The 56,198-nt window shown below is 61.4% G+C and carries 54 protein-coding genes (1 of these 54 cut by a window edge); 16 read left to right on the plus strand and 38 right to left on the minus strand.

The features are described 5' to 3' along the window. Positions 1-26 precede the first annotated feature (26 nt). The 8 genes from HX875_RS00750 to HX875_RS00785 all read right to left on the minus strand — a co-directional run bounded on the left by HX875_RS00750 (position 27) and on the right by HX875_RS00785 (position 8,692). Positions 27-1,379, minus strand: coding sequence for an LLM class flavin-dependent oxidoreductase (locus HX875_RS00750; RefSeq protein WP_177040907.1), 1,353 nt, complete (start codon positions 1,377-1,379; stop codon positions 27-29). After that, entirely contained in the window at positions 1,379-2,572 is a 1,194-nt protein-coding gene (locus HX875_RS00755; RefSeq protein WP_177040909.1) for an SfnB family sulfur acquisition oxidoreductase, read from the minus strand. The genes HX875_RS00750 and HX875_RS00755 overlap by 1 nt, the downstream gene beginning before the upstream one ends. 25 nt (positions 2,573-2,597) lie before the next feature. After that, positions 2,598-3,839: an SfnB family sulfur acquisition oxidoreductase gene (locus HX875_RS00760; protein WP_177040911.1), complete on the minus strand. Its 1,242-nt coding sequence runs from the start codon at positions 3,837-3,839 to the stop codon at positions 2,598-2,600. Between the two features lie 184 nt (positions 3,840-4,023). Then, a complete protein-coding gene (locus tag HX875_RS00765) occupies positions 4,024-4,809 on the minus strand; it encodes a hypothetical protein (RefSeq protein WP_177040913.1) in 786 nt (261 codons plus the stop codon). 337 nt (positions 4,810-5,146) lie between these two features. Beyond that, positions 5,147-5,893 (minus strand): L-cystine ABC transporter ATP-binding protein TcyN, encoded by a 747-nt coding sequence (gene tcyN / locus HX875_RS00770; RefSeq protein WP_177040914.1) that lies wholly within the window; start codon positions 5,891-5,893, stop codon positions 5,147-5,149. Between the two features lie 3 nt (positions 5,894-5,896). Then, positions 5,897-6,562, minus strand: a complete 666-nt coding sequence (tcyL, locus tag HX875_RS00775) for a cystine ABC transporter permease (protein WP_010168909.1) — start codon at positions 6,560-6,562, stop codon at positions 5,897-5,899. Continuing rightward, on the minus strand, positions 6,562-7,356 hold the full coding sequence (tcyJ, locus tag HX875_RS00780) for a cystine ABC transporter substrate-binding protein (RefSeq protein ID WP_177040916.1): 795 nt from the start codon (positions 7,354-7,356) through the stop codon (positions 6,562-6,564). The genes tcyL and tcyJ overlap by 1 nt, the downstream gene beginning before the upstream one ends. Before the next feature lie 343 nt (positions 7,357-7,699). Next, complete coding sequence (locus HX875_RS00785; RefSeq protein WP_177040918.1) at positions 7,700-8,692, minus strand: D-cysteine desulfhydrase; 993 nt, start codon at positions 8,690-8,692, stop codon at positions 7,700-7,702. Between the two features lie 166 nt (positions 8,693-8,858). Between HX875_RS00785 and epsC the strand changes: the two genes are divergently transcribed. Then, positions 8,859-9,785, plus strand: a complete 927-nt coding sequence (epsC, locus tag HX875_RS00790; protein WP_010168915.1) for a serine O-acetyltransferase EpsC — start codon at positions 8,859-8,861, stop codon at positions 9,783-9,785. Positions 9,786-10,211: 426 nt separating this feature from the next. Further along, the gene (betT, locus tag HX875_RS00795; protein WP_177041509.1) at positions 10,212-12,173 is read left to right on the plus strand and encodes a choline transporter BetT; all 1,962 of its coding nucleotides are present in this window, start codon (positions 10,212-10,214) and stop codon (positions 12,171-12,173) included. Positions 12,174-12,176: 3 nt separating this feature from the next. Here the strand turns inward: betT and HX875_RS00800 are convergent, their stop codons facing one another. Continuing rightward, the gene (locus HX875_RS00800; RefSeq protein WP_177040920.1) at positions 12,177-12,425 is read right to left on the minus strand and encodes a hypothetical protein; all 249 of its coding nucleotides are present in this window, start codon (positions 12,423-12,425) and stop codon (positions 12,177-12,179) included. 162 nt (positions 12,426-12,587) lie between these two features. After that, the gene (locus tag HX875_RS00805; protein WP_177040922.1) at positions 12,588-13,319 is read right to left on the minus strand and encodes an SDR family oxidoreductase; all 732 of its coding nucleotides are present in this window, start codon (positions 13,317-13,319) and stop codon (positions 12,588-12,590) included. Between the two features lie 112 nt (positions 13,320-13,431). Here HX875_RS00805 and HX875_RS00810 point away from each other — a divergent pair, with 112 nt between their 5' ends. The 3 genes from HX875_RS00810 to mgrA all read left to right on the plus strand — a co-directional run bounded on the left by HX875_RS00810 (position 13,432) and on the right by mgrA (position 16,959). Then, positions 13,432-14,322, plus strand: a complete 891-nt coding sequence (locus HX875_RS00810) for a LysR family transcriptional regulator (RefSeq protein WP_177040924.1) — start codon at positions 13,432-13,434, stop codon at positions 14,320-14,322. A gap of 161 nt (positions 14,323-14,483) precedes the next feature. Beyond that, complete coding sequence (locus HX875_RS00815) at positions 14,484-15,812, plus strand: OprD family outer membrane porin (protein ID WP_177041510.1); 1,329 nt, start codon at positions 14,484-14,486, stop codon at positions 15,810-15,812. A 109-nt stretch (positions 15,813-15,921) separates the two neighbouring features. Further along, positions 15,922-16,959 carry an L-glyceraldehyde 3-phosphate reductase gene (gene mgrA, locus HX875_RS00820; protein WP_003211877.1) on the plus strand — a complete coding sequence of 346 codons (1,038 nt, stop codon included), beginning with the start codon at positions 15,922-15,924 and terminating at the stop codon, positions 16,957-16,959. A 137-nt stretch (positions 16,960-17,096) separates the two neighbouring features. On the opposite strand, the gene tauD is transcribed toward mgrA, so the two are convergent. From tauD to HX875_RS00855, 7 genes are all read right to left on the minus strand, one after another. Continuing rightward, the gene (tauD, locus tag HX875_RS00825) at positions 17,097-17,933 is read right to left on the minus strand and encodes a taurine dioxygenase (RefSeq protein WP_177040925.1); all 837 of its coding nucleotides are present in this window, start codon (positions 17,931-17,933) and stop codon (positions 17,097-17,099) included. Positions 17,934-17,955: 22 nt separating this feature from the next. After that, the gene (gene tauC / locus HX875_RS00830) at positions 17,956-18,792 is read right to left on the minus strand and encodes a taurine ABC transporter permease TauC (RefSeq protein WP_177040927.1); all 837 of its coding nucleotides are present in this window, start codon (positions 18,790-18,792) and stop codon (positions 17,956-17,958) included. Then, positions 18,789-19,568, minus strand: a complete 780-nt coding sequence (gene tauB, locus HX875_RS00835; protein ID WP_177040929.1) for a taurine ABC transporter ATP-binding subunit — start codon at positions 19,566-19,568, stop codon at positions 18,789-18,791. Before tauB ends, tauC begins: the two co-directional genes overlap by 4 nt. A gap of 18 nt (positions 19,569-19,586) precedes the next feature. Then, positions 19,587-20,564, minus strand: coding sequence for a taurine ABC transporter substrate-binding protein (gene tauA / locus HX875_RS00840; protein WP_003213167.1), 978 nt, complete (start codon positions 20,562-20,564; stop codon positions 19,587-19,589). A gap of 242 nt (positions 20,565-20,806) precedes the next feature. Then, positions 20,807-22,390 carry a glutamate--cysteine ligase gene (gene gshA, locus HX875_RS00845; protein WP_177040931.1) on the minus strand — a complete coding sequence of 528 codons (1,584 nt, stop codon included), beginning with the start codon at positions 22,388-22,390 and terminating at the stop codon, positions 20,807-20,809. A gap of 214 nt (positions 22,391-22,604) precedes the next feature. Then, a complete protein-coding gene (locus HX875_RS00850; RefSeq protein ID WP_008435797.1) occupies positions 22,605-22,988 on the minus strand; it encodes a PaaI family thioesterase in 384 nt (127 codons plus the stop codon). Then, positions 22,988-25,312: a Tex family protein gene (locus HX875_RS00855; RefSeq protein ID WP_177040933.1), complete on the minus strand. Its 2,325-nt coding sequence runs from the start codon at positions 25,310-25,312 to the stop codon at positions 22,988-22,990. The genes HX875_RS00850 and HX875_RS00855 overlap by 1 nt, the downstream gene beginning before the upstream one ends. A gap of 356 nt (positions 25,313-25,668) precedes the next feature. Between HX875_RS00855 and ompR the strand changes: the two genes are divergently transcribed. Next, on the plus strand, positions 25,669-26,409 hold the full coding sequence (gene ompR, locus HX875_RS00860; RefSeq protein WP_003213175.1) for an osmolarity response regulator transcription factor OmpR: 741 nt from the start codon (positions 25,669-25,671) through the stop codon (positions 26,407-26,409). A 116-nt stretch (positions 26,410-26,525) separates the two neighbouring features. Then, on the plus strand, positions 26,526-27,839 hold the full coding sequence (locus tag HX875_RS00865; protein ID WP_003213176.1) for an ATP-binding protein: 1,314 nt from the start codon (positions 26,526-26,528) through the stop codon (positions 27,837-27,839). A gap of 126 nt (positions 27,840-27,965) precedes the next feature. Here HX875_RS00865 and rimK read toward each other — a convergent pair whose 3' ends face one another. The 3 genes from rimK to rimA are packed head-to-tail and all read right to left on the minus strand — an operon-like array spanning position 27,966 to position 30,146. Next, positions 27,966-28,871: a 30S ribosomal protein S6--L-glutamate ligase gene (rimK, locus tag HX875_RS00870; RefSeq protein ID WP_003213178.1), complete on the minus strand. Its 906-nt coding sequence runs from the start codon at positions 28,869-28,871 to the stop codon at positions 27,966-27,968. Further along, complete coding sequence (rimB, locus tag HX875_RS00875) at positions 28,868-29,350, minus strand: retropepsin-like aspartic endopeptidase RimB (RefSeq protein ID WP_026078048.1); 483 nt, start codon at positions 29,348-29,350, stop codon at positions 28,868-28,870. Before rimB ends, rimK begins: the two co-directional genes overlap by 4 nt. A 16-nt stretch (positions 29,351-29,366) precedes the next feature. After that, complete coding sequence (gene rimA / locus HX875_RS00880) at positions 29,367-30,146, minus strand: S6 modification regulatory phosphodiesterase RimA (protein ID WP_177040935.1); 780 nt, start codon at positions 30,144-30,146, stop codon at positions 29,367-29,369. Positions 30,147-30,262: 116 nt separating this feature from the next. Between rimA and HX875_RS00885 the strand changes: the two genes are divergently transcribed. Beyond that, entirely contained in the window at positions 30,263-30,670 is a 408-nt protein-coding gene (locus tag HX875_RS00885; protein WP_003213184.1) for an RNA-binding S4 domain-containing protein, read from the plus strand. Between the two features lie 42 nt (positions 30,671-30,712). Here the strand turns inward: HX875_RS00885 and HX875_RS00890 are convergent, their stop codons facing one another. Next, positions 30,713-31,513 (minus strand): phosphatase PAP2 family protein, encoded by an 801-nt coding sequence (locus HX875_RS00890; RefSeq protein WP_177040937.1) that lies wholly within the window; start codon positions 31,511-31,513, stop codon positions 30,713-30,715. Positions 31,514-31,638: 125 nt separating this feature from the next. Between HX875_RS00890 and hslO the strand changes: the two genes are divergently transcribed. Then, positions 31,639-32,541 carry an Hsp33 family molecular chaperone HslO gene (gene hslO, locus HX875_RS00895; protein ID WP_177040939.1) on the plus strand — a complete coding sequence of 301 codons (903 nt, stop codon included), beginning with the start codon at positions 31,639-31,641 and terminating at the stop codon, positions 32,539-32,541. A gap of 179 nt (positions 32,542-32,720) precedes the next feature. Then, positions 32,721-34,262 (plus strand): phosphoenolpyruvate carboxykinase, encoded by a 1,542-nt coding sequence (locus HX875_RS00900; RefSeq protein WP_177040941.1) that lies wholly within the window; start codon positions 32,721-32,723, stop codon positions 34,260-34,262. A 57-nt stretch (positions 34,263-34,319) separates the two neighbouring features. Here the strand turns inward: HX875_RS00900 and HX875_RS00905 are convergent, their stop codons facing one another. From HX875_RS00905 to HX875_RS00925, 5 genes are all read right to left on the minus strand, one after another. Beyond that, positions 34,320-35,171, minus strand: coding sequence for a DMT family transporter (locus HX875_RS00905; protein WP_177041511.1), 852 nt, complete (start codon positions 35,169-35,171; stop codon positions 34,320-34,322). A 108-nt stretch (positions 35,172-35,279) separates the two neighbouring features. Beyond that, positions 35,280-35,636: a DUF1493 family protein gene (locus HX875_RS00910; protein WP_177040943.1), complete on the minus strand. Its 357-nt coding sequence runs from the start codon at positions 35,634-35,636 to the stop codon at positions 35,280-35,282. 750 nt (positions 35,637-36,386) lie between these two features. Next, on the minus strand, positions 36,387-36,716 hold the full coding sequence (locus tag HX875_RS00915) for a hypothetical protein (protein ID WP_177040945.1): 330 nt from the start codon (positions 36,714-36,716) through the stop codon (positions 36,387-36,389). Positions 36,717-37,020: 304 nt separating this feature from the next. Further along, positions 37,021-37,614: a putative adenosine monophosphate-protein transferase Fic gene (locus HX875_RS00920; protein WP_177040947.1), complete on the minus strand. Its 594-nt coding sequence runs from the start codon at positions 37,612-37,614 to the stop codon at positions 37,021-37,023. Continuing rightward, on the minus strand, positions 37,614-37,784 hold the full coding sequence (locus HX875_RS00925) for a YhfG family protein (protein WP_003213201.1): 171 nt from the start codon (positions 37,782-37,784) through the stop codon (positions 37,614-37,616). The genes HX875_RS00920 and HX875_RS00925 overlap by 1 nt, the downstream gene beginning before the upstream one ends. A gap of 209 nt (positions 37,785-37,993) precedes the next feature. On the opposite strand from HX875_RS00925, the gene HX875_RS00930 reads away from it, so the two are divergent. After that, a complete protein-coding gene (locus HX875_RS00930; RefSeq protein WP_177040949.1) occupies positions 37,994-39,931 on the plus strand; it encodes a RecQ family ATP-dependent DNA helicase in 1,938 nt (645 codons plus the stop codon). 23 nt (positions 39,932-39,954) lie between these two features. Beyond that, the gene (locus HX875_RS00935; protein ID WP_177040950.1) at positions 39,955-40,386 is read left to right on the plus strand and encodes an acyl-CoA thioesterase; all 432 of its coding nucleotides are present in this window, start codon (positions 39,955-39,957) and stop codon (positions 40,384-40,386) included. Between the two features lie 131 nt (positions 40,387-40,517). Here HX875_RS00935 and HX875_RS00940 read toward each other — a convergent pair whose 3' ends face one another. The 4 genes from HX875_RS00940 to HX875_RS00955 form a co-directional block, all read right to left on the minus strand. Next, positions 40,518-40,997 (minus strand): glycine zipper domain-containing protein, encoded by a 480-nt coding sequence (locus tag HX875_RS00940; protein ID WP_076018173.1) that lies wholly within the window; start codon positions 40,995-40,997, stop codon positions 40,518-40,520. A gap of 325 nt (positions 40,998-41,322) precedes the next feature. Next, positions 41,323-43,671 (minus strand): FdhF/YdeP family oxidoreductase, encoded by a 2,349-nt coding sequence (locus HX875_RS00945; RefSeq protein WP_177040952.1) that lies wholly within the window; start codon positions 43,669-43,671, stop codon positions 41,323-41,325. Further along, a complete protein-coding gene (gene fdhD, locus HX875_RS00950) occupies positions 43,668-44,507 on the minus strand; it encodes a formate dehydrogenase accessory sulfurtransferase FdhD (RefSeq protein WP_177040954.1) in 840 nt (279 codons plus the stop codon). Before fdhD ends, HX875_RS00945 begins: the two co-directional genes overlap by 4 nt. Before the next feature lie 95 nt (positions 44,508-44,602). Next, the gene (locus HX875_RS00955) at positions 44,603-45,490 is read right to left on the minus strand and encodes a LysR family transcriptional regulator (RefSeq protein WP_017478126.1); all 888 of its coding nucleotides are present in this window, start codon (positions 45,488-45,490) and stop codon (positions 44,603-44,605) included. A gap of 163 nt (positions 45,491-45,653) precedes the next feature. Here HX875_RS00955 and lysM point away from each other — a divergent pair, with 163 nt between their 5' ends. After that, on the plus strand, positions 45,654-46,094 hold the full coding sequence (gene lysM, locus HX875_RS00960) for a peptidoglycan-binding protein LysM (RefSeq protein WP_010168967.1): 441 nt from the start codon (positions 45,654-45,656) through the stop codon (positions 46,092-46,094). 92 nt (positions 46,095-46,186) lie between these two features. On the opposite strand, the gene yrfG is transcribed toward lysM, so the two are convergent. Then, positions 46,187-46,849 carry a GMP/IMP nucleotidase gene (yrfG, locus tag HX875_RS00965; protein ID WP_177040956.1) on the minus strand — a complete coding sequence of 221 codons (663 nt, stop codon included), beginning with the start codon at positions 46,847-46,849 and terminating at the stop codon, positions 46,187-46,189. Positions 46,850-46,936: 87 nt separating this feature from the next. Here yrfG and nudE point away from each other — a divergent pair, with 87 nt between their 5' ends. Together nudE and cysQ are read left to right on the plus strand one after the other, a co-directional pair. After that, positions 46,937-47,503, plus strand: coding sequence for an ADP compounds hydrolase NudE (gene nudE, locus HX875_RS00970; protein ID WP_177040958.1), 567 nt, complete (start codon positions 46,937-46,939; stop codon positions 47,501-47,503). Next, positions 47,500-48,336, plus strand: a complete 837-nt coding sequence (gene cysQ / locus HX875_RS00975) for a 3'(2'),5'-bisphosphate nucleotidase CysQ (RefSeq protein WP_177040960.1) — start codon at positions 47,500-47,502, stop codon at positions 48,334-48,336. The genes nudE and cysQ overlap by 4 nt, the downstream gene beginning before the upstream one ends. 160 nt (positions 48,337-48,496) lie before the next feature. Here cysQ and HX875_RS00980 read toward each other — a convergent pair whose 3' ends face one another. Genes HX875_RS00980 through rfbB form a run of 7 tightly spaced genes read right to left on the minus strand, consistent with a single transcriptional unit; the run spans position 48,497 to position 55,581 of the window. Beyond that, on the minus strand, positions 48,497-48,952 hold the full coding sequence (locus HX875_RS00980; RefSeq protein ID WP_177040962.1) for a YiiD C-terminal domain-containing protein: 456 nt from the start codon (positions 48,950-48,952) through the stop codon (positions 48,497-48,499). A gap of 27 nt (positions 48,953-48,979) precedes the next feature. Then, positions 48,980-50,365, minus strand: a complete 1,386-nt coding sequence (locus HX875_RS00985) for a sigma-54-dependent transcriptional regulator (protein WP_177040964.1) — start codon at positions 50,363-50,365, stop codon at positions 48,980-48,982. Continuing rightward, positions 50,362-52,170 carry a sensor histidine kinase gene (locus HX875_RS00990; RefSeq protein ID WP_177040966.1) on the minus strand — a complete coding sequence of 603 codons (1,809 nt, stop codon included), beginning with the start codon at positions 52,168-52,170 and terminating at the stop codon, positions 50,362-50,364. Before HX875_RS00990 ends, HX875_RS00985 begins: the two co-directional genes overlap by 4 nt. A 36-nt stretch (positions 52,171-52,206) precedes the next feature. Then, complete coding sequence (rfbD, locus tag HX875_RS00995; protein WP_177040968.1) at positions 52,207-53,088, minus strand: dTDP-4-dehydrorhamnose reductase; 882 nt, start codon at positions 53,086-53,088, stop codon at positions 52,207-52,209. Then, the gene (gene rfbC / locus HX875_RS01000) at positions 53,085-53,630 is read right to left on the minus strand and encodes a dTDP-4-dehydrorhamnose 3,5-epimerase (protein ID WP_177040969.1); all 546 of its coding nucleotides are present in this window, start codon (positions 53,628-53,630) and stop codon (positions 53,085-53,087) included. The genes rfbD and rfbC overlap by 4 nt, the downstream gene beginning before the upstream one ends. Then, on the minus strand, positions 53,627-54,502 hold the full coding sequence (rfbA, locus tag HX875_RS01005; protein WP_177040970.1) for a glucose-1-phosphate thymidylyltransferase RfbA: 876 nt from the start codon (positions 54,500-54,502) through the stop codon (positions 53,627-53,629). The genes rfbC and rfbA overlap by 4 nt, the downstream gene beginning before the upstream one ends. Further along, complete coding sequence (rfbB, locus tag HX875_RS01010; protein ID WP_177040973.1) at positions 54,499-55,581, minus strand: dTDP-glucose 4,6-dehydratase; 1,083 nt, start codon at positions 55,579-55,581, stop codon at positions 54,499-54,501. Before rfbB ends, rfbA begins: the two co-directional genes overlap by 4 nt. A 178-nt stretch (positions 55,582-55,759) precedes the next feature. On the opposite strand from rfbB, the gene HX875_RS01015 reads away from it, so the two are divergent. Continuing rightward, on the plus strand, positions 55,760-56,198 hold the start of the coding sequence (locus HX875_RS01015) for an aminotransferase (protein WP_177040975.1). Its footprint extends 2,471 nt past the window's final position; only the first 439 of its 2,910 coding nucleotides appear in the window; it begins with the start codon at positions 55,760-55,762; its stop codon lies beyond the right edge, outside the window.

A 56,198-nucleotide genomic window follows, 5' to 3' on the forward strand; every position in this document is an offset into this window, starting at 1 on the left:
GGCAAGCCAGCTCCTACAGTTCGGGATCAGTGGCGGTAGCTGGAACCGGTGTGTTGTTCGGGCAGGTGCGCGGAGCTGTGGAAGACTTTTTCCCGCAGCGTCCCGGTCTCATACGCGGTCTTGTACGAACCCCGGCGCTGCAGTTCCGGCACCACCAGGTCGATGAAGTCGACGTAGCTTTCCGGGGTCACGATGCGCGTCAGGTTGAAGCCATCCAGGCCGGTCTCGCTGATCCATGATTCCAGCTCGTCGGCCACCTGTGCCGGCGAACCCACCAGGGTGATATAGCGGCCGCCGAGGGCGTGTTGCTCCAGCAACTTGCGCCGGGTCCAGTCGTTGTTTTGCAGGTTTTTGGTTGCCGACTGAATGGCGTTGCTCTTCACGTACTGGATCGGTTCGTCGATTTCGTACTGTGAAAAATCAATCGCCGTAGACGCCGAAAAATGCGCCACGCCGGCTTCCGCGCTGGCGTAGCTCAGGTACTCGACGTGCTTGGCCCACGCGGCTTCTTCGGTGGCGCCGACAATCACGTTCAGCCCCATGAACACCTTGATGTCCTGCGGGTTGCGCCCGGCTTCCACGGCGCTGGCGCGCACCTTGTCCACCTGGATTTTGGTCGCGGCCTTGTTCTGCCCGCTGATGAACACGCACTCGGCATGGCGCCCGGCGAACAGCAAACCACGGTCCGAACTGCCCGCCTGGAACAGCACCGGCGTGCGCTGCGGCGACGGCTCGCACAGGTGATAACCCTCCACCTGATAGAACTCGCCCTTGTGCTCGACCTTGTGCACCTTCTCCGGCTGGGCATACACCCGCGCCTGCGGGTCGTTGATCACGGCGTCGTTTTCCCAGCTGCCTTCCCAGAGTTTGTAGAGCACTTCCAGGTATTCGTCGGCCTGGTCGTAGCGCCGGTCATGTTCGACCTGCTCGGTGAGGCCCATGGCCTTGGCGGCGCTGTCGAGGTAGCCGGTGACGATGTTCCAGCCCACCCGGCCACGGCTCAGGTGATCGAGCGTGGACATGCGTCGGGCGAACAGATAGGGCGCTTCGTAGGTGAGGTTGGCGGTGAGGCCGAAGCCGAGGTTTTTGGTGACGGCGGCCATGGCCGAGACCAGCAGCAACGGATCGTTGACCGGCAGCTGGATCGCCTCTTTGAGCGGCACGTCCACCGAGTTCTGGTAGACGTCGTACACCCCGACGATGTCGGCGATGAACAGCCCGTCGAACAGCCCGCGCTCCAGCAGCTGCGCCAGCTCGGTCCAGTATTCGATGGTTTTGTATTGGGTCGAGGTGTCCCGTGGATGGGTCCACAGGCCATGGTTGATATGCCCGATGCAGTTCATGTTGAACGCATTGAGCAGGATCTTTTTCTTTGCCATCAGATAGTCCCCCGCAGTGGCGGGTTCGCCTCGTTGAGGTAGTAATTGCCCACCGCGTGATACTTCCAGCGCACCGGGTCGTGCAGGGTGTGCACCCGGGCGTTGCGCCAGTGGCGGTCCAGGCCGTGTTCGGCGAGGGTCGCCTGGCTGCCGGCGAGTTCGAACAGGGTGCTGCCGGCGGCCAGTGAAATCTCAGTGCTCAAGGCGCGTACTTCGGCGACCGCGATGGACGCGGCCGCGACGGTGTCGGCATTGCTGTCGGCCTGGGCGCGGTCGAGGAACTCACCTGCGCGCTCCAGCAATGCCTCGGCGGCGTGCAGGCGGATGCTCAGGTGGCCGAAGCTTTTCAGGGTCAGCGGATCTTCGGTGGCTTTGTCGCTGGTGGCGTCGATCCATGGCCGGGTCTTGGTGCGCACAAAATGCAGGGCATCTTCATAAGCCGCGCGGGCAATCCCGGTGTCGATGGCGGCGTGAAGGATCTGCGCCAGCGGGCCGACGGTGGTCGGGCGCTCGAAGGCGCTCTGGAACGGGATCACGTCCTGGGCCGCGACCCACACGTTATCGAACACCACCGAACCGCTGCCGGTGGTGCGCTGGCCGAAGCCGCTCCAGTCGTCGATCACGCTCAGGCCCTGGCTGTCTCGGGCGACAAAAGCCAGTTGCTGCACGCCGTTTTCATCCACCACAGAAGTGGGAATACGTTGGGCGTAGATCGCACCGGTGGAATAGAACTTGCGGCCGGTGATGCGCAAGCCGTCACCCTCGCGGGTAATCGAGGTAGTGCGGTCATGGGCGGTCTTGGTGCCCAGCTCTGCCAGGGCATTGCCGAAGCGCTGGCCGGCGAGCACTTCGGCGTACAGGCGTTTTTGCTGCGCCGGGCTGCCGTTCACACGGAGCACTTCGAGGGCATAAAAATGGTTTTGCGGGATCTGCCCCAGGGACGCATCCGCCTGGGCAATCAGTGCCGTGACCTTGGCCAGGGTGACGTTGGAAACTCCGGCACCGCCGAACTCCCTGGGTACGCTGATGCCCCACAGGCCGGAGCGGGAAAACACGTCCAGTTCAGGCAAGGGCAGGCGTCGTTCGCGGTCGCGCAGGGCGCTGTCGCGGCGGAAGTCTTCAGCCAGGTCGCTGGCGACAATAAGGGCTTGTTCATCGCTGGTGATAACCGCGACGTGGTGAGAAAGGGTCATGCGTATTCTCCAGAGGTCTGGTCGGTTAAATCCAGGAATGTCGGGCCGGCAATGTGCCGTTCAGGCGATAGGCGCCCACCGCGTGGTACTTCCAGCGCACCGGGTCGTGCAGGGTGTGCACCCGGGCGTTGCGCCAGTGGCGGTCGAGGTTGAATTCGGCGAGGGTGGCGCGGCTGCCGGCCAGTTCGAAAAGCTTTTCGCTGGCGAGCAATGAAATCTCGGTGGTCAGCACCTTGGCTTCGGCCACGGCAATCGAGGCGCGTGCCGCGGACTCTGCGGTGATCGGCACCGCGCTCACTTGGTCCAGCACCTGCCCGGCTTTGCGTAGCAGGGCTTCGGCCGCGTGCAGTTCGATTTTCAGCTTGCCGATATCGGCGATCACATACAGGTCATCGCTGGCCCGTTCGACCTTGGCGTCGATCCATGGCCGCGAGCGCTCACGCACAAAACTGATGGTGTCGTCGATTGCGCCACGGGCGATGCCGGCGTCGATGGCCGCCTGGATCAATTGCGAAACCGCGCCCTGGATGCCCGGCGATTCGCCGAGGCGCCAGGTGTCCACTACCAGTTCGGCGTCCACCGCCACCTGATCCAGCAGCACGGTGCCGCTGGCCGTGGTGCGTTGGCCAAAGCCCGACCAGTCATCAACGATGCGCAGCCCTTCGGCGCCACGCCGTACGAACGCCATGACGACTTTGCCGTCATCGTTCAGCGCCTTGACCGCCACCCAATGGGCGAACAGCGCACCGGTGGAGTAGAACTTCTGGCCGCTGATGACGTAGCCGTCACCTTCGGCGGTGATGCGTGCCTTGAGGTCCAGGGTGTTTTTGGTGCCGCGTTCCGGGCCGCCGTTGCCGATGCGCCAACCGTCCAGCACGCTCTGGAACAGCTGCTTTTTCTGGCGCTCGCTGGCCGCACCTTGCAGCACGTGCAGGATGCCGAAATGGTTCTGCGGGATTTGACCCAGCGCCGGGTCGGCCGCGCTGATGATCGCGAACACTTCGGCCAGGGTCACGAAGGACACCTGCGGGCCGCCGTACTCACGGGGAATCGAAATGCTGCCCAAGCCGCTGCGGGTGAAATGCTCGATTTCAGCCCAAGGCAGTTTGCGTTGCTGATCGCGCCTGGCCGCTTGCAGGCGCGCGGCCTGGGCAAGTGTATGGGCGGCGCTGAGGGCCTCGGCGTCGTTGCGCAGCACCCTGGCGGGCAACAACAGCGGGGCGACGTCCAGATCACTCTGGTGGGGTGTTTGGGCCAAGTTAGACATCAGCGCCGCTCCTTGGCTGCACGCAATGCCCTGGCGTTACGCACCGGGGTAATTTTGACCATACCTACCTCACATCCGTTGAAAAGATAAAAAAATCAGGAATGTCCGGTGGTCCGGTGCATATACCCTAAGCGTGTTAAATTTTTAAATAAACTAACTTTTAGGAATATGCATAGAAGGTCTGTCACCCGGCTTCACAAGGCGAGCCGGGGCGACGTGGCTGATAGACCAGCGGGGCCCTGGCGGGGCTGGTCGGGGCTTGGGGAAGGAGCGCGGCGATGCGCAGGGTGCGGGCGGGCGCCCAGCGTGAATTGTTGCCGAAGCGATCGAGAATGCAGTAGGTCACTTCGAGACGATGGTCGTCCCCGGCCTCGACAATCACCGCCGACGGCACCCACACCTGCAGCGCCTTGCCCACATCGCCGGCCTGGATTTTCGGCAGGTCCAGGCGTACGTCGCCCCAGCGCAGGGTGATCTCGTCATCCGCCTCCATGTTCAGGTACGGCTCGATGGTCAGGGGCACGCCGCGGCGGATCTGGCTGCTGTTGACGCCGTGGCGGCGGATGGTCTCGGGCAGGCCGACGGCGGCCAGGTTCTGGTTTTCGTCGTTACTCAACGCAGAAGGATGGCCGCCGGGGTAATCGGTCTTGACCTGCACCCGGGTGACGGCCGACCGCGCCGGGCCGTGGCCGATTTGCATGACCCGGTAGTGAATCCGCGCCGGGCCATTTTGCACAAAGCTTTCCGGCACCCGCAGGCGGGTGGGCATGCCGATTTTGCCGGCGGTGATGCGCCGGGAGGCGGCAAAGCAGTTGTTCCAGAACAACTCGATCAGGTCGCCCTCGTCCATGCCGCAGTAAGGCGCGATATCGACCTGCAGGTGGGTCGCGGCAAGAGCGTTGATGCCTTCACGATTGGCCTGGGGCAAGGTCGGGGCGGTGAGCAGCGCGTGGGTGGAAATACGCTTCATAAATAATCTCCTTGATGCAGCCAGCAGCAATCGTTCCGGACATTTGGCGCGGGCAGGCGGCGTAGTCCGAAAGGAACGATTTAATGAAAAACCAGAATGGATCCAATTATCTTGGCGTTAGATAAGAGGCTTGGTTAGTTGGCGTCAAGAGGCTGGGCGGGGCAAATAGGGCGCTATGGAATATTCAGAAGGGTCTTACTGGAGAGGCGCTTGAACTGGCGGTTTCGAGGTGACTTTTACCCAATGAATAAAGGGCTTTTCCCAAAAAACGCTAAAGAGGTGAGTTGCCTTTCGGCAACTCTATAAAGCGAAGTTTCTTACACCAGGTCGGCGCAAGTTAGTTGTTGATGAACTTGCTGAGAAACTGCCGGGTACGTTCTTCTTTCGGGTTGGCAAACAGTGCCTTGGCTTCGCCTTGTTCAACGATGACGCCCTTGTCGAAGAAGATCACCCGGTTGGCTACATCCCGGGCGAAACTCATTTCGTGGGTCACGATGACCATGGTGCGGTTTTCTTCAGCGAGGCTACGAATGGTCGCCAGCACTTCACCCACCAACTCCGGGTCCAGGGCCGAGGTGGGTTCATCGAACAGGATCACCTCCGGCTCCATCGCCAGTGCCCGGGCAATCGCGACCCGTTGCTGCTGCCCACCGGACAGGCGCCGTGGGTAGGCGTCTTCCTTGCCCGCCAGGCCAACCCTGGCCAACAGCTTGCGGCCGAGGGCATCCGCGGCGGCCCGGGGCATCTTCTTGACCACGATCGGGCCTTCGATGACGTTCTCCAGGGCGGTGCGGTGGGGGAACAGGTTGAAGTTCTGGAACACAAAACCCACGTGCTGGCGCAGGCGCCGCACCAGGCTTTGCTGTTGGTTGAGCGGGCGGCTGCTGTCGATCTCGATGTCACCGACCTTGATCCGGCCACTGGTGGGTTCTTCGAGGAAATTCAGGCAGCGCAGGAAGGTGGTCTTGCCGGAACCGCTGGGGCCGATGATGGCGACGACTTCGCCTTCCTTGACCTCAAGGTCGATCCCGTTAAGCACCACCTGACCCTTGAATTGTTTGGTCAGTTTTTCAACCACGATCATGCTTCAAGACTCCAGGTCATGCCGGTTGACTCGTGCTTCCAGGCGGTTTTGCACGTGCGCCAGAACGCTGGCAAGAATCCAGTAGATCAAGGCGGCGGACAGATACATGGTGAAAATTTCGAAGGTACGGGCCGACACCAATTGCGCCTGGCGGAACAGCTCCGGCACCTGGATGGTGGCTGCCAGCGCGGTGTCCTTGACCAGGGAAATAAAGCTGTTGCCCAACGGCGGCAAGGCCGTGCGCATGGCCTGCGGCAGGATGGCCCGGCGCAGGGTCTGCGCACGGGTCATGCCGATACTGGCCGCAGCTTCCCACTGGCCGCGCTCGATGGAACCGATGGCGGCACGCAGGATTTCACAGGCATAGGCGGCCATGTTCAGCGAGAAGCCGATCATGGCGGCCGGGATCGGATCCAGCTCGATGCCCACTTGCGGCAAGCCGTAGTAGATCAAAAACAGCTGTACCAGCAAGGGCGTGCCGCGAAAGAACGACACATAGACCCGGGCGATCCAGCTCAACAACTTGAAGCGCGAGAGGCGCATCAAGGCCAGGCCGAAGCCCAGCAGCAAGCCGAAAAACATCCCGCCCAGGCTAAGGATTACCGTGAAATACGCGCCCTTGAGCAGAAAGGGCGCGGAGTCCAGCGCGAGTTGGAAACCTGCTTCCATTATTGAGTGACGTCAGCGTTGAAGTACTTCTCGGACAGCTTCTTCAAGGTGCCGTCGGCGCGCAGTTCGTCGAGGGCCTTGTTCACGGCGGCCAGCAGTTCAGGCTCGCCTTTGCGCAGGGCAATGCCGGCTTCCTGGCGGGAGAACGCAGCGCCTGCAGCGGCGGTGTCCTTGGCTTTTTTGGCGTATTCCAGTGCGGCCAGGCGGTCGATCAGGATGGCGTCGACACGGCCGATGCGCAGGTCCTGGAACTTGGTTGGGTCATCGTTGTAGGTTTTGACGATGGCTTTGGGTTGGTTGTCCTTGAGCCATTGTTCGTAGTTGGTGCCCAGGCCCACACCGATTTTCTTGCCGGCCAGGTCGTCGGCGGTCTTGATGGTGTCGACGTTTTTCGCCAGGGTCAGCGCCTGGATCCCGGAGACGGTGTACGGCTTGGAGAAATCATATTTCTCTTTGCGCGCATCGGAGATGGTCACCTGGTTGACAACTGCGTCCAGGCGCTTGGATTCCAGGGCCGCGAGGATGCCATCCCACGGCGTGGCTTGCAGCTTGACCTTGACGCCCAGCTTCTTGGCCAGCGCTTCAGACAACTCGACCTCGAAACCGCTGAGCTTGCCGCTTTCATCGACGAAGCTGAACGGCGGGTAGGTGCCTTCCAGGCCAATCTTGATTTCGCCGGCTTTCTTGATGTTGTCCAGCTGCTCGCCGGCAACCGCCTGGCCGAGCCACCCGGCGCCAAGCGCCAACCCCAACGTACCAACCAGTAACGTGCGACGGAATACGGAAATAGTCATGAAGAGCCCCTGTGTTTTTTATGTTGAGCGATGCAGGTGACGCGGTAGTCGTATCCTGCCTTAAAAGCGCGGTGTGTGGGAGCGGGCTTGCTCGCGAATGCATCAACTCGGTGTTTAAGATTCACCGAGTCGCGGGGATCGCCAGTAACTTCGCCTACGGCGTGACTATAAACAGCGCTTTTAAGACTTGAAAATAATATAAATTAACTTTGTTATTTCTATTTGGAATATAAGGCGATTCAATGCAGGAGCTGGCTTGCCGGCGATGGGGCCTCTTGCCTTGCCGCAACCTCAAGCCCGAATCGCCGGCAAGCCGGCTCCTACAGGAATTGCATTCAGTCAGTCAGAACGCCGAGTTGTAAGCAAACAACGCTGGTGCCCCACCGGTATGCAGGAAGATGATCGGCCCCTCTTCAAAGCGCTGGCGACCAATGCCATCCAGCAAGCCGGCCATGGCCTTGCCAGTGTAGACCGGGTCCAGCAGCAGGCCTTCCTGGCTGGCCATCAGCTTGATTGCCGCCAGGGTGCCGGCATTCGGTTCGCCATAACGCGGGCCGAAGTACTCGTCCCACAAAATCACCTTGAAGGCATCCGGTATGTTTATGCCCAACAGTTCAGCGGTGCGCTCGGCCAGGCCTTGTACTTTGGGACGCTGGGCTTCATCAGTGCGGGACACGGTGACGCCGATCACCGGCAGGTCCGGCAGCACTTCGCTCAGCGCCAATGCCAGGCCGCTGTGTGTGCCCGCGCTGCCCGAGGCCAGGACCACGGCGGCGAACTGGATACCGCTGTCTTCAATCTGCCCGGCCAGCTCCAGGCCGGCGCGTACATAACCCAGGGCGCCCAGTGCGTTGGAGCCGCCGATGGGTACCAGGTACGGCTTCTTGCCGTTGCTGCGCAGGCGGTCGGCGAGGGCGTTGAGTTGGGCGTCGACGTCGTCCAGGTTCTCCACCAGCTCGACTTTGGCGTCGAACAGGTCCAGCAACAGACGGTTGCCGTTGCCCAGGTAGTTGGGGTCTTCGGTGCCCGTGGGGTTTTCCAGCAGGGCGACGCAGCCCAGGCCCAGCTTGGCGGCCAGTGCGGCGGTCTGGCGCACATGGTTGGACTGGATCGCGCCGGCGGTGACCAGGGTATCGGCGCCCTGGGCGAGGGCATCGGCGGCGAGGTATTCGAGTTTGCGCAGCTTGTTGCCGCCCATCGCCAGCGGTGTGGTGTCATCGCGTTTGACGTACACGTCACGCCCCAGCCAGGCCGACAGCCGTTCGAGTTTTTCCAGGGCGGTGGCGCCGCCCAGCAGTTCCAGACGGTTAAAGCGGTCGAGCTGTTGTTTGATCATGGCTACGCACGGGTGGTCAGAGATGCACCGACTATAGGCAGGCACTTTTCAGTGGGCAACCGGCAATCGCTTATGCACACCGGTTATTAGCATTGCACTATTGGTTCTTAAGGACGCTCAGGTTCCTTGCCGTAAAGTGATGGGCATTTCGTCAGGAGTGAAGACCGTGAGTGAGCGTTCCAGTCATTGGCAATTACAGACCATCGTCAGCCAGCTGCGCAGCGCCCGGGACCAGTGGCGCACCCGCAATGGTCGGGTCAGCGGCGAGCAGGGCGGGCGCGAGCTGCCGTCACGGGAAGCCGTGGCGCAGATTCTGGAGGCATTGTGCGGTGCGCTGTTCCCCATGCGTTTGGGGCCGGTGGACCTGCGTGAAGAAAGTGAAGATTTCTACGTCGGCCACACTCTGGATGTGGCGCTCAATGCATTGCTCGCCCAGGCGCGGCTCGAGCTGCGTTACGCCGCGCGGCAAGGCGGCCAGGATGACAGTGAGGTGGACGCCCATGCCATCCACCTGATCCAGGATTTCGCCCTGGCCTTGCCCGCCTTGCGCAGCCTGCTGGACACCGACGTGCTCGCCGCCTACCACGGCGACCCGGCGGCCCGCAGCGTGGATGAAGTGCTGTTGTGCTACCCGGGCATCCTGGCGGTGATTCACCATCGGCTGGCTCACCACCTGTACCGTGCGGGCTTGCCGTTGCTGGCGCGCATCAGTGCGGAAATCGCGCATTCGGCGACCGGGATTGATATTCACCCGGGCGCGCAGATCGGCCCGAGCTTCTTTATCGACCACGGGACGGGTGTGGTGATTGGCGAGACCGCGATCATCGGCGAGCGAGTGCGCATTTATCAGGCCGTGACCTTGGGCGCCAAGCGCTTCCCGGCGGATGAGGATGGGCAGTTGCAGAAGGGCCATCCGCGGCATCCGATTGTTGAGGATGACGTGGTGATCTACGCCGGGGCGACGATTCTGGGGCGGATCACGATCGGCAAGGGTTCGACCATTGGCGGCAACGTGTGGCTGACGCGCAGCGTGCCGGCGGGGGCGAACCTGACCCAGGCGAACCTGCAGCACGACGACGGCACGCAGAAGTAAAACACTGCTCTCTCTAACGATCACACAGATCAAATGTGGGAGCTGGCTTGCCTGCGATAGCGGTGTATCAGCGACAGATGTATGGCTGACCCATCGCCATCGCAGGCAAGCCAGCTCCCACAGGAGACCGTATTCCAGTTCTGGCCGCTTTTTCGCTCAGCAATCACTGAACGTTTCCCCATCCCCACGCGTCATACCAATCCTTGAGCTAGTGTAGGAAACACCTACCACTCGGCCCTGCGATTAGTCCTCAAACCCCTATCCATGTTTAACTTGACTGTTCGTTCAAGTTAAATCGGTGGTTCGCTGCCCGCTCACAACAGGAGGCTTACCTTTGCTGAGTCCGTTTTTCACAGCCACATCCCACACCCTTGAGGTGCACCCTACATGAGTGCATCGTCCCTACCTTCCAGCGGTCTGGTCCGCATGAACCCGCCGGTGTTTTACTTCGCCGCGAGCTTCATCCTGCTGTTCGGCCTGACCGTCATCGCGATTCCCGAACAAGCCGGCGCCTGGCTGCTGGCCGCACAAAACTGGGCGGCCAATACGGTCGGCTGGTACTACATGCTGGCGATGACCCTGTATCTGGTCTTCGTGGTGGTCACCGCGTTATCGGGCTACGGCAAGATCAAACTCGGTGCCGACCACGACGAGCCCGAATTCAGTTACCTGTCCTGGGCCGGCATGTTGTTCGCCGCCGGCATCAGCATCACGCTGTTTTTCTTCTGCGTGTCCGAACCGCTGACTCACCTGGTGCAACCGCCCCAGGGCGAAGCCTTGAACGGTGACGCCGCGCGCCAGGCCATGCAGATCCTGTTTCTGCACTGGGGCCTGCATGGCTGGGGCGTGTTCGCCTTTGTCGGCATGGCCCTGGCGTACTTCGCCTACCGGCATAACCTGCCGCTGGCGTTGCGCTCGGCGCTGTACCCGCTGATCGGCAAGCGCATCAACGGCCCCATCGGCTACGCGGTGGATGGCTTCGGCATCATCGCCACGGTGTTCGGCCTCGGCGCCGACATGGGCTTTGGCGTGTTGCACCTCAACTCCGGGCTGGACTACCTGTTCGGCGTGGCCCACACCCAGTGGATCCAGGTCGGCCTCATCACCTTGATGATGGGCGCGGCGATCCTGGTGGCCGTCTCCGGCGTCGACAAGGGCGTGCGCGTGATGTCCGACATCAACATGCTGCTGGCCTGTGCGCTGCTGCTGTTCGTGTTGTTCGCCGGGCCCACCCAGCACTTGCTCAACACCCTGATCCAGAACATCGGCGACTACCTCGGCGCCTTGCCCACCAAGAGTTTCGACCTCTACGCCTACGACAAACCCAGCGACTGGCTGGGCGGTTGGACGGTGTTCTATTGGGCCTGGTGGATCGCATGGTCGCCGTTCGTGGGCCTGTTTATCGCGCGAATTTCCCGCGGCCGTACCATCCGTGAATTCGTGTTCGGCGTGCTGTTGATCCCGTTGGGTTTCACCCTGGCGTGGATGTCGATCTTCGGCAACAGCGCCATCGACCAGGTGCTCAACCACGGCATGGCCGCCCTCGGTCAGTCGGCGATTGATAACCCGTCGATGAGCCTCTACCTGCTGTTGGAAACCTACCCATGGAGCAAGACGGTCATCGCGGTCACGGTGTTTATCAGCTTCGTGTTCTTCGTCACCTCCGCCGACTCCGGCACCGTGGTGCTCTCGACCCTGTCGGCCAAAGGCGGCAATGCCGATGAAGACGGGCCGAAGTGGCTGCGAGTGTTCTGGGGCGCGATGACCGCGTTGGTGACCAGCGCGCTGCTGTTCGCCGGCAGCATCGACTCCCTCAAGTCGGCCGTGGTGCTGACCTCGCTGCCGTTCTCGATGATTTTGCTGCTGATGATGTGGGGGCTGCACAAGGCGTTCTACCTTGAGTCGCAGAAGCAGATTGCGCAGCTGCACTCCCTGGCACCGGTGTCGGGGTCGCGCAAAGGTACGGGCGGTTGGCGCCAGCGTTTGAGCCAGGCGGTGCATTTCCCGTCACGGGATGAGGTGTACCGTTTCCTCGAGACCACGGTGCGTCCGGCCATTGAAGAAGTGACGGCGGTGTTTGTCGAAAAAGGCCTGAACGTGGTTACCCAGCCCGACCCGTCCAACGACAGCGTCAGCCTGGAAATCGGCCACGGCGAGGAGCATCCGTTCGTGTATCAGGTGCAGATGCGCGGCTATTTCACGCCGTCATTCGCACGGGGCGGGATGGGTTCCAAGCAGCTCAACAACCGTCGTTACTACCGCGCGGAAGTGCACCTGAGCGAGGGCAGTCAGGACTACGACCTGGTGGGCTACACCAAGGAGCAGATCATCAACGACATCCTTGACCAGTACGAACGGCACCTGCAGTTCCTGCACCTGGTTCGCTGAGGCTCAGGCCCTGATATACAGGGCCAGTGCCACCAACGGCGCACCGAACACCCCACTGCCGATCACCAGCTCCGAGACCAGGGGCTGGCCGGCAGTGACCACGCCTACCGCGCCGTTCACCACCGACACCACCAGCCAGATCCCGACAAAGCTGTAGGCCAGAATGTGCCGGCTGACGCCCAGCTTCTGGCCGACAAACAGCATCAACGCGAGCAGGATCAGGCCGCAGGTGATGACGAGAGCGGTGTGCATGGCTGAAGTCTCCTGATATGAACACCAACCCTGTGGCGAGGGAGCTTGCTCCCGCTGGGCTGCGAAGCGGCCCCAAAATCCTGGGAGCGCTACGCACTCCAGCGGGAGCAAGCTCCCTCGCCACAATATTAGTGCGTCGTAGAGTGAGTGGTTGTGTGGTTTTCAGACCAAACCCCCATTGGCCCGCAGGATTTGCCCATTCACCCAACCACCGGCCGGGCTCACCAGGAACGACACCACACGCGCGATATCTTCCGGTTGGCCAAGACGCTCCAGTGGCGCCATCTTCGCCAGGCCCTGGATCTGCTCTTCGCTTTTGCCATGCAGGAACAGCTCGGTAGCCACCGGGCCCGGGGCGACAGCGTTGACGGTGATGCGCCGGCCGCGCATTTCTTTGGCGAACACCTGGGTCAGGGATTCCACCGCCGCCTTGCTGGCGATGTACACCGCGTAACCCGGGAAGTTGAGGCCGACGGTACTGCTGGAAAAATTGACGATGCGCCCGCCGTCGTTCAGGCGGGTGGCCGCTTCACGCAGGGCGTTGAAGGTGCCACGGGTGTGGATGTCGAAGTTCTGGTTGTAGAGTTCATCGCTGTGCTGGGCCAGCGGAAGCACCTTGAGAATCCCGGCGTTGTTGATCAGCACATCAACCTTGCCCAACTGGGTCTCGGTCTCGTCGAACAGGCGCTTGACGTCGGCGGCGCTGGCCACGTCGCCCTGGATCGCTATGGCTTGGTGGCCGGCCTGGCGCAACTCCACTACCAGTTTCGACGCTTCGGTGGCGCTGTTGGCGTAGTTGATGGCGACGGCGTAACCGTCGGCGGCCAGTTGTCTGGCAACCACGGCGCCGATGCCGCGGGAAGCGCCGGTGATGATTGCAACTTGAGTGGTCATGGTGAGCGTTCCTTGGAGTGGGTGTGCAAGCAGGTTCACATGTTTACCCAGGCCGATAAATGCGCCAGAGTTGCCTTGACTGTTCAAGAATCGCCAACAATGGAGACGCGCTATGGACCAGGTCAAAGCGATGAAAGTGTTCGTACGGATCTACGAGCGCAGCAGCTTCACTCTAGCTGCCGATGACCTGAACCTGCCGCGCGCCACCCTGACCCACACCCTCAACCAGTTCGAAGCGTGGCTGGGCACGCGGTTGCTGGAGCGCAGTACCCGCCGTGTACGCCCCACGCTGGATGGCGAGGCCTACTACCTGCGTTGCGTGCAACTGCTGGCGGAGTTGGAAGAGGCGGAACTGGCATTCCGTTCAGTGGCGCCCAAGGGCCGTCTGCGAGTGGATTTGCATGGCACCCTGGCCAAGTACTTCGTGATCCCGGCACTCCCGCAATTCATGGCGCGCTACCCGGAAATCGAACTGTCCATCAGCGAGGCCGACCGCTTCGTCGACCTGATCGCCGAAGGCGTGGATTGCGTGCTGCGGGCGGGCACTCTGGGAGATTCGGCGTTGATCGGCAGACGTGTTGCGACGCTGCGCCAGGTGACCTGCGCGAGCCCGGCGTACCTGCGCAAATACGGCGAGCCAAAAAGCCTCGCCGACCTTGGCGAGCACCGCGCGGTGAACTACGTTTCGCGCACCACCGCCAAGCTGTTTCCGTTCGAATTCATGGTCGACGGCCAAGTGCGGGAAGTCACGATCGAGGGTGCCTTGTCGGTGTTTGGTGCAGAGATTTACTCCGCCAGCGCGGTGGCCGGACTGGGCATTATCCAGTGCCCGCACTACCGCATGGCCGAGTTGATTAACCAGGGCGTGATGCAGGAAATCCTCACCGATACCCCGCCGCCGCCCATGCCGGTTTCGGTGCTCTACCCGCAAAACCGACACATGTCGCCGAGGGTGCGAGTGTTCGTCGATTGGCTCGCCGAAATCTTCGCCACTGCCCGCTAACCCGCGTACTTGCTGGGTTTCTTAAATTTAATTTCATCCGGGTAAAGGGTGTTTTGACTCCGAACTGTCACATGGCCATCGCCTAATTGTGTGAAGCGTTTGACGCTTTCATTTCAGAACAGTGACGGAGACCGGTACCAATGAAGACGTTATTAAGCCCCATGGTGGGTGCCGCCATGGCGAGCTTTATGCTGTCCGCCCACGCCGATTTTATCGATGACAGCCACGCCGACGTGACCCTGCTGAACCGCTACCTCAACCAGCAGGGGCGCGATGTGGTGAACAGCAATAACAAGGCCCACAGCATCCGTGACTGGGGCCAGGGTTTCGAATTCAACTTCAAGTCTGGCTACACCGAAGGCCCGGTCGGTTTTGGTCTGGACCTGCAGGCGTTCTACGGCTTGAAACTGGACTCCGGTGGCGACCTCAACGACAAGGATCACCAGGGCCGCTACCCCGGCAGCATGTTCCCGCTGGATAACGGCAAGTCCGCCGACCAGTTCGGCGTGCTCAGCCCGACCTTCAAGATGCGCTTCGCCCAGGATGAATTGCGCGTCGGTACGCTCTACGGCAACAACCCGGTACTGGCCAACACCGACGGCCGCCTGTACCAGCAGACCAACACCGGCGTGCAGTTGGTTTCCAAAGACTTGACCGACTTCACCTTCACCGCCGGTGACATCCTCAAGACCAAGATCCGCAACGAAACCGGCGACCAGGGCATGATCACCGCCGGCGGCACCAAAGAGAGCGATCGCTTCCTCTACGGCGGCGCGGACTACAAAGGCTTGCCGGACACCACCATCAGCCTGTGGTACTCGAACCTCGAGGATTACTACCAGCAGTTCTTCCTCGGTGCCAAGCGCCATGACGCCTTGCCTGTGGGCGCGATCGACACCGACGTGCGCCTGTACCGCAGCCTGGGTGTGGGTGAAAACGCCGCCGGCGACAAAGACTATTCCGCCGCCGGCCTCTACGGCGACGGCACCTCCAAGGGTCGCATCAACCAGTCCACCGTCAGCCTGTTGGAAAGCTACAGCCTGGACGGCCATACCGTCGGCCTGGGCATCCAGAAAAACAGCGGCGACAGCGACTTCCCGTACCTGGATTCCGGCCTGAACAGCGGTGCCAGCAACCAGGGCCCGGGTTCGGGCGCCGACACCCCGGCACTCACCAACATGCAACTGAACAAGTTCCAGCACGCCGGCGAACGCACCTGGCTGGCCCAGTACAAATATGACTTCGGCAAACTCGGCCTCAACGGCCTGACCTTCGCCACGTCCTACGCCCACGGTGATGACATCCGCACCACCCAAGGCACTACCAGCGAATGGGAACGTAACGTCACCGTGGCTTACCAGGTGCCTACCGGTACCCTCAAAGGCCTCGGCGTAACCTGGCGAAATGCCCACGCCAGCCCGGATATCACCGGTGCCACCGTGCAAGATGAAAACCGCTTCTATGTGAGCTACGTCGTTCCACTCTGGTAGGAAATTGCTGTACAAAGAGCAAGCACACTTAAGCGATTCAGCTGCTTAAAAGGCTTGGGAATATCGTTATTCCCAGGCCTTATTTGCTCATAAGACCAGAGAGGATTCGATGACTTACATTGCTGCCGAAAACCGCTATGAATCTATTCCTTATCGCCGCGTAGGTCGCAGCGGACTGGTGCTGCCGGCACTGTCCCTGGGGCTGTGGCACAACTTTGGCGACAGCACCCCCATCGACACCCAGCGCGCCTTGCTGCGCACCGCGTTCGACCTGGGGATCAACCATTTCGACCTGGCCAACAACTATGGCCCTCCGTACGGCAGCGCCGAGATCAACTTTGGCCGTTTGCTGCGCGAAGACTTCAAGCACTACCGCGATGAACTGATCATCTCCAGCAAGGCCGGCTGGGACATGTGGCCGGGCCCATATGGCCAGGGCGGCGGTTCGCGCAAGTACGTCCTGGCGAGCCTCGACCAGAGCCTGCAACGCCTGGGCGTCGACTACGTGGACATCTTCTACTCCCACCGTTTTGATGCCGACACCCCACTGGAAGAAACCGCCAGCGCACTGGCTACCGCCGTGCAACAGGGCAAGGCGTTGTACATCGGGATCTCGTCCTATTCCGGCGTAAAAACCCGCGAGATCGCAGCGCTGCTGCAAGAGTGGAAAGTCCCGCTGCTGATCCACCAGCCGGCCTACAACCTGCTCAATCGCTGGGTGGAAAAAGACCTGCTGGACGTCACCGAAGAACTCGGCGCCGGGGTGATTGCGTTCACGCCATTGGCCCAGGGCCTGCTGACCGACAAATACCTCAACGGCGTACCGGCGGATGCACGGGTGAATCGTCCGGGTGGTGGTTCGTTGCAGGCCAAGCACTTGTCCGAGGCCAACATTGCTCACGCGCGTGCGTTGAACGAAATCGCCAAGCGCCGTGGCCAGAGCCTGGCGCAGATGGCGTTGGCGTGGACGTTGCGTGATCCACGGGTCACCAGCGCCCTGATCGGTGCGAGCCGGCCGGAGCAGATCATTGAAAACGTCGGCGCGTTGCAGAACCTGAGCTTCAGCGCGCAGGAGCTGGCGGAGATTGATCGGTTTGCCCAGGAAGGCGGGATCAACTTGTGGGAGAAGCCGTCTACGGCTGAGTAAGCGGTTTCTGAATCAACCCCGGTCACCTGTGGGAGCCGGGCTTGCCCGCGATGGCGGAGTATCAGTCGATGAATATGTCGCTGACCCACCGCTATCGCGGGCAAGCCCGCTCCCACATTAGATCTGTAGCGTTCTTTCTAGAACGGTACATCCCCCAAAATCGTCGCCCTGTGCATCACCCGCCGCTGCGGCCGGTAATCATCCACCGCGTAATGCTGGGTCACGCGGTTATCCCAAAACGCTATGTCATTTTCCTGCCAGCGCCAGCGAATGGTGAACTCCGGCCGGGTGGCGTGGGCAAACAGCAGCTTCAACACCGCTTCACTTTCCGCCGGCTCCAGTTCGTTGATCTTGCTGGTGAACCCCTCACTGACGAACAGCGATTTGCGCCTGCTCACCGGGTGCGTACGAATCACCGGATGAGACAGCGGCGGGTTCTTGCGCCGGGCTTCTTCCCAGCGCGCCAGGTCTTCCGGCGTGTTGCCGTAACGCTCCAGCGGGAAGGATCGGGTGAAGTCATGGGTTGCCGTCAAACCGTCCAGCAGTTTCTTGAACGGCTCCGACAACGCCTCATACGCGGCAATCCCGCTGGCCCACAACGTATCGCCGCCAAACTCCGGCAACAGCTTGGCGCTGAGTACCGCGCCGAGGGCTGGCGTTGGCAGGAAGGTCACGTCGGTGTGCCAGATGGCGTTGTCGCGCACGTCGGTCACGGCGGTGTCGAGGATCAGCACTTCAGGCTGTTCCGGCACGTTGGGGTAGATCGGGTGAATGTGCAGGTCGCCGAAATGTGCCGCGAACCGCGCCTGTTGCTGCGGGTTGATTGGCTGGTTGCGGAAGAACAGCACCGAATGCTTGAGCAGCGCCTGTTCGATGGCGTCGCGGTGTTCGATGGTCAGCGGTTGGGTAATGTCGACGCCACTGATCTGGGCGCCAAGGGCGGTGCTGAGAGGCGTTACGGTCAGGCTGCTCATGGGGTTCTCGTCGAATATGTGCTTAGTGTGCCTGGCCATGCCAAGGCACCAGTTTGCGCTGCAGGGCACGCAAGCCCATTTCCATGGCGAAGGCGATCAGTGCGATCACCAGAATCCCCAGCACCACCACATCGGTGACCAGGAACTGCGCCGCGGACTGCACCATGAAGCCCAGGCCGCTGGTGGCGGCGATCAGCTCGGCGGCCACCAGTGTCGACCAGCCGACACCCAGGCCAATCCGCACGCCGGTGAGGATGTCGGGCAGGGCGCTCGGCAGGATCACGTGGCGAATCAGCTGTGCCCGTGTTGCGCCCAACGACTGCGCAGCGCGCAACTTGGCCGGGTCGACAGTGCGTACGCCGGTGGCGGTCGCGATGGCGATCGGCGCAAAAATCGCCAGGTAGATCAGCAGCACCTTGGACAGCTCGCCGATGCCGCACCAGATCACGATCAGCGGCAGGTAAGCCAGGGGTGGAATCGGCCGGTAGAACTCGATCAGCGGGTCCAGGATTCCCCGGGCGATGCGATTGGAGCCGATGGCAATGCCCACCGGCACGGCGGTCAGCACGGCAAAACCGAGGCCCAGGCCGATACGCTGGAGGCTCGCGCCCAGGTGCTGCCACAGGGTGGAGTCCATGTAGCCGGTGGTCGCCAGCAGCCAGCCTTTTTGCAGCACGGCCGAAGGCGGTGGCAGGAACAGCGGCTCGATCAGCCCGCTGGCGGTCACGGCCCACCAGATGGCAACCAGCGTCACCAGGGTCAGCACGCTGATCCAGCGGGTGCTCAGGCTGCGGCGTACGGGCGTGACGGGTTTGGTCGCCGGCTTGGCGGCCGTGGCCGGTAATTCGTAACTGCTCATGCGGACACCTGCCGTTGGGAGAACACCTTGCCCAGCACGTGTTCGCGGGTTTCGATAAAGCGCGGGTCGGACTTGATCGCCCGTGCCGATTCGCCCGCAGCGTAGCGCTGGCCGAAGTCCAGGCTCAGGCGCTCGACGATCTGCCCGGGGTTGGGTGCCAGCAGAATCAGGTCCGTGGCGAGGAACACCGCTTCTTCGATGTCGTGGGTAATCAGGAAGACGGGTTTTGCCGTGCGTCGCCAGACTTGCAGCAACAGCTCCTGCATCTGTTCGCGGGTGAAGGCATCGAGGGCGCCGAAGGGTTCGTCCATCAGCAGTACGCGTGGGTCGGCAGCCAACGCACGGGCCAGGCCGACGCGTTGCTTCTGGCCGCCGGAAAGTTGCCAGATGCGGCGACTGTCGAAACCGGCGAGGTCCACCAGGGCGAGCATTTCCCGGGCGCGGATTTCCCGCTGGGCCTTGGACACGCCGGCCAGTTCCAGGCCGAAGCCGACGTTGGCCAGCACGTCCTGCCAGGGCAGCAGGGCGTCGTCCTGGAACACCACGCCGCGTTCGGCGCTGGGGCCTTTCACCGGCACACCGTCAAGGGTGATGCGCCCGGCGCTGGGTTCGACAAAACCGGCAATCAGGTTTAACAGCGAAGTCTTGCCACTGCCGGAAGGGCCGAGGGCCACCAGCAATTGCTGGGGCCCAAGGCTCAGGGAAATATCTGCCAGTACTGGCTCCGGGCTGCCTGGGTACTGTGCGCTGATGCGCTCCAGTTGTAGCAAGGCCATCGCGGTTAACTCCTGGTATCAGTTAGTGATGAACTTCGGGCTGACGTACGGGGCGTAGTCCGGCAGTACGGCGTCGACCTTGCCTTGTTCCTTGAGGAACGCGGCGGTGTCGGTGACGGCCTTGGTGGTCGGTGCGCCGAGCAGGGTCACCTGGTCAGCCGCCAGCGGGTACACGTTGCCTTGCAGCAGCAGTGGAATGTCGCTGGCCTTGGCCCCGGAGAGCTTCACCAGTTTGTCGACGTTGCCTTTGTCAGCCAGCCAGGCTTGTGGGTCTTTGCGGTAAGCGGCGTAGGCATCCAGGGTGACTTTGGCAAAAGCCGTGACGATTTCCGGGTGCTTCTCGGCGAAATCCTTACGCACGATCCAGGCATCGAAGGTCGGCGCGCCAAACTTGGCCAGTTCGCCGGAGGTGATCAGCACCTTGCCGTTTTCCTTGGCCACGCCCAGGGCCGGGTCCCACACGTAGGTGGCGTCGATATCACCGCGCTTCCAGGCGGCGATGATGGCCGGCGGGGCGAGGTTGAGGATGGTCACTTTCGAAGGGTCGATGTTCCAGTGTTTCAGCGCGGCCAGCAGGCTGTAGTGGCCGGTGGAAACAAACGGCACGGCGACTTTCTTGCCGATCAGGTCCTGCGGGCTGTTGATCCCGGAACCGTTGCGGGCCACCAGGGCTTCGGCACCGCCGATCTGGGTCGCGATCAGGAAGGTTTCCACCGGCACCTTGCGGGTTACCGCAGCGGTCAGCGGGCTGGAACCGAGGTAGCCGATCTGCACGTCGCCGGAAGCGATGGCGGCGATGATGTCGGCACCGTTGTCGAATTTGCGCCAGTCGATCTTGGCGTTGGTGGCTTTTTCGTACGCGCCGTCGGCCTGGGCGACTTTCGCCGGGTCCACGGTGGTCTGGTAAGCGATGGTCACGTCGGCGGCCTGGGCAAACAGGCTGGCACCGGCCAGGGACAAGGCCGCCAGGAGGCGAAGGGGGAAGTGCAGTTTCAAGGGGAGAGTCCTCATCAGGCGGCCGGAGGTCGGCGTGTGAGAAGACTAAATGATCTAAGAATCCGAAAATAAATAACATTTTCGAATTAGCTTATGAGGAGAAGTGAACCTGAAGCTTGGGTCTGCAGAGGTCAAATGTGGGAGCTGGCTTGCCTGCGATGGCATCGACTCGGTACTACTGAAGTACCGAGGCGCCTGCATCGCGGGCAAGCCCGGCTCCCACAGGGTTTTGCGTAAGGCCTTTAGTTACTGATCGCCAGAATGCTCGCCTGGTACGACCCGACAAACACGTCAAAGTCGCCCACTTCGTTCTGCTCCAGCTCCGCCTGCTGCGCCAGCGAATTACGCGCCAGTTCCTCAAAGCGTGCCTGTTCCTCAGCCTTCAACGGCTCGCTGCGGAAATGCTCGGCGTGCACCTGGCTCTGATGCAGCGAAAACTGCGCAAAGCTCTCTTTACGTTCGCTCATCGCCGCCAACACCTGGGCCGACGGGGTCAGGGACGAGTCCTTGACCTTCGCCAGCTGGGCGTCCAGCGCCTGGCTGTGCTCAGTGATGCCCTGGCTCTGGTCCAGCAAGGCTGCCAGCGGAGCAATCTGCTCCAGCAGCTCGGCCGCCCATTCCTTCATGTCCACCGATTCGCCACGGCGATGCAATTGCAGGCCCGGACGGCGACCTTCCTTGACCACGCTGAGGAAGTTGGAGGTGGCGTTGCCGCACTCGTTGTCGGCGAACAGCGGGCTGTCGTTGAGTGCGCAATACAGCAGGAACGCATCGAGGAAGCGCGACTCCTGCAAGTCGATACCCATCGGCAGGAACGGGTTGATGTCCAGGCAGCGCACTTCGATGTACTGAATGCCACGGGCCATCAGCGCCTGGATCGGCCGTTCGCCGGTGTAGGTCACGCGCTTGGGCCGGATGTTGGAGTAGTACTCGTTTTCGATCTGCAGGATGTTGGTGTTGAGCTGTACCCACTCACCGTCCTTATGGGTGCCGACTTCGACGTACGGTGCGTAGGGCGTTGCCACCGCTTCGCGCAGGCTGTCGGTGTAGCTCGCCAAATCGTTGTAGCACGGCGTCAGGCCGGCCTGGGCGTTGCTCTGGTAACCCAGGTCGCTCATGCGCAGGCTGGTGGCGTACGGCAGGTACAGGGTGTCGGCATCCAGCACTTCAAGCTGGTGCGAGCGCCCGCGCAGGAAACCCGCGTCCAGGGCCGGCGAGGCACCGAACAGGTACATCAGCAGCCAGCTGTAGCGGCGGAAGTTACGGATCAGTGCGATATAGGCCGTGGACTGATAGTCCCGGTCGGTGCCCACAAAGCCTTCGGCTTCCTTGAGCAGCGGCCAGAGGTCTTCCGGCAGGGAAAAGTTGTAGTGGATCCCGGCGATGCACTGCATGGTCTTGCCGTAACGCAGGGCCAGGCCCTTGCGATATACGTACTTGAGCTGTCCGATGTTGGAGGTGCCGTAGTAGGCAATCGGAATATCTTCCTCGGCCGGCAACGGGCACGGCATCGATGGACTCCACAGGTACTCGTTGCCGAGCTTGCTGTAGGCAAAACGGTGGATCTTGTCGAGGCTGCTCAGGGTGTCGGCCGGGTTGGGCAGGGCCGGCGTGATGAACTCAAGCAGCGACTCGGAATAGTCGGTGGTGATCTGTTCGTGGGTCAGTGCAGCGCCCAGGGCCTCGGGATGCGGCGTTTGTGCCAGTCGGCCTTCACCGGTGACGCGCAGGCATTCGCGCTCGATGCCGTGCAGGCATTGCTCGAGCAAAGAGAGGTGTTCGTGCTTGCCGAGCAATGCCAGGCGGCGGTTGAGAAGTTCGCTCAAGTTGGATTCCTTCACGCGTCAGTCGCCCCAATATGGGGGTGGGCAGGACGGTCTACAAGGGTGAAGTGGAAACTGGCGTTATCGCCTGGTTTTCGAGCCGGATTGACCCACTCTGAAAGAGCCGCCCTCGTCCTTGAATCTGGCTATCGCGCACGAAGAAAAGTTCGGCGCAACTTTCGCAGCGCCGAAATTAACTCAAATCGATGACAGGGAGCTATAGGACAGCGAAGGTGCCTTGTGCTTTTGCGACCAGTTTTTCGTCCTGGTACACGTCAGCCTCGACCACCAGCGTGCGCCGGCCGGGGTGAATCACCCGGGCGGTACACAGCACGTCGCCGTCGGAAACGGCGCGGATGTAGTTGATCTTGCATTCGATGGTCGCGCTCTGCTGGTCGAAACCATGGGAGCTGGAACACGCCAGCCCCATGGCAATGTCCACCAGGCTGAAGATCGCCCCGCCATGGAGCTTGCCAGCGCGGTTGCGCAGCTGTGGTTCCAGGGTCATGGCCACCTCGGCAACGCCGGTTTCCAGGCGTTGCAGGCGGCAGCCAATGAGTTCGCTGAAAGCACTGTGGGTCAAGCCGGCTGGCAGTTCCATTAACGTTTCTTCAGTTGTTTGGCGTTGGCGAACAGCGAAGCCATGGCGTTATTGGCCGGGGCTGGGGCTGCGGTTTCCTTGCGCGGTGCGCTGCCTTGGGACTGGCGTGGCGCAGAGCCTGGGCGTGCGCCGCGGGCACCGTCGATTTTCTCGCCGGGGGTGTCGCTCATGCGCATCGACAGGCCGACGCGTTTGCGCGGGATGTCGACTTCCATGACTTTCACCTTGACCACGTCACCGGCTTTCACCGCTTCGCGAGGGTCCTTGATGAACTTCTCCGAAAGCGCAGAGATGTGCACCAAACCGTCCTGATGCACGCCGATATCCACAAACGCGCCAAAGTTGGTCACGTTGGTGACCACGCCTTCGAGGATCATCCCCAGTTGCAGGTCCTTGAGGTCTTCGACGCCTTCCTGGAACTCGGCGGTCTTGAACTCGGGGCGCGGGTCGCGACCGGGTTTTTCCAGCTCTTGCAGGATGTCGGTGATGGTCGGCACGCCGAAGGTTTCGTCGGTGTACTTTTTCGGGTCCAGGCGCTTGAGGAACGCGGCGTCGCCGATCAGCGAGCGGATGTCGCGGTCGGTTTCAGCGGCAATGCGTTGCACCAGCGGGTAGGCTTCCGGGTGAACGGCCGAGGAATCCAGCGGGTTGTCGCCATTCATGACGCGCAGGAAGCCGGCGGCCTGTTCGAAGGTTTTTTCGCCCAGGCGTGCGACTTTTTTCAGCGCCGCACGGGTCTTGAACGCGCCGTTTTCGTCGCGGTGGGTCACGATGTTCTGCGCCAGGGTGGCGTTGAGGCCGGAGATACGAGCCAGCAGCGCAACCGAGGCGGTGTTCACGTCTACACCGACGGCGTTCACACAGTCTTCCACCACCGCATCCAGGCCGCGGGCCAGCTTCAGCTGAGACACGTCATGCTGGTACTGGCCGACACCGATGGATTTCGGATCGATCTTCACCAGTTCGGCCAGTGGGTCCTGCAGGCGGCGAGCGATGGACACGGCGCCACGGATCGACACATCGAGGTCCGGGAATTCCTTGGAAGCCAGTTCCGAGGCGGAGTACACCGAAGCGCCGGCCTCGGAGACCATCACCTTGGTCATCTGCATGCCTGGGTATTTTTTGATCAGTTCGGCGGCCAGCTTGTCGGTTTCACGGCTGGCGGTGCCGTTGCCGATGGCGATCAGGTCCACCGAGTGCTTGGCGCACAGGGCGGCCAGGATCGCGATGGTCTGGTCCCACTTGTTGTGCGGCACGTGGGGGTAGACCGTGGCGTGGTCGAGCATCTTGCCGGTGGCGTCAACCACGGCAACCTTGCAGCCGGTACGCAGGCCCGGGTCGAGGCCCAGGGTGGCGCGCGGGCCGGCCGGCGCGGCCAGCAGCAGGTCGTGCAGGTTGTGGGCGAACACGCTGATGGCTTCGGTTTCGGCGCCGTCGCGCAGTTCGCCCAGCAGGTCGGTTTCCAGGTGGGTGTAGAGCTTGACCTTCCAGGTCCAGCGCACGACTTCACCGAGCCATTTGTCCGCAGGACGATTCTGATTCTGGATGCCGAACTGTTGACCAATCATGCCTTCGCACGGATGCATGGTGCCCGGCAGCTCGTCGCCGACTTTCAGCGCGGAGCTCAGAATACCTTCGTTGCGCCCGCGGAAAATGGCGAGGGCGCGGTGGGACGGCATGCTTTTCAGCGGCTCGTCGTGTTCGAAGTAATCGCGGAACTTGGCGCCTTCCTCTTCCTTGCCGGCGATTACGCGGGCACTGAGGGTGGCTTCCTGCTTCAGGTAGCTGCGCAGTTTTTCCAGCAGGTTGGCGTCTTCGGCGAAGCGCTCCATGAGGATGTACTTGGCACCTTCCAGGGCGGCCTTGACGTCGGCGACGCCTTTTTCGGCATCGACAAAGCGTGCGGCTTCGCTTTCCGGGGCCAGGGACGGGTCGTTGAACAGGCCGTCGGCCAGCTCGCCGAGGCCGGCTTCCAGGGCGATCTGGCCCTTGGTGCGGCGCTTCTGCTTGTACGGCAGGTACAAGTCTTCGAGGCGGGTCTTGGTGTCGGCGAGCTTGATGTCGCGTTCCAGTTGCGGGGTCAGCTTGCCTTGCTCTTCGATGCTGGCGAGGATGCTGATACGCCGTTCGTCGAGTTCTCGCAGGTAGCGCAGGCGCTCTTCCAGATGCCGCAACTGGATATCATCGAGGCTGCCGGTGACTTCTTTACGGTAACGGGCGATGAAGGGCACCGTGGAGCCTTCATCCAGTAGAGCGACGGCCGCTTCGACCTGTTGTGGGCGTACACCGAGTTCCTCGGCGATGCGGCTGTTGATGCTGTCCATAAAACCACCTGAAATTCTGAAAGCAGGCTCGCAGGCCCGGAAAACAAGGCTTGCGAGGCTGGTTGAGCGGCCCGACTGGCGCCGCTGCCTGGGTCAAGAGGCAGCCTATTGACCCTCGAAATCGAAAAAATCACTACAAGCGGGTAAAAAAATCCCCTGGCAGTAAGCGGTAACGAACTGACGTTGCCCTGCACAAAGGCGCCGCATTATAACCAGCGTTCCGCCCTTGGGGGGATTGCGGCCAAGGTTGTAGGGCGCGGGTTCGCTGGCGGTAGAGGAAAAATCTGCTAACAATGCACACGGTGCGTATAACGGCAGCTACGCCATAATGCGCGCCGAGATAAGAGGAGCATCTAATGAGCAGCACTGCACAAACTGCTGAAGGCGAAAAAATTCTCATCGTTGATGACGATCCGGGGCTGAGCAGCCTGCTGGAGCGTTTCTTCAACTCCAAGGGCTATCGTGCCCGCGCGGTGCCAAACACCGAACAGATGGACCGCCTGTTGGGACGTGAAGTCTTCAACCTGGTGGTGCTGGACCTGATGCTGCCCGGCGAAGACGGCCTGACCGCCTGCAAACGCCTGCGCGGCGCCAACAATCAGATCCCGATCATCATGCTGACCGCCAAGGGCGATGAGCTGAGCCGCATCAAGGGCCTCGAACTGGGCGCCGACGATTACCTGGCCAAGCCGTTCAACCCGGATGAGCTGATGGCACGGGTCAAGGCCGTACTGCGTCGCCAGGCCGCCCCGGTACCGGGCGCTCCAGGCAGCGAAGACGAAAGCGTGACCTTCGGTGACTACGAGCTGTCGCTGGCCACCCGTGAGCTCAAGCGTGGCGATGAAGTGCATATGCTGACCACCGGCGAATTCGCCGTGCTCAAGGCACTGGTGATGAACGCTCGCCAGCCGCTGACCCGCGACAAGCTGATGAACCTGGCCCGAGGCCGGGAGTGGGACGCCCTGGAGCGCTCCATCGACGTACAGATCTCCCGTCTGCGCCGGATGATCGAGCCCGATCCATCCAAGCCGCGTTATATCCAGACGGTGTGGGGTGTGGGTTACGTGTTTGTGCCGGACGGCACCGCAACCAAGTGACCAATGATTTGCAGAGGCGGGTCTGCCGGTGATGACTCGATAAGAGTCAGCCGGTTGCCCGGCGTTTGCAATTCTGCGAGCTTCGCTCGCGCCTGCAAGGTGTCCAGCTGTCTTTTATGAAAACCCCGTTGTGGTTCCCGCAGAGTTTCTTCTCACGCACCCTTTGGCTGGTGCTCATCGTCGTACTGTTTTCCAAGGCCCTGACACTGGTTTATCTGTTGATGAACGAAGACGTGCTGGTGGACCGGCAGTACAGCCACGGTGTCGCCCTGACCTTGCGCGCCTACTGGGCCGCAGACCCCGAGAACCGCGAGAAGATCGCCAAGGCCGCTACCCTGGTTCGGGTCGCGGGCGCAGGCGTGCCCGAGGGCGAGCAACATTGGCCCTACAGCGAAATCTACCAACGCCAGATGCAGGCCGAACTGGGTGAAGACACCGAGGTGCGGCTGCGCATGCATGTGTCGCCGGCACTGTGGGTGCGGGCGCCAAGCTTGGGCGAGGACTGGCTGAAGGTGCCGCTGTATCCGCATCCGCTGCGGGGGCAGAAGATCTGGAACGTGCTGGGCTGGTTCCTGGCGATTGGTTTGCTTTCCACCGCGTCTGCCTGGATTTTCGTGCGCCAGCTCAACCAGCCGCTCAAGCGCCTGGTGTTCGCCGCACGCCAACTGGGCCAGGGCCGCAGTGTGCGCCTGCCCATCAGCGATACACCGAGTGAAATGACCGAGGTGTATAGCGCGTTCAACCAGATGGCCGAGGATGTCGAACAGGCGGGACGCGAACGCGAGCTGATGCTGGCGGGGGTATCCCATGACCTGCGCACGCCGCTGACGCGGTTGCGGCTGTCCCTGGAGCTGATGGGCAACCACACCGACCTGACCGACGACATGGTTCGCGACATCGAGGACATGGACGCGATTCTCGACCAGTTCCTGGCGTTTATCCGTGATGGTCGGGACGAAGTGGTGGAAGAGGTCGACCTGACGGACCTGGTACGTGAAGTGGTGGCGCCCTACAACCAGAACGGCGAGCAGGTTCGCATGCGCCTGGAGCCGATCCAGCCGTTCGCGTTGCGCCGGGTATCGATGAAGCGGTTGCTGAACAACCTGATTGGCAACGCCTTGCATCACGCCGGTTCCGATGTGGAAGTGGCGGCGTACGTGTCCGGGGATACCAGCGCGCCTTACGTCGTGCTGAGTGTGATGGACCGTGGCGCCGGTATCGATCCGGCGGAACTGGAAGGCATCTTTAACCCGTTCACCCGTGGCGACCGTGCCCGGGGTGGCAAGGGCACCGGCCTGGGGCTGGCAATTGTGCGGCGAATTGCTTCGATGCATGGCGGCAATGTTGAATTGCGCAACCGGCCGGATGGCGGCCTGGAAGCACGAGTGCGTTTGCCGTTGGGGCTGATGCTGCCTAGAGATGCGGTCTAACACCCAACACAGATTAAATGTGTGGGGCTGGTGTGGGAGCCGGGCTTGCCCGCGATGGCATCACCGCGGTTCGCCAGAAAAACCGAGGTGCCTGTATCGCAGGCAAGCCAGCTCCTACAAGGGGGATTAACCCTTGCCCTTGGTGCGCGTCATATTCGGCCCACCACTCTTCTCCAGATGCTGAATGATGATCCCCGCCACATCCTTGCCGGTGGTGGTTTCAATCCCTTCCAGGCCCGGTGATGAGTTCACCTCCATCACCAACGGCCCGTGGTTGGAACGCAGGATATCCACACCCGCCACACTCAGCCCCATGACCTTGGCCGCCCGCAGGGCCGTCATGCGCTCTTCCGGTGTGATCTTGATCAGGCTGGCGCTGCCGCCACGGTGCAGGTTGGAGCGGAACTCCCCCGGCTTGGCCTGACGCTTCATCGCGGCAATCACCTTATCGCCCACCACGAAGCAGCGGATATCCGCACCGCCGGCTTCCTTGATGTATTCCTGCACCATGATGTTCTGCTTGAGGCCCATGAACGCCTCGATCACCGACTCGGCGGCCGTTGCCGTCTCACACAGCACCACACCGATGCCCTGGGTACCTTCCAGTACCTTGATCACCAGCGGCGCGCCGTTGACCATCTCGATCAGGTCGGGAATATCGTCCGGGGAGTGTGCAAAACCGGTGACCGGCAAGCCGATGCCACGGCGCGACAGCAACTGCAGCGAGCGCAGCTTGTCCCGCGAACGGGCGATGGCCACCGATTCATTCAGGGGCGAGACCCCCATCATTTCAAACTGGCGCAACACCGCGCAGCCATAGAATGTCACCGAAGCGCCGATACGCGGGATCACCGCATCGAAGCCTTCCAGCGGCTTGCCCCGGTAGTGGATCTGCGGCTTATGACTGGCAATGTTCATATAGGCGCGCAACGTATCGATCACCACCATCTCATGGCCACGTTCGGTGCCGGCCTCGACCAGGCGACGGGTGGAATACAGACGCGGGTTACGCGACAGCACAGCGATCTTCATGCAACACCTGTGGCAGAGGTAGTAGAGACCGGGAACACCGGCTTGTCTTGAACGTATTTGAGCCCGGGATTGACCACCAACTGGCCGTCAATCAGAGCCTTGGAGCCCAGCAACAGCCGGTAACGCATGGCCTTGCGGCAGGCGAGGGTGAATTCCACCCGCCACACCCGATCACCCAGGGCCAGAGTGGTGCTGATCACATACCGCACCTGGGCCTGACCGTTGGAGCTTTTAATGGTTTTCATCGCCACCAGCGGCGCTTCGCAGCGCCGGTGACGCAGTTGCACCACGCTGCCCAGGTGCGCGGTGAAGCGCACCCACTTTGCACCGTCGCGCTCAAAGGGCTCGATCTCGGTGGCATGCAGGCTTGAGGTACTGGCGCCGGTGTCGATCTTGGCGCGCAGGCCAGCCACTCCCAAGTCGGGAAGTGCCACCCACTCACGCAGACCCACAACGGTCAAATGGTCAAATGTCTTCAATATGAATAACCGGCAATTAATTCGCCCAGGCGCCAGGTGAAACCTCGGCCAGGGCTTTGAATGCAGGCTTGGCGAACCAGTAGCCCTGCATCAGAAATATTCCACAGTCGGCGAGGAAATCCCGCTCGCCGGCACTTTCGATACCTTCGGCGATGACAGTAACGCCCAACTGCTCACAGATTGTGACAATCCCCCGGACGATCACCTGACGGACACGATCACGGTCGACATCGCGGATCAGCGCCATGTCGAGTTTGATCAAGTCAGGTTGGAAATCGGCCAGCAGGTTCAGCCCCGAATAGCCCGCCCCGAAATCGTCGATGGCGGTCTTGAAGCCGAATTCGCGGTATTCACGCAGAATATTCGTCAAATGGCGATAGTTATCTACGTGCTCGCTTTCCAGTGTCTCGAAAATCAGCCGGTCCAATGGAAAATTATGCGTGCGGGCCGCTTCCAGGGTGCTGCGAATGCACAACTCGGGCCGATAGACCGCATTGGGCATGAAGTTGATTGAAAGGTGTGTCTGCAGGCCCAGTGTCGAGGCGGTGGCGATGGCCTTGGTGCGGCATTGCTGGTCGAAACGGTAGCGATTGCTATCGTTGACCTGACCAAGGACCGACAACGCACCCTCACCCTTAACGCCGCGCACCAGGGCTTCATGGGCAAAGACCGAGTGGTCGCGCAGGTCCACGATAGGCTGATAGGCGAAGGCAAACTCAAAGCCCAGCGGTTCGCTTTGCTGGCAACCCGCGCAGCCTTGTTTGGGCGAGGTGATTGAAATGGGAAAGTCGGTCACGCGTTAACCTCGCGAAAACAGGTTGCTACCTGGCGTATCTTAGGTGAGCTCAAGGGTTTATGCGTTGAAGGGTTTCAACGGTAAAGTTGCGACATTTTTCAGAGCGAGGAATTCAAGTGGCTCAGAAGCAGGAAGAGGAAGAAAAAGTCCGTCTGGACAAGTGGTTGTGGGCGGCGCGCTTTTTCAAGACCCGTGCCCTCGCCAAGGCGGCTATCGAGAGTGGCAAAGTGCATTGGCGGGGCGAGCGCTGCAAGCCGGGCAAGGAGCCGCGCATTGGCGATGAGTTCCAGATTCGTGCCGGTTTTGATGAGCGAACCGTGGTGGTCCAGGCGCTTTCAATTGTGCGAAGGGGCGCTCCCGAGGCGCAGGCCTTGTATACCGAAACCGAAGCCAGCATCGCCAAGCGCGAAAACGCGGCGGCCATGCGCAAGGCGGGCTCCCTGGGCATGACCACCGACGGCAAGCCGAGCAAGAAGCAGCGGCGTGACCTGTTCAAGTTTCGCGGCAGTGGCAACGATGATTAACCGGAAAACCGCAGGAGCCAGGTCGGCTCCTGCAACTTCACGTTAAGCGCTGCGAATAACGCTCAAGCGATTAACCAGCGGCACCCGCTGAAACCACTCGAACACCGGGCTTGTCACCCGTACCAGAAGTCCCGAAACCTTCGCCGCAAACGGCGTGTAGTAACCCCAGCCCAATGCCAACAGCGCCAGCAACACCCCGCCGATGTAATCGTCCTGCCCCCAATGCGCGCCGGCCACAAGCCGCGGCATCATGAACAGCAGCGCCAAGCCCCAGATCACGAGAACCTGGCCGATGCGCTTGGCGAACACGGTCATGAACATTCCCCAGATCAACAACACGGACGCGTGATCTCCCGGGAAACTCTGGCTGGAGCGGTCCTTCAGTTCCCAGGTTTTTTCAAGGCCGGGGAAATAGTCACTCATCTGGATCGCCCCGCTGATCACCATCGACGGGCTATGGTGTTGCCAGCCCATCTGCGCCGCCAGCTTGGAAAACAGCATGCGGATAAACAGCAACAGCAGCAGAATGCCCAGGAATCCGAAAAACGCCTGGCGCACTTCAATCGCCTTGAACACCCAGCCGCCGCGGATCAACAGCGTCAGCAGAATCACCCCGACCACCGCGTCAAACGGGCGCAAACTGGCTACCGCCCACACATGCAGCCACGCGGGGCTGCTGGCCAGAGGGTCGTTGAGCAGATGAAACAGCCACTCGTCGAAAACCACGCAGAGCGCCTGGCCCGCCGGCCAGAGCCAAAAACACAGCAGCCCCACAGCGAGTAAATTGCACAGGGCCAATCGCCCGAGGTTCCACTTGGCTTGGAACAAACCCGGATTGTTCATAAACTGTTTCCTCTTTGCTTTAAAGCGCTTCGTTTTCCCGTAGAAGGCCGCACCAAAATAGTGCTAAAGCGTGTAATTCTATAAACCTTGTCATCTTTTTGTCATCAATTCAGATACCCAGACCTATGACTGATCTACCGGATACCGACTTCACCCAACGCTTCATCTTCGACGACAGCGACGCCCGCGGCGAACTGGTCGCCCTGGAGCGCAGCTATGCCGAAGTCCTCGCCAAGCACCCCTATCCGGAGCCGGTCGCGCAGTTGCTCGGCGAGCTGATGGCGGCCGCCTCGTTGCTGGTGGGCACCCTGAAGTTCGATGGTTTGCTGATCCTGCAGGCCCGCTCCGAAGGCCCGATCCCGCTGCTGATGATCGAATGCTCCAGCGAGCGCGAAATCCGTGGCCTGGCCCGTTACGACGCCGACCGCATCGCCCCCGACGCGACCCTGGCCGACCTCATGCCTGACGGCGTACTGGCACTGACCGTCGACCCGACCGTAGGCCAGCGCTACCAGGGCATCGTCGACCTTGACGGTGAAACCCTGTCCGACTGCTTCACCAACTATTTCGTGATGTCCCAGCAAGTGGGCACCCGCTTCTGGCTCAACGCCGACGGCAAGCGCGCCCGTGGCCTGCTGCTGCAACAACTGCCGGCCGACCGCATCAAGGATGAAGAAGACCGCGCCGACAGCTGGGCACACATCACCGCCCTGGCCGGCACCTTGAAAGCCGAAGAACTGATGGGCCTGGACAACGAAACCATCCTGCACCGCCTTTACCACGAAGAGGCCGTGCGCCTGTTCGACGTGCAATCCCTGCGCTTCCACTGCAGTTGCTCCCGCGAGCGCTCCGCCACTGCCCTGGTCAGCCTGGGCCTGGAAGATGCGCAGGACCTGGTGGTGGAACACGGTGGCAACATCGAGATCGACTGCCAGTTCTGCAACCAGCGCTACCTGTTCGACGCCGCCGATATTGCTCAATTATTCGCCGGCGCGGGCGTCGACACCCCTTCGGGCACCCGCCACTAAAACGTTTAAGCACAGGTAAATCACCTGAGAAACGCCAGATTTCCGCCGTTCTGACCGGAGGGCCCTACTCTTTTTGGGCTTTTCTGGCATAATCCGGCCCACTTTTTTCGCGGTAGTAGTGCGCAACTTTCTACTACAAAACGTTTGGAGCACTCGGCCATAGGCCGACGGGGAACCTCATGACGCAAGCCAATAACGCCGTATACACTGACCTGAGTGTTGACGATCTGGTCAAAGAAGCCCTGCAGCGCGGTGAAGGCGTGCTTGCCGATACTGGAGCGCTGGTCGTAGAAACCGGTCATCGTACCGGCCGTTCGCCAGTCGACCGCTTCATCGTTGAAGAGCCTTCCACCCAGGCTGCCATTGCCTGGGGCCCGATCAACCGCAAGTTCCCGGCCGACAAGTTCGACGCCCTGTGGGCTCGCGTCGAGGCATTCAACAACGCGCAAGAGCATTTCGTTTCCCACGTTCACGTAGGGGCTGCAGAAGACCACTACCTGGCCGTGAAAATGACCACTCAGACTGCCTGGCAGAATCTGTTCGGTCGTTGCCTGTTCATCAACCCGGCCCAGTACAACCCGGCCGGTCGTGAAGAGTGGCAAGTGCTCAACGTGGCCAACTTCGAATGCGTACCAGAGCGTGACGGCACCAACTCCGACGGTTGCGTGATCCTCAATTTCGCCCAGAAAAAAGTCCTGATCGCCGGCATGCGTTACGCCGGTGAGATGAAAAAAGCCATGTTCTCGGTGCAGAACTTCCTGCTGCCGGCCTCCGACGTACTGCCGATGCACTGCGCAGCCAACATCGGCGAAGCTGGCGATGTGACCCTGTTCTTCGGCCTGTCCGGCACCGGTAAAACTACCCTGTCCGCCGACGAAAGCCGTTACCTGATCGGTGACGACGAACACGGCTGGGGCGAGGGCGTGGTGTTCAACATCGAAGGCGGTTGCTATGCCAAGTGCATCGACCTCTCCGAGAAGAACGAGCCGGTTATCTGGAAAGCCATCAAGCACGGCACCGTGCTCGAAAACGTGGTGATCGACGATGCCAAGCACGCCGACTACACCAACGTCAGCCTGACCCAGAACAGCCGCGCCGCCTACCCGCTGGAGCACGTGGCCAAGCGTTCCGAGAAAAACCTCGGTGGCGAGCCCAACGCTGTGATTTTCCTGACCTGCGACTTGACCGGCGTACTGCCGCCCGTGTCGATCCTCAGCGAAGAACAAGCGGCCTACCACTTCCTGTCCGGCTACACCGCTCTGGTGGGCTCGACTGAAATGGGTTCGGGCGGCGGCATCAAGTCGACCTTCTCCACCTGCTTCGGCGCACCATTCTTCCCGCGTCCGGCCGGTGAATACGCAGAACTGCTGATCAAGCGCGTGCGCGGTTTCGGCTCCAAGGTCTACCTGGTCAACACCGGCTGGACCGGCGGCGGCTACGGCGTTGGCAAGCGCTTCAACATCCCGACCACCCGTGGCGTGATTGCAGCGATCCAGAGCGGCGCGTTGATCGGTGCCGAGACCGAGCACCTGGACACCATCAACCTGGACGTGCCATTGGCTGTACCGGGCGTTGATACCGGCCTGTTGAACCCACGTAACACCTGGGCTGACAAGGCTGCCTACGACGAAGCCGCGAAAGCGCTGGCGGGTCTGTTCATCGAGAACTTCAAGAAGTTTGAAGTGAGCGATGCGATCAAGGCTGCGGGTCCGAAGTTGTAAGATTCGGCCGTTGTGAAAAAGCCGCCCCTTGTGGGCGGCTTTTTTGTGGGCGATGGATCAGTCGACGAGGTGCAAAACCACCGCTCCCACCAACACCAGTACCACGCCGGTTACTTGTACCGCTGAAAGTCGTTCCTTGAAAAATACAAATCCCAAAATCGCCGCGATCCCGCCGGATAGGGTGCTGATCACCGTCACCACGGAAACCGACCCCACCATTGCGCCCCACGAAAATGCCGAGAACCCGCCAAGGTTCATCAGGCTCGCCCCGGTCAATGTTGCGCAGTTTTTCAGCGGCGGGATTTTCAGGCCGTCTTTGACTTTAAGCACCATCAACACCAGCACGCACAGGCCTACCAGATACCCGAGCCAAAGCATCGTGACCGGTCCAAGCGTCGGCAGGGTGTAGCGGCCTTGCACCCAAAAGCTTGTGCCGTAGAGCAACGCTGCGAGCATTGCGTAGGCAATCGAGCGGCTGGAGCTGTTGTGAGGGACGCCGTTGTCCTTGTGAATGCTGGACAGGATCACGCCGACTACGCAGAGAGCGATGCAGCCGAGTTGGATCAGGCTGATGTGTTCGCCGCTGGCCCATGACAGTAAAGTGGTCACGACGCCGTAGGACGTCACCAGCGGTGCGACGATGGCCGCTTTGCCCAGGGAGAAGGCCTTGGACAGTGCGAGGGCGCCGGAGACGGTCAAAAGCGCTGCAGCGGCCCCAAGGAGCCAGACACTCAACGGTGCCGCGAGGGATTTGACGAGGAAGGTGGGGAATATGACCAGTAGCAGGGTCATGATCAGGAAGCCCAGGGCCTGGCCGAAATACACCGCGCGTTTTACGCCGACGGCTCGGGCGTTGAGGCCCACGAGGAAGTCCGTGCCGCCCCAGAGCAGGGCGGCCAGCAGGCCCATTAGTACGTCCATGTAAGGTCCTTGTTATTTTTTTGAGGCTACGGTGTATTGGCTTATAGGTGTGTTGATTGTTCGGGCTTCATCGCGGGCAAGCCCGGCTCCTACAGTTCAACTGAGGTTTTCCAGGGTTTGGGTGTCCCAGCGATGAGTCTTGATGGCCAGGTAGAGCATGCCGATGGTCAGCGGGATTTTATCGCCGCGACCTTTGGCTCGGCGTTTCAGGAACACATCGAAGACCGGAGGCTGGAAGTAACGATAAGCGTCGTAGTCGTTCAAGTCGATGGCGAAATCCTGTTCCAGCGCCTCAATGAATTGCTTGGCCTCGGTGCCGTCGCAGCCCAAGTCCAGGTTGATTGAGGTTTCGAGGCGGATGGTTTTGTGTTTGGGCAAGCCGATTTCGTCGTGCAGCAGTTGCAGGAGCTGCTGCATGGCGGCGTCTTCGGGGAAGTTGGGGGCCAGGTTCATGGTGGGGGCACGTTGGAGTGGGTGAGGAGGGCGGTTACGTTTCCGGCGGAATTTATTTCGTGTGATGAACAGTGCCAAGCCTATCAAGAACAGGGCGATAGGGAGGAGTTGAATGCTGAGAATGATGGCCACGTAGGGTAGCCAGAAAGTCAGGATTAGCGCCGTCGTTAGAAAGGTGAGGGCACATCGCTTTCTGATTGTGGCGTCGGTGATTTGGTAGTGCAGCAGCAGGTAAGCGGCGAAAAAGCACGCTGCTTGTAAGTAGAGCATCTGACTATGACTCATTTGAGTACACGTGCATTGAGGACGTAGAGCGTTGAGGGCCGATTCCGCCTTTAACTTGAGCGTCAGCAGAGGCTTGTGCGTCAATCAAGCAGAGAGTGGCGAGTTTGTGTCGGTTATGGGGTGTTACGGTAAATCGGATCACGGTGAACATGACGCCATAGTGGCCGATGTATTGAGTCCTTTCGAGGTTCACGGGGTTTCTGCCGAGTAGATGACGGGGCGCTAGTTTCGGTCAGGCTGCGGTGAGTTCTGTAGAGGGATTGGCTGGTGCGGGAAGCAGTTTGGGAAGGATATGGCGTGGCGCTCGGCGTTTTCTTACGGCCTTATCCTAGATTTGCAGTGGATTGATACTTCGCATGCGAAGAAATCAAAAGTGGGAGCCGGGCTTGCCCGCGATGGCGGTGTGTCAGTGGTAGAGGTGTTGTCTGACACTCCGCTATCGCAGGCAAGCCAGCTCCCACATTTTTAACTGTGTGATTGCTCAGAGGGTGTTCGCTTTATGGCGTCTGCGGTGGTGAGTTGCATCATTCCGTATTGGGCGGCTTCCAGCAGGTCACATCCATCCTGGACCAGCAAATACAGGGCGTTGGTGATGTGGGAAATGTCTTTGAGGTCGGCCTGTTCGAAGGTCAGGCAGGAGAAGGTTTCGAGCAGATCGGCTGCAGCGCGGATGCGTTGGTGGGCTGCGGACTGGATATCTTCGGCGGCGGCTTCGGTGTCGATGAGTAGGGGGTGGGTATCGGTGAAGTTGGTGCCAAGTGGAAGGTAGCGGTTTATCGCTTCAGGTTTTTGCATTTGAAGGTACTCGGTTTGCTGTTAAGTAACCGTCATCACCGTGGCCAAACGATGGGTGGCGGACTGTGCGCAGGTTGGCCAACCGGAAACAGCAATCCGGCACGTCCGAGGACGTCCCACACACAGCCGCCATAACATTGCGCTGAGAAGACGATAGACGTCCGCCAGACAAGTGATGGCACTTATGTGTGCTGTTTTCGAGTGACCAAACCCGGTCGCTGAATTTGCAGCGACGGGGCGAACCTTGGCGGGAGTACGGGGCGAGAGCAATAAACAGATCGTTACCAGCTTTAACGATCAGGGGCTAGCGCGGCGTACTGATACACCGCTCAAAAATCGCCTCCAACCCCCGGTAATCACACGCCACCGCATCAATATTCGCCGGTATCCACGCCGCATTCTTCACCAACCACCAATTCACCGAAAATCCGGCGTTGACGATGATCTGCTCGAACAGAATCCGTTGCGCCCGGCCATTGCCTTCGCGAAACGGGTGGATCACGTTGAGGTCGCCATAAGCCTCGGCGATTTGCGTCACCAACTCGGCCTGGGTAGCCCCAACGAACCAGTTGGCCTGGGCCACGTGCTGGATGATTTTCGCGGCTTCGGGCGGTATACGCTCCGGTGTGCAAAACAGCGTGTCGCCTTTCTGGATATTGACCGTGCGCAGCTCACCGGCCCATTCGTAGATGTCGCCGAACAGGGTGCGGTGGATGTGTTGCAGGCGTTCAAGGTCGTAAGGCGGGGGATACAGCGGCAGGCTGCCTACGGCAATTTCAGACAGTTCCCGCTCGGCCTGATGCAGGCGCTCTTCGTCGAACAAATCCAGGCGGTTACGCAGGACGCTGCTACCGGGGTAGCAGTACGGGTCCTGGCCCACGCCGTATTTGTCGAGCATCAGCGTGGGGTGTTGCGGTACTTGGCGAGGACGGCTTCGCGGGTCGGCAGGGGTTTGTCGACGTCGGCGGGCTGGGTGTCGAACCCTTCCAGGCGCAGGCTGGCCAGGTAGTTGGATCGGCGGATCTTGTCGTAGTGATCCTGCTTTTGCTCAAACGTCAGTTCGGCCATGACAGCGTCCTCTCGGTGCGAAGCTTGATTGTAGCGCAATGGGTTTGCAGATGCGTCCTGCGCGAGGTTGGAACGTTTCCTACTGGTGCCTACTCCATTGCCCAGGCTGTGTATCATCCTGACTCTTTTTAACTTGCGACCTTTCTCGATTCGCTGAATGCGCTGGTCTATGTTTTGGGCTCGTTCAGCGGTCAATGGAGTGACAGCTTATGCACAACACCCTCCAACAGGTCTTTGGTTATCCACAGTTTCGTTTGGGTCAGGAAGCGGCGGTCAGCGCGATTCTGGCAGGCCGTTCGGCGGCGGCGATTTTCCCCACCGGTTCCGGCAAGTCCCTTTGCTATCAACTTTCCGCCGTGTTGCTGCCGCATTTGACGCTCGTGGTGTCGCCGTTGCTGGCGTTGATGCAGGACCAGTTGGGTTTCTTGCAGCGCCACGGTATTTCGGCGGGCAGCATCGACTCGGCCCAGAGCCGCGATGATGCCAATGACGTCATGGCCCGGGCGCGTTCGGGCGAGCTGAAAATCCTGATGGTCTCCGTGGAGCGTTTGAAGAACGAGCGTTTCCGCAATTTCCTGCAAAGCGTACCGATCTCGCTGCTGGTGGTGGACGAGGCTCACTGTATTTCCGAATGGGGCCACAACTTTCGCCCGGATTACCTGAAGCTGCCGGACTACCAGCGCCAGTTCCGTATCCCACAGGCGTTGTTGCTGACGGCTACCGCCACGCCCAAGGTGATCGCCGACATGCAGGCCAAGTTCGCCATTGCGCCGGACGATGTGATCACCACGGGCTTCTACCGCTCCAATCTCAACCTGCTGGTGGAGCCCGTCGCTGGCCAGGACAAGCGTCGGCGGCTGGTGGCATGGATGAAGGAGCGGGCCAATCAGCCGAGCATCGTCTACGTCACCCTGCAGAAAACCGCCGAACATATCGCCGAGCATCTGAATCGCAACGGTATCCAGGCCGAGGCCTACCACGCGGGCCTGGCGCACGATAAGCGTGAGGGCATCCAGAGGCGATTCATGGGCGGCCAGTCCAACTGCATCGTCGCCACCATCGCCTTTGGCATGGGCATCGACAAGAGCGACATTCGCAACGTGGTGCACTTCGACTTGCCCAAGTCCATCGAGAACTACAGCCAGGAAATCGGTCGCGCCGGGCGTGACGGGCAGCCTTCCGACTGCCTGGTTCTGGCGAATCGCGACAGCCTGAATATTCTGGAAAACTTTGTGTACGGCGACACGCCGGAACAGGAAGGTGTTCGCCGCGTGCTTGAGGAGATACAGGCATCCCGTGGTGACGGGCAGTGGGAGTTCCTGCTCCGCTCGCTTTCGGACCAGAGCAACATCCGCGAACTGCCGCTGAAGACCTTGCTGGTACAGCTTGAGCTCAAGGGCGTGATCGCGCCGCGCTATGCGTTTTACGCTGAGTACCGCTTCAAGTACCTGATTGAGCCAGAAGCCTTGCTCGCGCGTTTTTCCGGCGAGCGGCAGCAGTTTGTCGCGGCGATTATCCAGGTCTGCAAACGCGCGAAAACCTGGGCGACGGTGGATTTCGATGCGCTGTATCAGCAGCATCAAGCCGAGCGCAACCGTGTGGTGAAGGCCCTGGATTACTTCCAGGAACAGGGCCTGATCGAGATGGAAAGCAAGCAGATGACCGAGGTTTACAGCTTGCTCAATACCGACTTTGATCCACAGGTGCTGAGCACAGAGTTATACACAGGCTTCAAGCAGCACGAGGTGACGGAAGTGGCGCGGATTCACGCCATGCTGGATTTGTTCGCCACAGAGCAGTGCCTGGGTTACCGCCTGGCGCACTATTTCGGCGATGAAAATGCGCCCCGGCAATGCGGGCATTGTTCGGTGTGTCACGGTAATGTCGCTCACTTGCCGCCGCCGCCAAGCCTGCCGCCGCTTGTGGATAAAAACTTCCAGGCGCTGTGCGGTGATTTTATCCACAGGCATCATGAGTACAACGGTCACTTGCCGGGCGCTGAGCGCTTGACGCGGTTCCTGGGCGGGATCAGCGTGCCGTTGTTTACCAAGCTGAAGGCGAAGAGCATTCCAGGCTTCGCCGCGCTTGAGGAATATCCCTACGCCGAGGTGCGTGAATGGGCTGAAGCTCATTTGGACGACCTGTAAATCAACTGACCCGAGATTTGTCCATGTCCGACTCAATGCCACAGCGCGCCGACTACCGTCACTTCCAGCCGATCATCACGCGCTGGCACGACAACGATGTGTATGGCCATGTGAATAACGTCACCTACTACAGCTTCTTCGATACAGCGGTGAACACCTACCTGATCGAGCAGGGCGGGTTGGATATTCATGACGGCGAAGTGGTGGGGTTCGTGGTGAGTTCGGCGTGTGACTACTTCGCCTCGATCGCTTTTCCGGAGCGCATCGAGATAGGCCTGCGGGTGGGCAAGTTGGGCAACAGTTCGGTGCAGTATGAGTTGGCGGTGTTCAAGGCTGGCGAAGACGACGCCTGTGCCGCGGGGAGGTTTGTGCATGTGTTCGTGGATCGGGCGTCGAACCAGCCGGTGACGATTCCAGAAGCGCTGCGAGGTGCCTTGCAGCGCTTGGTGGCCTAACGCCGCTTATGTGGGAGCTGGCTTGCCTGCGATAGCATCGCCGCGATTTGGCTGATCACCGAGGCGACTGCATCGCCGGCAAGCCAGCTCCCACACTATTTTGCTGCGTTTTCCGGAAGGTATTTCAAGTCTTACCGGTGGCGATAGTGATGCTTGTTCTTGCGATGCCCATAAGCATGGCCGCGCCCGCGATGGTCGTCGCGGTCATAACGGCGGTTGTCGCGCCCGCGGTAACGACGGTCATCGTCATCGCTCTTGTTGCCCATGTAGTTGCCCAGCGCGCCACCGGCGCCACCGCCGGCTGCTGCGCCGATCAGGCTGCCGGTGCTGCCGCCGACACTGCGGCCCACCACGTTGCCACCGGCTGCGCCCAACGCGCCGCCAATCGCGGCTTCGCCACGGCTGCGTTTGTCTGCACCAACCGCACTGCCGCCTGCGCCGCCGAGGGCTGCACCGATGGCCGAACCGGTGTTACCGCCCAACTGCTGGCCTACGACCGAACCTAAAACCCCGCCCAATGCGCCGCCCACACCGGCTTCGGTGGTGCCACCGGCCATGGCTGCGCCACTGACCAGGCCAAGGGACAACAAGAGAATCGAGGAGAACTTCATAGAGGAACCTCAAGAGGATGACGGCGCGATCCTGAGGTTGTACCGAGGCGGAAACAATCGAAACCCGACCAATGGTATGGGTTGTATACAATTCTATAAGTTGCTGTTTTGTATGGGGAACTTAAGTGATTTTTGCGAGTCTTTAACTACTTCGGAACGGCCGCTTTTATGCAAAAGCGGCCTTTTTTGTGCCCGTAAAAAACTCGGGTGCTGTTTGTGGCGAGGGAGCTTGCTCCCGTTGGGCTGCGCAGCGGCCCCGAAATTTTTACGGGCGCTCCGCACCCGAACGGGAGCAAGCTCCCTCGCCACATTAAGAAGGTGTGGCTTAGGCCGACTTCGCCATGATCAAGCCAGTCGCACTCGCTGCTTCCAACCGAATCGCCACGAATTTCGAGGTTGGCGTATGGCTGCCATCCCCGGTGCTCTCCAGCGGCACCAGCGGGTTCACTTCCGGGTAATAAGCCGCAGCTTGTCCTGCCGGAATATCAAACGCCAGCAAGGTAAAGCCCTTCACCCGACGTTCGCGGCCGTCATCCCAGATCGACACGATGTCGGCCTTCTGCCCCGGCTTGAAGCCCAGGCGGATGATGTCGGCTTCGTTGACGAACAGCACATCCCGCTGCCCCTTTACCCCGCGATAGCGATCGTCCAGGCCATAGATGGTGGTGTTGTACTGATCGTGGGAGCGCATCGACTGCATGATCAGGTCCGGCAGTTGCCCGGTGTTGCGGGTGCGTTCGTGCACCAGGTCCTTGGGCAGGATGTTCGGGCGGAAGTTGGCGCGGCCCGACGGGGTGTTCCAGCGGCGTGCGCCAGCCGAGTTACCCAGGTAGAAACCGCCCGGGTTTTTCAGGCGTTCGTTGAAGTCCTTGAAACCCGGAATGGTGTCGGCGATCAGGTCGCGAATGCGATCGTAATCGGCTACCAGCCAATTCCAGTCCACCGGCTTGCTGCCCAGGGTGGCGGCGGCAATGCCAGCAAGAATCGCAGGCTCGGATTTCATCTGTTTCGACAGCGGCTGCAACTGCCCATTGGAGGCGTGGACCATGCTGAACGAGTCTTCCACGGTCACCGCTTGCGGGCCTTCGGCCTGGATGTCGATGTCGGTGCGGCCCAGGCATGGCAGGATCAGCGCGTCCTTGCCGTGCATCAGGTGGCTGCGGTTGAGCTTGGTGCTGATCTGCACGGTCAGGTCGCAATTGCGCAGGGCTTCGAAGGTGCGCGGGCTGTCCGGCGTGGCTTGGGCGAAGTTGCCGCCCAGGCCGATAAACACTTTGGAGCGGCCTTCGAGCATGGCGTGGATGGCTTCCACCACGTTATGGCCGTTTTCCCGCGGTACCTGGAACTGGAAGCGACGTTCCAGGGAGTCAAGGAACGCCACCGGTGGCCGTTCGTTGATGCCCATGGTGCGGTCGCCCTGCACGTTGCTGTGGCCACGCACCGGGCACAGGCCGGCGCCCGGGCGTCCGATATTGCCGCGCAGCAGCATCAGGTTGGCGATTTCCTGGATGGTCGGCACCGAATGGCGATGCTGGGTGATGCCCATCGCCCAGCACATGATCACGTTCTTGCCTTTGGCGTACATGCGCGCCGCTTGCTCGATCTCCACCAGGGTCAGGCCGGACTGCTCGACGATTTCATCCCAGGAGGTGTCGTCGATCTTGCCCAGGTAATCCAGCACGTTGGTGGTGTGTTCGTTGAGGAAGTCGTGGTCGAACACGGCTTCTTTGCCTTCGGCCTGGGCCTGGCGTTCCCACAGCAGCAGGAACTTGGCCATGCCGCGCAGGATGGCCATGTCGCCACCCAGCGCCGGGCGGAAGTAGGCGGTGTTGGTCGGCTTGTCGCCGTTGGTGAGCATTTCCAGCGGGTGTTGCGGGTGCTGGAAGCGTTCCAGGCCACGCTCTTTGAGCGGGTTGATGCACACCACCTGGGCGCCGCGTTTTACCGCTTCGCGCAGTGGCTCCAGCATCCGTGGGTGGTTGGTGCCGGGGTTCTGGCCCCAGACGAAAATCGCGTCCGCATGCTCGAAGTCATCGAAGGTCACGGTGCCTTTGCCCACGCCCACGCTTTGCGCCAGGGCCACGCCGCTGGCTTCGTGGCACATGTTCGAGCAGTCCGGGAAGTTGTTGGTGCCGTAAGAGCGCACGAACAGTTGATACAGGTAAGCCGCCTCGTTGCTGGCCCGGCCCGAGGTATAGAACTCGGCCATGTCCGGGTTTGGCAGTGCGTTGAGGTGCTTGCCGATCAGGTCGAACGCCGACTCCCAGCTGATGGGCTTGTAGCGGTCGGTTTCGGCGTCGTAGCTCATTGGCTCGGTCAGGCGGCCCTGATACTCCAGCCAGTAGTCGCTCTGCTCCAGCAGTGCGCTGACGCTGTGCTTGGCGAAGAACGCTGCGTCGACCCGGCGCTTGGTGGCTTCCCAGTTGACCGCCTTGGCGCCGTTCTCGCAGAACTTGACCATGCCGCTTTCCGGTGAGTCGCCCCAGGCGCAGCCCGGGCAGTCGAAACCGCCGTTCTGGTTGGTCTTGAGCATCATGCGGATGTTTTTCAGCGCGTTGTCGCTGGTCAGCCAGGCTTGCGCCACGCTGATCAGTGCGCCCCAGCCACCGGCCGGGCCTTTGTAGGGCTTGTAGCGCGGGGTGGGTTTATCGTCGGCTTGATGATGATTGCTCACGCTTGATTCTCCATCGCAGGGCTGTAGACCCGCGGCGCACTTTTCTGCGGCAGGTGGATGAGATTGAGGTTGTGCCGGCGGGCCCATTGCAGGGCCAGGCCGGTGGGCGACGACAGGCTGACCAGGGTCTGGATGCCTGCGCGCAGGACTTTCTGGATCAACTCGAGGCTGCAGCGACTGGTAACAATCGCCAGGCCGCCGTCGGTCGGAATCTTTTGGCGGATCAGCGCGCCGATCAGCTTGTCGAGGGCGTTATGCCGGCCGATGTCTTCACGGCCCAGCAGCAATTCGCCCTGGTTGTTCATGAACACCGCCGCATGCACCGCGCCGCTGTACTGGCCCAGGGGTTGGAGCGCGCTGATGCGCTGGCGCAGGCCATCCAGCCATTCGGCAGGCGGCAGGGGCGCGCCGGGCAGCACCTTGAGGTTGGGCAGCGCCTGTTCCACGGCCTCTACCCCGCACAGTCCACAGCCGCTGGTGCCAGCCAGTTGCCGGCGCTGCTGCTTCATATTCCAGAACGCGCGGCTGGAGATCTGTACCTGAGCGTATTGAGTTGAACCCGATCCGCTGATTTTCAGGTCATAAATGTCGCTAACGTCTTCGATAATGCCGCTACCGACGCTGAAGCCGACAATAAAGTCTTCAAGGTCGGTGGGCGTTACCAGCATCACCGCCTGGCTGATGTCGTTATAGGCAATCGCCAACGCAACTTCCTCGGCGAGCGCGGTGCTGGCCGATTCGGTGTGTTCGAGGTTACAAAACTGGTAGCTCTGGCTGGCGGCGGGCGCGGGCGTTTCGAGGGCAGGCGCCGCGCAGACTGGGCGCTGGGCGTTCATTGGGCATTACCACCGGGAGTATTCAGCTCTAAGACTAGGCGCGACAAAGGGTCGCGTCTAATCGTCAGTACTGATCTATCGATAGATGACGTCGATCAAGGTTCCAGCAGCGATTTCTGGTACAGCGCAAAACAGGCTTCGGCCAATGCCGAACGCGGTGCACTGCGACGCATGATCAGCCCCAGGCGGGCCAGAGTGTGAGCGTCTTCAATGGGTTGCAGGCGCAGGTGCTCGGTGAGGGCGTCGAGGCCGCCGTCCAGTGGCATCACCGCGCAGCACAGGCCGCCGTGCACGGCTTGTAACAATTGATGGACGGCATCGGTCTGCAACAGCGGCTGCGGGTTGAGGCCGCGGCTGTGGAAGTTGTGGTCGATGGACTGGCGAAAGTGCATGCCGCTGGTGAGCATGCCCAGGGGCAGCTCGATCAGCGCTTCCCAGCTCAGGGGCTTGTCGCCGAAGCTGAAGAACCGTTGGTCGTACAGCAGGCCCATGCGGGTTTCGCCCAAGGCCAGGGAGTCGAAACGCTCGGCGTCCAGGCGCTCGAGGTACGACACACCGAGGTCCAGGCGGTTGCTCGCCAGTTGTTCGAGGATTTGCTCGGAGCTTAACGCGGACAGCTCAAAGCGCAGGCTCGGGTGCTCTTTATGCAGCTTCTGCATCAATGCCAGCGGATCGAAGCTCGACAACGGCACCACGCCCAGGCGCAGCGTACCCACCAGGTTGCCCCGACAGGCGGCGGCCTCGGCCTGCAAGCCGTCGTACGCCGCCAGCACCGTGCGTGCCCAGGCCAACACGCGCTCACCCGGAGCGGTAAAGCCTTCGAAGCGCTGGCCGCGATTGACCAGTGGCAGTTGCAGCTCTTCTTCCAGGCTGCGCAGGCGCATCGACAGGGTCGGCTGGGTGATATGGCAACGCGCGGCGGCCTGGCCGAAGTGACGGGTTTCGTCGAGGGCGATGAGGAATTTCAGCTGCTTGATGTCCATCTTCGCTCCAGGGCGTGGTCCATAGGCGGGGAATTCTAGCGCGTTTGGGGTCGGGGCTCAGGAACCGTAGGAGTTATCCGGTCTTTGGTCGGGCAGGAACCCAATTCTGTGGGACTGGTCTAGTCTTTTGCATCTGGAATTCATATCCCAAGGAGAGCGCACCATGAGTATTTTCAGTTTTGTTAAGGAAGCAGGCGAGAAGTTGATTGATCTGTTGACGCCGGGTAATGCCAACGCGAGCGAGCAGTTGAAAGATCACGTGGCCAAGGTCGGGTTGGGTAATCCCAATGTGCAAACCACCGTTGATGGTGACAAGGTGACCGTGACCGGTGAAGTTGCCAGCCAGGAAGAGAAAGAAAAAATCCTGTTGGCGCTGGGCAACATCGCCGGCGTAGCGAGTGTTGATGACCAGATCACCGTTTCCGGTCCGGTTGTCGCTGCGGCCCGCTTTGTGGTGGTGAAAAAGGGCGACACGCTGAGCGCGATCTCCCTGGCGGTGTATGGCAACGCCAACCAGTACAACAAAATCTTCGAGGCCAACAAGCCGCTGCTGTCCCACCCGGACAAAATCTACCCAGGGCAGACACTGCGTATTCCTGAGTAAGGCTTCATATTGAGTGATGGCAATCGCGGGCAAGCCCGCTCCCACATTTGGAATGCATTCTCCTGTGGGAGCGGGCTTGCCCGCGATGCGATCTAAAGCCCGACAATCAACTCCCGATAGTCCCCAACCGCCGCAAACTCCGCCGTGTCCTTAGGCCCCTTCCGGCTGTCCGGCTCCTTCACCGCCAGCAAGTGCCCCACGCCAAAATCCCTGGCGCTGCGCAAGATCGGCAAGGTGTCATCGATAAACAGGCTGCGGGCCGGGTCGAAGGCGATGTCGGCGCACAGGGCGTCCCAGAACTGTGGGTTTTCCTTGGCAAAACCATAGTCATGGGAGCTGATCAGCCGCTCGAAATAAGGCGCCAACTCGATGCGCTCCAGCTTCAACGACAGCGAATCGCGATGCGCGTTAGTGATCAGGATCACCCGCTTGCCGGCCTGTTTGATCGCCGCCAGGAAGGTATCGGCGTCCGGACGCAAGGCGATCAGGTGGGCGGTTTCCAGCTTGAGTTCACGCACTGGGATCTTGAGTTCGGCGCTCCAGAAATCCAGGCAATACCATTGCAACTGTCCGGCGTTACGCTCGAACAGCGGCTGCAGCTCCATCTCGGCCATGGCCCGGCTCACGCCATGCAGCTCGGCGTAGCGCTGGGGCAGGTGCTCCATCCAGAAATGGTTGTCGAAGTGCAGGTCGAGCAAGGTGCCGTCCATGTCCAGCAGGACGGTGTCGATGGCGTGCCAGGGCAGTGGAGGCATAAAGAACACTCATGTAAGAAAAGATATCCGACACAGACAATCGGAAAAGCCACGGTATAGTAACCCGATCACGCCAAGGAGCCGCTCATGCGCCAGAAACCCACCGTCCTCGCCCGCGAAATAGTCGCCAGTAGCCGTTTGTTCCGCGTGGAGGAAGTGCAATTGCGCTTTTCCAATGGCGTGGAGCGGACCTACGAACGCCTGGTGGGCAGGGGGGCCGGTTACGGCGCGGTGATGATCGTGGCGATGATCGACTCGGACCATGCGCTGCTGATTGAAGAATATTGCGGCGGCACTGACGAGTACGAACTGTCATTGCCCAAGGGCCTCATCGAGCCGGGTGAGGATGTGTTGGCGGCCGCGGACCGGGAGCTCAAGGAAGAAGCTGGTTACGGCGCCCGCCAGTTGGAACACATCACCGAACTGTCGCTGTCCCCCGGCTACATGAGCCAGAAAATCCAGGTGGTACTGGCCACCGAGCTGTACGAAGAGCGCCTGGAAGGCGACGAGCCGGAGCCGATGCGCGTTGACCGGGTCAACCTGCGGGAGCTTTCGCAGTTGGCGCAAAACGAGCAGTTCAGCGAGGGCCGTGCCTTGGCCGCGCTGTATCTGGTACGTGACCTGCTGACTCAACGAGGAGCGTTCCAGCCATGAGCGAACTGTTCCTGGGTCACCCGTTTATTGCCCCCGTGATTGAATTGGCCCGCCAGGCCGGCGAGGTCATCCTGCCGTACTGGCGTGCCGACGTGGCCGTGACCACCAAGACCGATGATTCGCCGGTCACTGCCGCCGACCTGGCCGCCCATCACCTGATCCTCGCCGGGCTCACCGCCCTGGATCCGAGCATTCCGGTGCTGTCTGAAGAAGACGCGGACATTGACCAGAGCGTGCGCGCCGGTTGGCAGCGCTGGTGGCTGGTGGACCCGCTGGACGGCACCAAGGAGTTCATCTCCGGCAGCGAGGAGTTCACCGTCAACATTGCCTTGATCGAACAGGGTCGCGTGGTGTTCGGCGTGGTATCGATACCCACCAGCGGCCGTTGCTACTTCGGCGGTGCCGGGCTTGGCGCCTGGCGCTCCGATGTGAGTGAGCCGCCCAAGCAGATTCAGGTACGCCGGACACCTGCGGCGGGCGAGGCGTTTACCGTGGTTGCCAGCCGTCGGCACAGCAGCCCGGAGCAGGAGCGTTTGCTGGCCGGTTTGAGTGTGGGATTGGGCGAGTTGAAGCTGGCCAATATCGGCAGCTCGTTGAAGTTTTGCCTGTTGGCTGAAGGCAGCGCCGATTGCTACCCGCGCCTGGCGCCGACCTCGCAGTGGGACACCGCTGCGGCACAGGGTGTGTTGGAAGGGGCGGGCGGTGAAGTGCTGGAGCTGGATGGGCAGCCGTTCAGTTACCCGGCTCGGGCGTCGCTATTAAATCCGTTCTTCCTGGCGTTGCCGGCTAAAGCGGAGTGGCGCGAGCGGTTGCTGACCCTGGCCCGTTCCTGAAGCCAGGCGCCCCGTAGCAGCTGTCGAGCGCCAGCGAGGCTGCGGTGGCAGCACCGCTGTAATCACGGCTGGCGCAGGACCGAGTTGCGCCCGACGCAGCCTCGCTGGCGCTCGACAGCTGCTACGGGGCGGGCGTTATACGGGGCGGGGGTTATGATTGTTAGCGGTGCAGCACGTACTGGCCAGTGAAGGCCACGGCCCGCTCTTCACTGCCCTCATTGACAATCCACGTCTCCAGCGCCAACCGCGCCCGGCCATAACGCTTATACGTCGCTAAAAAACGCTTCCACACCTTCTCATCTGGTGCCTGGCAAACCGCCGTCGCATCAGTAGTCACCGGCAGCGGGTAACTGATCTGCCCTTCCTGAATCACGATGTGCCCGTCTTCAATCCCTTCCTCACGCAACTGCAGATGCAGCCAACCCCAGCCCGCCAGCACGGCACCGCAGTAGAGGCTGCCGCCAAACATGGTGCTCTTGTGGTTGATGTTGGCGTCCAGCGGCAAGCGCAGTTGCAGTTGTCGGTCCTGCCAGTCGATTACCTTGAGGCCCATTTCCCGGGTCAGGGGAATGTCGTGGTGAAGGATCGATTCCAGGTAACGGCTATCGCGACTCATGGTGGCCTCGTGGCAGGTGGAAAAGGGTCATTCGTCGTCAGCGTGACTGTTGCCGCTGTCGGCGAAGTTCAGCCCGTGCTTGCGCAGTTTGTCGTGCAGGGTTTTACGCGGCACGCCCAGTGCTTCGGCAAGGCTGCGCATGGAGTTGTGGGGGCGCGTCAGTTCAGCGGCGATCAGGCTTTTTTCAAACTGTTCGACCTGTTCGCTCAAGCCGCCGGGCGTGCTGGTGAGGATGCCGGTCGAAGGGTTGTCCGGGGTGCTGTCCAGCGCCAGTTCCAGGCCCAGGGCGAAGCGCTCGGCGGCGTTTTGCAGTTCGCGCACGTTGCCCGGCCAGCTGTGGCGTAACAGCAGCGCGCGTTGGCCCGGTTGCAACTCTTTCATCGGTAGGCCGTGGCGGGTGCTGGCTTCGTCGGCAAAGTGCTGGAACAGCATCAGCGCGTCCTCACCCCGTTCGCGCAGTGGCGGAATGCGCAGGGGCGCGACGTTGAGGCGATAGTACAAGTCAGCCCGGAAGCGCCCCTGGTCGGCGGACTGGCGCAGGTCTTCCTTGGTGGCGGCGATGATGCGGATATCCAGCGGGATCAACTGATTGCCCCCAAGACGTTCCACCACGCGTTCCTGCAACAGCCGTAGCAGTTTGACCTGCACATCCAGGCTCATGCTTTCGATTTCATCCAGAAACAGCGTGCCGCCATTGGCGAATTCGAATTTGCCGATGCGCCGCTTCTGGGCGCCGGTAAAGGCCCCCGGCTCGTGACCGAACAACTCGCTTTCCACCACCGACTCGGCCAGGGCGCCGGCGTTGATCGCCACAAACGGGCCGGTGCGGCGGTTCGACAGGTCGTGCAGCGCACGCGCCACCACCTCTTTGCCGGCGCCGGTCTCGCCGAGGATCAGCACGTCGGCCTTGGTCGCCGCCAGTGCGCCGATTTGCTCGCGCAGGCGCAGCATCTGCGGTGAGTGCCCCACCAGGCGCGTGCTCAATTGCTGGCGGTCGCTCAAGGCCAGGCGCAGGCTGCGGTTGTCCAGCACCAGGCGGCGCAGGGCGAGGGCACGGCGCACGCTGTCGAGCAGGGCGTCGCTGGCGAAGGGTTTTTCCAGGAAGTCGTAGGCGCCGGTCCGCATGGCCTGCACCGCCAACGGCACGTCGCCGTGGCCGGTGATCAGCAGCACCGGCAGCTCCGGGTCTTGCGCGTGGAGTTCCCTCAGCAGCTCCAGGCCATCCATGCCGGGCATACGGATGTCACTCACCACCACGCCCGGCCAATCCCGGGACAGGCGTGCGGTCAGGCCCTGGGCTTCGCCGAGGGTCAGGACCTTCAGCCCGGCCAGGTCCAGGGTCTGGCACAGGGCCTGACGCAGGTGTGGATCATCGTCGATCAACACCACCTGAATCTGGTTATCGATACTCATACACTGCGGTCCTCGGACGGTTGCAGACTGACACCCGGTGCTCCGGCGCGCAGTTTCAAGGTTAACAGCGCGCCACCTTCCTTGTGGTTGGCGAACAACAGTTCACCGCCAAAGGCGCGCATCAGGGTGTCGCAGATCGCCAGGCCCAACCCCAGGCCCTGGGTGCGGGTCTTGGTGGTGTAGAAGGGTTCGCTGGCGCGGCCCAGGGCTTCCATGCAGAACCCCGGACCGTTGTCGCGAATGTACAGGTTGACGCCCTGTTCGGTGGTCTGGGCACTCAACCAGAGTTTGCGCGGCGGGCCTTTTTCGGTCAGGGCGTCGAGGGCGTTGGCCAGCAGGTTGCCCAGCACCTGGCGCAGGCGGGTTTCGCCGGCTGCGACCCACAAGGTGGCCTCGGGTAAATCGCGGATCAACTCGACCTCCATGGACCGCCTGCGCTTGGCCAGCAGCGCCAGCGCATCGTCCAGCGCCGGTTGCAGTGCCACGCTTTCCGGCGCGTGCCGGTCGCGCCGGGCGAAGGCACGCAAGTGGGCGATGATCGAGGCCATGCGCCCGGTCAATTCGCTGATCAACTTGAGGTTGCCACGAGCGTCGTCGGTGCGCTCATGGTCGAGCAGGATTTCGGCGTTTTCCGCGTAGCTTCGAATCGCTGCCAGCGGCTGATTGAGCTCGTGGCTGATGCTCGCCGACATGGTGCCCAGCGCCGACAACTTGCCGGCCTGCACCAGGTCATCCTGGGCGCGTACCAGTTCCTGCTGGGCATGTTCGCGCTCCAGTACTTCCTGTTTCAGGCGCCGGTTGAGGCCTTCCAGGTCGCTGGTGCGTTCGATCACGCGCATTTCCAGCTCACGGCGGGCCTTGGCTTCGAAGGCGATGCGCTCCAGGTAGTGGCGACGGCGCTGCATCATCAGGCCGAGCAACAGCATCAGCACCAGCAAGGTGGCGCCACCCACGGCAACCACGGTGCGCACCGGGCGGCTGATCAAGGTGCGCGGGGCGAGAATCTCGACCTTCCAGCCGGTCTCGGCGATGTCGGTGGCCTGGCGCACCCAAGCCGTGGCACTGAGGTTCAGCGGCTGCGGGTCGCGGGTCGGGTAGGGCTGGATGGCGATGATGGCTCGGCGTTCTTCGTCGGTCAGGGGCCGGGTGGCGCGGAATCGCCATTGCGGGCGCGACGTGAGGATCACCACGCCGTTGTGGTCGGTCACCAGCAGTTGTTCCGGTGTGTTGCCCCACAGGCTTTCGGTGTGGTCCAGGTCGACCTTCACCACCAGCACGCCGATGATGGTGTCGCCATCGCGCACGGCGGCGGCGAAGAAGTAGCCGCGTTTGGCCGAGGTGGTGCCCAGCCCGAAGAAGCGCCCCAGGCGCCCGGCCATGGCTTCGCTGAAGTAGGGGCGAAAGGAAAAATTACGCCCGACGAAGCTGTCCTGTTTGTCCCAGTTGGACGCCGCGAGGGTCTTGCCGGTGGTGTCCATCAGGTACATCACTTCCACCCCGGCCTGGGCGGCGACGTCCTTGAGCAGGTGGTTGGCGTTGACCAGGTTGGTGCTGACCTGGGGCGCGTCGATGGCGGTGCGCAGTGCCGGCAGGTCGCCGAGGATCTGCGGCAACACTTCGTAGCGGTGCAGGGTGCCCAGCAGGTTGGCGACGTACAGGTCCAGCGTCTGGCGGTTCTGCCCGGCCAGTTCGCTGCGGTAATAGCGCTCGGCCAAGTGCTCCAGCGGCCACAACAGCGGCGCCAGGCACAGCGCCAGCAGGGCCAGGCTGCGCCAGCGGGGTCTTCGCGGAAGGGGTGGAGTCATGGGAATCGTGCGCCTGTGGGTACAGGCGCATTATGCCTACGCCTGCTCGGCAAGACACTCGCGCAATGCGTCGTGCCACTGCGGCTGCGATACGTGCCACTGTTGTTGCAGGCGGCTGCAATCGAGGCGTGAGTTCAGCGGACGCTTGGCGGGTGTCGGATAGGCGCTGGAGGGAATCGCCTCCAGCTCTGCGCAAGCTTTGCCTTGGGCCCGCAATTGCTCGCCGATTGCCTGTGCAAAACCGAACCACGAGGTCTCGCCCTGGGCGGTCAGGTGGTAGACCCCCCAATCCCCGGCCTGGCCCGCTTGCCAGCGTTCGATCAGGGCTCGGGTGCTGTTGGCGATGGTGCCGGCCCAGGTTGGCGCGCCGATCTGGTCGGCGACGATGCGCATCTGCGGCTTTTCCTGCAGCAGGCGTTGCATGGTCAGCAGGAAGTTTTTGCCGTGGGTCGAGTAGACCCAGCTGGTGCGCAGAATCAGGTGCTCACCGCCGACCGCGGCGATTGCCTGTTCACCGGCCAGCTTGCTTGCGCCATACACGCCCAACGGGTGGGTGGCGTCGTCCTCGTTGTAGGGCGCGGCCTTGCTGCCGTCGAACACATAGTCGGTGGAATAGTGGATCAGCGGAATGCCCAGTGCCTTGGCTTCCTCGGCGAAGACGCCGGGGGCGGTGGCGTTGATGGCGAAGGCCGCCTCCGGCTCGCTTTCGGCCTGATCGACGGCGGTGTGTGCGGCGGCGTTGATGATCAGGCCCGGGCGGTGGGCACGCACTTGCTGGCGGATCTGCTCGGGCTGCGCCAGGTCAAGCTGGTCGCGGCCCAGCACGATCAACTCACCCAAGCCCTGGAGGCGCTGTTGCAGCTCCCGGGAGACCTGGCCGTGTTGGCCGCTGATGAGGATTTTCAGAGGCAAGCTCATGGGAACAGGTCGGCCTCTTGCAGGCTTTTGCCGGCCTGATCCTTGGCGGACAGTTGCGGCGCCTCGGTCAGCTCCCAGTCGATGGCCAGCGTCGGGTCGTTCCAGAGGATGCTGCGCTCGGCGCTCGGCTGGTAGTAATCAGTGGTCTTGTAGAGGAATTCTGCGTAGTCGCTCAGCACCACAAACCCATGGGCGAAACCTTCCGGCACCCACAGTTGGCGGTGGTTGTCGGCGGAAAGCCGCACACCCACCCATTGCCCGAAGTTGGGTGAGCTGCGGCGAATGTCTACGGCCACATCCAGCACTTCGCCGGCGGTGACGCGCACCAGTTTGCCCTGGGTATGTTCGAGCTGGTAGTGCAGGCCGCGCAGCACACCTTTCTGCGAGCGCGAGTGGTTGTCCTGCACGAAGTCACGCTTGAGCCCGGTGGCCTCTTCGAAGGCGCGGGCGTTGAAGCTTTCGTAGAAAAAACCGCGCTCGTCGCCGAACACTTTCGGTTCGATGATCAGTACGCCCGGCAGCGAGGTGTCGGTGACCTTCATTTTTGCTCCCCGGCCAGTGAGTACAGGTATTGGCCGTAGCCGGTCTTGCCAAAGTATTTGGCCCGTTCCAGCAAATGGTCGCGATCGATCCAGCCGTTCTCGTAGGCGATTTCTTCCAGGCATGCCACTTTCAAACCCTGGCGGTGCTCGATGGTCTGCACATACGTCGAGGCTTCCAGCAGGCTGTCGTGGGTGCCGGTGTCGAGCCAGGCGAAACCACGGCCGAAGCGTTCCACATGCAGGTCGCCACGCTGGAGGTAGGCGTTGTTGACGTCGGTGATTTCCAGCTCGCCACGTGGCGATGGCTTGACGGCCTTGGCGATCTTGATCACGTCGTTATCGTAGAAATACAGCCCGGTCACCGCGTAGCTGGACTTTGGCTTGGCCGGTTTTTCCTCGATGGAAAGCGCGCGGCCCTCGCTGTCGAAATCGATCACGCCGAAACGCTCCGGGTCCTTGACCCAGTAGCCGAACACGGTGGCGCCGGATGGGCGCTCGGCGGCGGTGCGCAACTGGTCGCCGAAATGCTGGCCGTGGAAGATGTTGTCGCCCAGGATCAGGCACACCGGGTCATCACCGATGAACTCTTCACCAATCAGAAACGCCTGGGCCAGGCCGTCCGGAGACGGTTGTTCGGCATAGGTGAAACGCACGCCAAACTGGCTGCCGTCACCCAGCAGGTTACGGTACTGCGGCAGGTCCACCGGGGTGGAAATCACCAGGATGTCCTTGATCCCGGCCAGCATCAGCACCGAAATCGGGTAGTAGATCATCGGCTTGTCGTACACCGGCAACAGCTGCTTGGAAACGCCCAGGGTAATGGGGTGCAAACGGGTGCCGGAGCCACCGGCCAATACGATTCCCTTCATCATGCGATCAGATCCTTAAAGTCGGTGTTGCCCAGTCGTTCACCTTGATAACTGCCGTCCTGGACCCTGCGGCACCATTCCAGGTTATCGAGGTACCACTGCACGGTTTTGCGCAGGCCGGTTTCAAAGGTTTCTTCGGGCACCCAGCCCAGCTCGCGTTCGATCTTGCTGGCGTCGATCGCGTAGCGCTGGTCGTGGCCCGGGCGATCCTTGACGAAGGTGATCAGGTCGGTGAATTTTTCGACGCCCGCCGGGCGCTGTGGCGCCAGCTCTTCCAGCAGGCCGCAGATGCTGCGCACTACGTCGATATTCTTCTGCTCGTTGTGGCCGCCGATGTTGTAGGTCTCGCCCACCACACCTTCAGTCACCACTTTGAACAGCGCACGGGCGTGGTCTTCGACGAACAGCCAGTCGCGCACCTGCAGGCCATCGCCATACACCGGCAGCGGTTTACCGGCCAGGGCGTTGAGGATCACCAGCGGGATCAGCTTCTCGGGGAAGTGGAACGGCCCGTAGTTGTTCGAACAGTTTGTCAGCAGCACCGGCAGGCCGTAAGTACGCTGCCAGGCACGGACCAGGTGATCGGACGCAGCTTTGCTGGCCGAGTAAGGTGAGCTGGGCGCGTAAGGCGTGGTCTCGGTGAAAAGGTCATTGACGCCGTGCAGGTCGCCGTACACTTCATCCGTGGAGATGTGGTGGAAGCGGAAGGCGCTTTTGGCCGGCTCTTCCAGCTTTTGCCAATAGCCGCGTGCGGCCTCCAGCAGGCTGTAGGTACCGACGATATTGGTCTGGATAAAATCCGACGGGCCGTCGATGGACCGGTCCACGTGGGACTCGGCCGCCAGGTGCATGATCGCGTGCGGCTCAAAGCGCGCCAGCACGGCGCTGACGGTGGCCTGGTCGATGATGTCGGCCTGGACGAACTCATAGCGGCTATTGGTCGCGATGCTGGTCAGCGACTCAAGGTTGCCTGCGTAGGTCAGTTTGTCCAGGTTGAGCACTTCGTGCCCGGTGTGTTGAATCAGGTGCCGGATCAGAGCTGAGCCGATGAATCCGGCGCCGCCAGTGATGAGAATGCGCATGTCGGAGGCCCTTTTCCTTAGACAGACATTAAGCGAATGGAGCATAGCTTGAGTTGTGAAGCCAGGTGGTGCAAGGGGACACCATCAGATTGACGGCACCGGGTGGGGCCTGGGGGTTGCGTAACCCCCTTCAACAATGGCGATATAAGCGTCTGATAAAAACACCAGGGGTCGTCACATGTTGCTCGCCACGTTGATTCATCGCGCCAGTCTGCCATGCCCGCAAGTCGGACCGGACCCTGCGGCGCGGCTACTGGAGCAGCATTACGACCTCGGTGGCACGCTAAAGTCCCTGGGCAGCCAGCAAGACCTCAACTACCGCATCGACAGTGACCGAGGCCGTTTTGTGCTGAAAATCTGCCGGGGCGACTATGCCGCCGTCGAGCTGCAGGCCCAGCACGCCGCCCTGAAGCATTTGCAGGAACATTCGGATGTGCGGGTGCCCAAGGTTATCTCGGCCCTTGGCGGCGAAGACCTGCTGACCGAAACCGTCGCCGGGCACACCGTGCACCTGCGGCTGCTGGACTACATCGACGGCCAGCCGCTGACCCATGTCCCACATCTGGGCCGTGAAGTGATCGCAGGCTTCGGCGAACTCTGCGGGCGGATGAGCCTGG

Origin of the sequence: Pseudomonas yamanorum, from assembly GCF_013386765.1 — a bacterium.
GTDB lineage: Bacteria > Pseudomonadota > Gammaproteobacteria > Pseudomonadales > Pseudomonadaceae > Aquipseudomonas > Aquipseudomonas yamanorum_A.

Excerpts from the sequence above, each read along its gene's own strand:
- HX875_RS00760 (WP_177040911.1), bottom strand. The coding sequence starts at position 3,839 with ATGTCTAACTTGGCCCAAACACCCCACCAGAGTGATCTGGACGTCGCC.
- HX875_RS00855 (WP_177040933.1), bottom strand. The coding sequence starts at position 25,312 with ATGGACAGCATCAACAGCCGCATCGCCGAGGAACTCGGTGTACGCCCA.
- HX875_RS00890 (WP_177040937.1), bottom strand. The coding sequence starts at position 31,513 with ATGAACAATCCGGGTTTGTTCCAAGCCAAGTGGAACCTCGGGCGATTG.
- HX875_RS00910 (WP_177040943.1), bottom strand. The coding sequence starts at position 35,636 with ATGAACCTGGCCCCCAACTTCCCCGAAGACGCCGCCATGCAGCAGCTC.
- HX875_RS00955 (WP_017478126.1), bottom strand. The coding sequence starts at position 45,490 with ATGGACATCAAGCAGCTGAAATTCCTCATCGCCCTCGACGAAACCCGT.
- HX875_RS00805 (WP_177040922.1), bottom strand. The coding sequence starts at position 13,319 with ATGACCACTCAAGTTGCAATCATCACCGGCGCTTCCCGCGGCATCGGC.
- hslO (WP_177040939.1), top strand. The coding sequence starts at position 31,639 with ATGACTGATCTACCGGATACCGACTTCACCCAACGCTTCATCTTCGAC.
- HX875_RS00935 (WP_177040950.1), top strand. The coding sequence starts at position 39,955 with ATGTCCGACTCAATGCCACAGCGCGCCGACTACCGTCACTTCCAGCCG.
- mgrA (WP_003211877.1), top strand. The coding sequence starts at position 15,922 with ATGACTTACATTGCTGCCGAAAACCGCTATGAATCTATTCCTTATCGC.
- rfbD (WP_177040968.1), bottom strand. The coding sequence starts at position 53,088 with ATGAGCTTGCCTCTGAAAATCCTCATCAGCGGCCAACACGGCCAGGTC.
- rimK (WP_003213178.1), bottom strand. The coding sequence starts at position 28,871 with ATGAAGATCGCTGTGCTGTCGCGTAACCCGCGTCTGTATTCCACCCGT.
- HX875_RS00800 (WP_177040920.1), bottom strand. The coding sequence starts at position 12,425 with ATGCACACCGCTCTCGTCATCACCTGCGGCCTGATCCTGCTCGCGTTG.
- HX875_RS00785 (WP_177040918.1), bottom strand. The coding sequence starts at position 8,692 with ATGATCAAACAACAGCTCGACCGCTTTAACCGTCTGGAACTGCTGGGC.
- HX875_RS00915 (WP_177040945.1), bottom strand. The coding sequence starts at position 36,716 with ATGCAAAAACCTGAAGCGATAAACCGCTACCTTCCACTTGGCACCAAC.
- tauB (WP_177040929.1), bottom strand. The coding sequence starts at position 19,568 with ATGGCCTTGCTACAACTGGAGCGCATCAGCGCACAGTACCCAGGCAGC.
- nudE (WP_177040958.1), top strand. The coding sequence starts at position 46,937 with ATGCGCCAGAAACCCACCGTCCTCGCCCGCGAAATAGTCGCCAGTAGC.
- yrfG (WP_177040956.1), bottom strand. The coding sequence starts at position 46,849 with ATGCCTCCACTGCCCTGGCACGCCATCGACACCGTCCTGCTGGACATG.
- HX875_RS00755 (WP_177040909.1), bottom strand. The coding sequence starts at position 2,572 with ATGACCCTTTCTCACCACGTCGCGGTTATCACCAGCGATGAACAAGCC.
- rfbA (WP_177040970.1), bottom strand. The coding sequence starts at position 54,502 with ATGATGAAGGGAATCGTATTGGCCGGTGGCTCCGGCACCCGTTTGCAC.
- HX875_RS00900 (WP_177040941.1), top strand. The coding sequence starts at position 32,721 with ATGACGCAAGCCAATAACGCCGTATACACTGACCTGAGTGTTGACGAT.
- lysM (WP_010168967.1), top strand. The coding sequence starts at position 45,654 with ATGAGTATTTTCAGTTTTGTTAAGGAAGCAGGCGAGAAGTTGATTGAT.
- HX875_RS00920 (WP_177040947.1), bottom strand. The coding sequence starts at position 37,614 with ATGCTCGACAAATACGGCGTGGGCCAGGACCCGTACTGCTACCCCGGT.
- tcyN (WP_177040914.1), bottom strand. The coding sequence starts at position 5,893 with ATGATCGTGGTTGAAAAACTGACCAAACAATTCAAGGGTCAGGTGGTG.
- HX875_RS00750 (WP_177040907.1), bottom strand. The coding sequence starts at position 1,379 with ATGGCAAAGAAAAAGATCCTGCTCAATGCGTTCAACATGAACTGCATC.
- ompR (WP_003213175.1), top strand. The coding sequence starts at position 25,669 with ATGAGCAGCACTGCACAAACTGCTGAAGGCGAAAAAATTCTCATCGTT.
- HX875_RS00990 (WP_177040966.1), bottom strand. The coding sequence starts at position 52,170 with ATGACTCCACCCCTTCCGCGAAGACCCCGCTGGCGCAGCCTGGCCCTG.
- HX875_RS00985 (WP_177040964.1), bottom strand. The coding sequence starts at position 50,365 with ATGAGTATCGATAACCAGATTCAGGTGGTGTTGATCGACGATGATCCA.
- cysQ (WP_177040960.1), top strand. The coding sequence starts at position 47,500 with ATGAGCGAACTGTTCCTGGGTCACCCGTTTATTGCCCCCGTGATTGAA.
- HX875_RS00765 (WP_177040913.1), bottom strand. The coding sequence starts at position 4,809 with ATGAAGCGTATTTCCACCCACGCGCTGCTCACCGCCCCGACCTTGCCC.
- HX875_RS00930 (WP_177040949.1), top strand. The coding sequence starts at position 37,994 with ATGCACAACACCCTCCAACAGGTCTTTGGTTATCCACAGTTTCGTTTG.
- HX875_RS00810 (WP_177040924.1), top strand. The coding sequence starts at position 13,432 with ATGGACCAGGTCAAAGCGATGAAAGTGTTCGTACGGATCTACGAGCGC.
- rfbB (WP_177040973.1), bottom strand. The coding sequence starts at position 55,581 with ATGCGCATTCTCATCACTGGCGGCGCCGGATTCATCGGCTCAGCTCTG.
- HX875_RS00850 (WP_008435797.1), bottom strand. The coding sequence starts at position 22,988 with ATGGAACTGCCAGCCGGCTTGACCCACAGTGCTTTCAGCGAACTCATT.
- HX875_RS00940 (WP_076018173.1), bottom strand. The coding sequence starts at position 40,997 with ATGAAGTTCTCCTCGATTCTCTTGTTGTCCCTTGGCCTGGTCAGTGGC.
- HX875_RS00925 (WP_003213201.1), bottom strand. The coding sequence starts at position 37,784 with ATGGCCGAACTGACGTTTGAGCAAAAGCAGGATCACTACGACAAGATC.
- tauD (WP_177040925.1), bottom strand. The coding sequence starts at position 17,933 with ATGAGCAGCCTGACCGTAACGCCTCTCAGCACCGCCCTTGGCGCCCAG.
- fdhD (WP_177040954.1), bottom strand. The coding sequence starts at position 44,507 with ATGAACGCCCAGCGCCCAGTCTGCGCGGCGCCTGCCCTCGAAACGCCC.
- betT (WP_177041509.1), top strand. The coding sequence starts at position 10,212 with ATGAACCCGCCGGTGTTTTACTTCGCCGCGAGCTTCATCCTGCTGTTC.
- HX875_RS00815 (WP_177041510.1), top strand. The coding sequence starts at position 14,484 with ATGGTGGGTGCCGCCATGGCGAGCTTTATGCTGTCCGCCCACGCCGAT.
- tcyJ (WP_177040916.1), bottom strand. The coding sequence starts at position 7,356 with ATGACTATTTCCGTATTCCGTCGCACGTTACTGGTTGGTACGTTGGGG.
- HX875_RS00865 (WP_003213176.1), top strand. The coding sequence starts at position 26,526 with ATGAAAACCCCGTTGTGGTTCCCGCAGAGTTTCTTCTCACGCACCCTT.
- tauC (WP_177040927.1), bottom strand. The coding sequence starts at position 18,792 with ATGAGCAGTTACGAATTACCGGCCACGGCCGCCAAGCCGGCGACCAAA.
- HX875_RS00980 (WP_177040962.1), bottom strand. The coding sequence starts at position 48,952 with ATGAGTCGCGATAGCCGTTACCTGGAATCGATCCTTCACCACGACATT.
- HX875_RS00905 (WP_177041511.1), bottom strand. The coding sequence starts at position 35,171 with ATGGGCCTGCTGGCCGCCCTGCTCTGGGGCGGCACGGACTTCCTCGTG.
- rfbC (WP_177040969.1), bottom strand. The coding sequence starts at position 53,630 with ATGAAGGTCACCGACACCTCGCTGCCGGGCGTACTGATCATCGAACCG.
- tcyL (WP_010168909.1), bottom strand. The coding sequence starts at position 6,562 with ATGGAAGCAGGTTTCCAACTCGCGCTGGACTCCGCGCCCTTTCTGCTC.